At 73.0% G+C, this 57292-nt stretch carries 49 protein-coding genes (2 of these 49 cut by a window edge); 22 read left to right on the top strand and 27 right to left on the bottom strand.

Annotated elements, in window-relative coordinates; genetic code table 11:
• The 6 genes in view from ITJ48_RS03735 to ITJ48_RS03710 are tightly spaced (at most 11 nt apart) and all read right to left on the bottom strand, a layout consistent with a single transcriptional unit that may run on beyond the window.
• Positions 1 to 618 carry the 5' portion of a sugar transferase gene (locus ITJ48_RS03735; RefSeq protein WP_194613327.1) on the bottom strand. The gene continues 6 nt to the left of window position 1, outside the view, so only the first 618 of its 624 coding nucleotides appear in the window; it begins with the start codon at positions 616 to 618; its stop codon lies beyond the left edge, outside the window.
• On the bottom strand, positions 618 to 1751 hold the full coding sequence (locus ITJ48_RS03730; RefSeq protein WP_194612451.1) for a DegT/DnrJ/EryC1/StrS aminotransferase family protein: 1134 nt from the start codon (positions 1749 to 1751) through the stop codon (positions 618 to 620). Before ITJ48_RS03730 ends, ITJ48_RS03735 begins: the two co-directional genes overlap by 1 nt.
• Complete coding sequence (locus ITJ48_RS03725; protein ID WP_194612450.1) at positions 1748 to 3532, bottom strand: nucleoside-diphosphate sugar epimerase/dehydratase; 1785 nt, start codon at positions 3530 to 3532, stop codon at positions 1748 to 1750. Before ITJ48_RS03725 ends, ITJ48_RS03730 begins: the two co-directional genes overlap by 4 nt.
• A gap of 11 nt (positions 3533 to 3543) precedes the next feature.
• Positions 3544 to 4506 (bottom strand): hypothetical protein, encoded by a 963-nt coding sequence (locus tag ITJ48_RS03720; RefSeq protein ID WP_194612449.1) that lies wholly within the window; start codon positions 4504 to 4506, stop codon positions 3544 to 3546.
• Positions 4506 to 5153: a low molecular weight phosphatase family protein gene (locus ITJ48_RS03715; protein WP_194612448.1), complete on the bottom strand. Its 648-nt coding sequence runs from the start codon at positions 5151 to 5153 to the stop codon at positions 4506 to 4508. The genes ITJ48_RS03720 and ITJ48_RS03715 overlap by 1 nt, the downstream gene beginning before the upstream one ends.
• Entirely contained in the window at positions 5150 to 6589 is a 1440-nt protein-coding gene (locus ITJ48_RS03710) for a polysaccharide biosynthesis tyrosine autokinase (protein ID WP_194612447.1), read from the bottom strand. Before ITJ48_RS03710 ends, ITJ48_RS03715 begins: the two co-directional genes overlap by 4 nt.
• A 267-nt stretch (positions 6590 to 6856) precedes the next feature.
• Between ITJ48_RS03710 and ITJ48_RS03705 the strand changes: the two genes are divergently transcribed.
• Positions 6857 to 8359: an MFS transporter gene (locus tag ITJ48_RS03705; RefSeq protein ID WP_194612446.1), complete on the top strand. Its 1503-nt coding sequence runs from the start codon at positions 6857 to 6859 to the stop codon at positions 8357 to 8359.
• 24 nt (positions 8360 to 8383) lie between these two features.
• On the opposite strand, the gene ITJ48_RS03700 is transcribed toward ITJ48_RS03705, so the two are convergent.
• The 4 genes from ITJ48_RS03700 to aroA all read right to left on the bottom strand — a co-directional run bounded on the left by ITJ48_RS03700 (position 8384) and on the right by aroA (position 12837).
• Positions 8384 to 8533: a hypothetical protein gene (locus ITJ48_RS03700; RefSeq protein ID WP_194612445.1), complete on the bottom strand. Its 150-nt coding sequence runs from the start codon at positions 8531 to 8533 to the stop codon at positions 8384 to 8386.
• Between the two features lie 379 nt (positions 8534 to 8912).
• Positions 8913 to 9836: an inositol monophosphatase gene (locus ITJ48_RS03695; RefSeq protein WP_370544849.1), complete on the bottom strand. Its 924-nt coding sequence runs from the start codon at positions 9834 to 9836 to the stop codon at positions 8913 to 8915.
• Between the two features lie 441 nt (positions 9837 to 10277).
• A complete protein-coding gene (gene rsgA / locus ITJ48_RS03690) occupies positions 10278 to 11411 on the bottom strand; it encodes a ribosome small subunit-dependent GTPase A (RefSeq protein WP_194612443.1) in 1134 nt (377 codons plus the stop codon).
• Between the two features lie 7 nt (positions 11412 to 11418).
• Entirely contained in the window at positions 11419 to 12837 is a 1419-nt protein-coding gene (aroA, locus tag ITJ48_RS03685; RefSeq protein ID WP_194612442.1) for a 3-phosphoshikimate 1-carboxyvinyltransferase, read from the bottom strand.
• 39 nt (positions 12838 to 12876) lie between these two features.
• Between aroA and ITJ48_RS03680 the strand changes: the two genes are divergently transcribed.
• On the top strand, positions 12877 to 13662 hold the full coding sequence (locus tag ITJ48_RS03680; protein ID WP_370544763.1) for a sigma-70 family RNA polymerase sigma factor: 786 nt from the start codon (positions 12877 to 12879) through the stop codon (positions 13660 to 13662).
• Complete coding sequence (locus ITJ48_RS03675) at positions 13659 to 13901, top strand: zf-HC2 domain-containing protein (protein WP_123546403.1); 243 nt, start codon at positions 13659 to 13661, stop codon at positions 13899 to 13901. Before ITJ48_RS03680 ends, ITJ48_RS03675 begins: the two co-directional genes overlap by 4 nt.
• 24 nt (positions 13902 to 13925) lie before the next feature.
• On the opposite strand, the gene ITJ48_RS03670 is transcribed toward ITJ48_RS03675, so the two are convergent.
• Entirely contained in the window at positions 13926 to 14369 is a 444-nt protein-coding gene (locus tag ITJ48_RS03670; RefSeq protein ID WP_192041959.1) for a hypothetical protein, read from the bottom strand.
• A 57-nt stretch (positions 14370 to 14426) separates the two neighbouring features.
• On the opposite strand from ITJ48_RS03670, the gene ITJ48_RS03665 reads away from it, so the two are divergent.
• Complete coding sequence (locus ITJ48_RS03665) at positions 14427 to 14867, top strand: GNAT family N-acetyltransferase (protein WP_194612441.1); 441 nt, start codon at positions 14427 to 14429, stop codon at positions 14865 to 14867.
• Between the two features lie 89 nt (positions 14868 to 14956).
• Here the strand turns inward: ITJ48_RS03665 and ITJ48_RS03660 are convergent, their stop codons facing one another.
• Positions 14957 to 18754 (bottom strand): multifunctional oxoglutarate decarboxylase/oxoglutarate dehydrogenase thiamine pyrophosphate-binding subunit/dihydrolipoyllysine-residue succinyltransferase subunit, encoded by a 3798-nt coding sequence (locus tag ITJ48_RS03660; protein ID WP_194612440.1) that lies wholly within the window; start codon positions 18752 to 18754, stop codon positions 14957 to 14959.
• 123 nt (positions 18755 to 18877) lie between these two features.
• Between ITJ48_RS03660 and ITJ48_RS03655 the strand changes: the two genes are divergently transcribed.
• The 3 genes from ITJ48_RS03655 (at position 18878) to ITJ48_RS03645 (ending at position 22923) form a co-directional block, all read left to right on the top strand.
• Positions 18878 to 20314, top strand: a complete 1437-nt coding sequence (locus tag ITJ48_RS03655) for a GuaB1 family IMP dehydrogenase-related protein (protein WP_194612439.1) — start codon at positions 18878 to 18880, stop codon at positions 20312 to 20314.
• A 150-nt stretch (positions 20315 to 20464) separates the two neighbouring features.
• Positions 20465 to 21889, top strand: coding sequence for a hemolysin family protein (locus ITJ48_RS03650; protein WP_194612438.1), 1425 nt, complete (start codon positions 20465 to 20467; stop codon positions 21887 to 21889).
• On the top strand, positions 21886 to 22923 hold the full coding sequence (locus ITJ48_RS03645) for a hemolysin family protein (protein ID WP_192169210.1): 1038 nt from the start codon (positions 21886 to 21888) through the stop codon (positions 22921 to 22923). The genes ITJ48_RS03650 and ITJ48_RS03645 overlap by 4 nt, the downstream gene beginning before the upstream one ends.
• Before the next feature lie 63 nt (positions 22924 to 22986).
• Here ITJ48_RS03645 and ITJ48_RS03640 read toward each other — a convergent pair whose 3' ends face one another.
• Together ITJ48_RS03640 and ITJ48_RS03635 are read right to left on the bottom strand one after the other, a co-directional pair.
• Positions 22987 to 24132: an NADH:flavin oxidoreductase/NADH oxidase gene (locus ITJ48_RS03640; protein ID WP_194612437.1), complete on the bottom strand. Its 1146-nt coding sequence runs from the start codon at positions 24130 to 24132 to the stop codon at positions 22987 to 22989.
• Positions 24129 to 24764 (bottom strand): HAD family phosphatase, encoded by a 636-nt coding sequence (locus ITJ48_RS03635; protein WP_194612436.1) that lies wholly within the window; start codon positions 24762 to 24764, stop codon positions 24129 to 24131. Before ITJ48_RS03635 ends, ITJ48_RS03640 begins: the two co-directional genes overlap by 4 nt.
• Before the next feature lie 71 nt (positions 24765 to 24835).
• Here ITJ48_RS03635 and ITJ48_RS03630 point away from each other — a divergent pair, with 71 nt between their 5' ends.
• Entirely contained in the window at positions 24836 to 25693 is an 858-nt protein-coding gene (locus ITJ48_RS03630) for an ADP/ATP-dependent (S)-NAD(P)H-hydrate dehydratase (RefSeq protein ID WP_194612435.1), read from the top strand.
• A gap of 66 nt (positions 25694 to 25759) precedes the next feature.
• Here the strand turns inward: ITJ48_RS03630 and ITJ48_RS03625 are convergent, their stop codons facing one another.
• The gene (locus ITJ48_RS03625; protein ID WP_194612434.1) at positions 25760 to 26452 is read right to left on the bottom strand and encodes a YceI family protein; all 693 of its coding nucleotides are present in this window, start codon (positions 26450 to 26452) and stop codon (positions 25760 to 25762) included.
• Between the two features lie 381 nt (positions 26453 to 26833).
• Between ITJ48_RS03625 and chvE the strand changes: the two genes are divergently transcribed.
• The 3 genes from chvE (at position 26834) to mmsB (ending at position 30797) form a co-directional block, all read left to right on the top strand.
• Positions 26834 to 27967 (top strand): multiple monosaccharide ABC transporter substrate-binding protein, encoded by a 1134-nt coding sequence (gene chvE / locus ITJ48_RS03620; protein WP_123546392.1) that lies wholly within the window; start codon positions 26834 to 26836, stop codon positions 27965 to 27967.
• 77 nt (positions 27968 to 28044) lie between these two features.
• Positions 28045 to 29592, top strand: a complete 1548-nt coding sequence (gene mmsA, locus ITJ48_RS03615; RefSeq protein ID WP_194612433.1) for a multiple monosaccharide ABC transporter ATP-binding protein — start codon at positions 28045 to 28047, stop codon at positions 29590 to 29592.
• Between the two features lie 50 nt (positions 29593 to 29642).
• Entirely contained in the window at positions 29643 to 30797 is a 1155-nt protein-coding gene (mmsB, locus tag ITJ48_RS03610) for a multiple monosaccharide ABC transporter permease (RefSeq protein ID WP_123546390.1), read from the top strand.
• A 46-nt stretch (positions 30798 to 30843) separates the two neighbouring features.
• Here the strand turns inward: mmsB and ITJ48_RS03605 are convergent, their stop codons facing one another.
• From ITJ48_RS03605 to ITJ48_RS03595, 3 genes are all read right to left on the bottom strand, one after another.
• Positions 30844 to 31605, bottom strand: coding sequence for an amino acid ABC transporter ATP-binding protein (locus ITJ48_RS03605; protein WP_123547266.1), 762 nt, complete (start codon positions 31603 to 31605; stop codon positions 30844 to 30846).
• A 38-nt stretch (positions 31606 to 31643) separates the two neighbouring features.
• Positions 31644 to 32408: an amino acid ABC transporter permease gene (locus ITJ48_RS03600; RefSeq protein WP_370544762.1), complete on the bottom strand. Its 765-nt coding sequence runs from the start codon at positions 32406 to 32408 to the stop codon at positions 31644 to 31646.
• Between the two features lie 104 nt (positions 32409 to 32512).
• Positions 32513 to 33337 (bottom strand): ABC transporter substrate-binding protein, encoded by an 825-nt coding sequence (locus ITJ48_RS03595; RefSeq protein ID WP_194612431.1) that lies wholly within the window; start codon positions 33335 to 33337, stop codon positions 32513 to 32515.
• 79 nt (positions 33338 to 33416) lie between these two features.
• Here ITJ48_RS03595 and ITJ48_RS03590 point away from each other — a divergent pair, with 79 nt between their 5' ends.
• On the top strand, positions 33417 to 34805 hold the full coding sequence (locus tag ITJ48_RS03590; protein ID WP_194612430.1) for a glycosyltransferase 87 family protein: 1389 nt from the start codon (positions 33417 to 33419) through the stop codon (positions 34803 to 34805).
• A 204-nt stretch (positions 34806 to 35009) separates the two neighbouring features.
• Positions 35010 to 35342 carry a thiamine-binding protein gene (locus ITJ48_RS03585; protein ID WP_194612429.1) on the top strand — a complete coding sequence of 111 codons (333 nt, stop codon included), beginning with the start codon at positions 35010 to 35012 and terminating at the stop codon, positions 35340 to 35342.
• A gap of 10 nt (positions 35343 to 35352) precedes the next feature.
• Here ITJ48_RS03585 and ITJ48_RS03580 read toward each other — a convergent pair whose 3' ends face one another.
• The 3 genes from ITJ48_RS03580 to ITJ48_RS03570 form a co-directional block, all read right to left on the bottom strand.
• Positions 35353 to 35598 (bottom strand): hypothetical protein, encoded by a 246-nt coding sequence (locus ITJ48_RS03580; RefSeq protein WP_194612428.1) that lies wholly within the window; start codon positions 35596 to 35598, stop codon positions 35353 to 35355.
• Between the two features lie 57 nt (positions 35599 to 35655).
• Complete coding sequence (locus tag ITJ48_RS03575; RefSeq protein WP_194612427.1) at positions 35656 to 36810, bottom strand: insulinase family protein; 1155 nt, start codon at positions 36808 to 36810, stop codon at positions 35656 to 35658.
• Positions 36811 to 37090: 280 nt separating this feature from the next.
• On the bottom strand, positions 37091 to 38098 hold the full coding sequence (locus ITJ48_RS03570; protein ID WP_194612426.1) for a hypothetical protein: 1008 nt from the start codon (positions 38096 to 38098) through the stop codon (positions 37091 to 37093).
• 341 nt (positions 38099 to 38439) lie between these two features.
• Here ITJ48_RS03570 and ITJ48_RS03565 point away from each other — a divergent pair, with 341 nt between their 5' ends.
• On the top strand, positions 38440 to 39729 hold the full coding sequence (locus tag ITJ48_RS03565; protein ID WP_370544761.1) for an MFS transporter: 1290 nt from the start codon (positions 38440 to 38442) through the stop codon (positions 39727 to 39729).
• A 135-nt stretch (positions 39730 to 39864) separates the two neighbouring features.
• On the opposite strand, the gene ITJ48_RS03560 is transcribed toward ITJ48_RS03565, so the two are convergent.
• From ITJ48_RS03560 to ITJ48_RS03540, 5 genes are all read right to left on the bottom strand, one after another.
• The gene (locus tag ITJ48_RS03560) at positions 39865 to 40542 is read right to left on the bottom strand and encodes a response regulator transcription factor (RefSeq protein ID WP_123546384.1); all 678 of its coding nucleotides are present in this window, start codon (positions 40540 to 40542) and stop codon (positions 39865 to 39867) included.
• Positions 40543 to 40621: 79 nt separating this feature from the next.
• Positions 40622 to 41881, bottom strand: coding sequence for a hypothetical protein (locus ITJ48_RS03555; RefSeq protein ID WP_194612424.1), 1260 nt, complete (start codon positions 41879 to 41881; stop codon positions 40622 to 40624).
• Positions 41878 to 43035, bottom strand: a complete 1158-nt coding sequence (locus ITJ48_RS03550; protein WP_194612423.1) for a sensor histidine kinase — start codon at positions 43033 to 43035, stop codon at positions 41878 to 41880. Before ITJ48_RS03550 ends, ITJ48_RS03555 begins: the two co-directional genes overlap by 4 nt.
• A 235-nt stretch (positions 43036 to 43270) precedes the next feature.
• Positions 43271 to 44479 (bottom strand): homoserine O-acetyltransferase, encoded by a 1209-nt coding sequence (locus ITJ48_RS03545; protein ID WP_194612422.1) that lies wholly within the window; start codon positions 44477 to 44479, stop codon positions 43271 to 43273.
• A gap of 72 nt (positions 44480 to 44551) precedes the next feature.
• Positions 44552 to 45883, bottom strand: coding sequence for a bifunctional o-acetylhomoserine/o-acetylserine sulfhydrylase (locus ITJ48_RS03540; RefSeq protein WP_194612421.1), 1332 nt, complete (start codon positions 45881 to 45883; stop codon positions 44552 to 44554).
• Positions 45884 to 46076: 193 nt separating this feature from the next.
• On the opposite strand from ITJ48_RS03540, the gene ITJ48_RS03535 reads away from it, so the two are divergent.
• Positions 46077 to 46853 carry an SDR family oxidoreductase gene (locus ITJ48_RS03535; protein WP_194612420.1) on the top strand — a complete coding sequence of 259 codons (777 nt, stop codon included), beginning with the start codon at positions 46077 to 46079 and terminating at the stop codon, positions 46851 to 46853.
• On the opposite strand, the gene ITJ48_RS03530 is transcribed toward ITJ48_RS03535, so the two are convergent.
• Positions 46840 to 47442, bottom strand: a complete 603-nt coding sequence (locus tag ITJ48_RS03530) for a hypothetical protein (protein WP_194612419.1) — start codon at positions 47440 to 47442, stop codon at positions 46840 to 46842. The genes ITJ48_RS03535 and ITJ48_RS03530 overlap by 14 nt on opposite strands.
• Before the next feature lie 900 nt (positions 47443 to 48342).
• Here ITJ48_RS03530 and ITJ48_RS03525 point away from each other — a divergent pair.
• The 7 genes in view from ITJ48_RS03525 to ITJ48_RS16590 are tightly spaced (each overlapping or abutting the next) and all read left to right on the top strand, a layout consistent with a single transcriptional unit that may run on beyond the window.
• Entirely contained in the window at positions 48343 to 49242 is a 900-nt protein-coding gene (locus ITJ48_RS03525; protein WP_228506195.1) for a glycosyltransferase family 2 protein, read from the top strand.
• Positions 49239 to 50216, top strand: a complete 978-nt coding sequence (locus tag ITJ48_RS03520; protein ID WP_194612418.1) for a glycosyltransferase family 2 protein — start codon at positions 49239 to 49241, stop codon at positions 50214 to 50216. Before ITJ48_RS03525 ends, ITJ48_RS03520 begins: the two co-directional genes overlap by 4 nt.
• Positions 50213 to 51550: a hypothetical protein gene (locus tag ITJ48_RS03515; RefSeq protein ID WP_194612417.1), complete on the top strand. Its 1338-nt coding sequence runs from the start codon at positions 50213 to 50215 to the stop codon at positions 51548 to 51550. The genes ITJ48_RS03520 and ITJ48_RS03515 overlap by 4 nt, the downstream gene beginning before the upstream one ends.
• Complete coding sequence (locus ITJ48_RS03510; protein ID WP_370544760.1) at positions 51547 to 53328, top strand: glycosyltransferase; 1782 nt, start codon at positions 51547 to 51549, stop codon at positions 53326 to 53328. The genes ITJ48_RS03515 and ITJ48_RS03510 overlap by 4 nt, the downstream gene beginning before the upstream one ends.
• Entirely contained in the window at positions 53325 to 55205 is a 1881-nt protein-coding gene (locus ITJ48_RS03505; protein ID WP_194612416.1) for a hypothetical protein, read from the top strand. Before ITJ48_RS03510 ends, ITJ48_RS03505 begins: the two co-directional genes overlap by 4 nt.
• Entirely contained in the window at positions 55202 to 56614 is a 1413-nt protein-coding gene (locus ITJ48_RS16595; protein WP_194612415.1) for a hypothetical protein, read from the top strand. Before ITJ48_RS03505 ends, ITJ48_RS16595 begins: the two co-directional genes overlap by 4 nt.
• A protein-coding gene (locus tag ITJ48_RS16590) for a glycoside hydrolase family 16 protein (protein WP_194612414.1) crosses the window boundary here: on the top strand, positions 56611 to 57292 show its 5' portion. The gene runs 254 nt beyond the window's last position; the window shows 682 of its 936 coding nt (coding positions 1–682); the start codon lies at positions 56611 to 56613; the stop codon falls past the right edge of the window. Before ITJ48_RS16595 ends, ITJ48_RS16590 begins: the two co-directional genes overlap by 4 nt.

Genomic DNA, 57292 nt, shown 5'->3' with positions numbered 1-57292 from the left:
CGCGCCCGCCGGCGATCCTCGGAATTCCGCCGTGGTGGCGGAGCCGTCGGCCGTCACGCCGTCACGACGGACGACCCTCGCGACCGTCCTGACAAGGATGCCGAGATCACCCCGGAACGACCGGGTCTCCACGTACAGGACGTCCATCTCCAGCTTGTCTTCCCACGAGATCGCGTTGCGCCCGTTGATCTGGGCGAGGCCGGTCACTCCAGGGCGTACGTCGTGACGCCGTGCCTGTCGGTCGGAGTACCGATCGAGGTAGCGGACGAGCAAGGGGCGGGGCCCGACGAGGCTCATGTCACCGCGCAGCACGTTCCAGAGCGTGGGCAACTCGTCGAGACTCGTCGATCGGAGCAGAGCACCGAAGGGTGTCAAGCGATCCTCGTCGGACACGAGACCACGAGCCTCGTCGACGGGCAACATCGTGCGGAACTTGACGAGGTGGAAGACCTTCCCGTCCTTGCCGGGTCGCGGCTGCACGAACAACACCGGCCGCCCCAGCCGCTTCGCGATGACGCCCGCGAGGACCACCTGGACGGGGACCGTCACGATCAGGCCGACCGCAGACACAGTCATGTCCAGAGCCCGCTTGCTGGCGAGACCGGAGCACGATGCCATCACGCGGCGTCCAGGAAGGCGCCGATGCGGGACCGCACCCGGTCTCGTTGTGCAGTGTCGAGAGCGGACCCGCTCGGGAGAGTCAGCCCGTGCTCGAACAGCAGCTCGGAGGCGCCAGTCGATCGCGAACGAGCAGAACTGAAGACGGGCTGCAGGTGCATGGGCTTCCACAACGGTCGTGATTCGATCTGGTCCGCGGCCAGCCAGGCCGACAGGTCACCGGGGGTCCATCCCGTGACGGAGCTGTCCACGAGGATCGAGGTCAGCCACACGTTGTCGTGCTCGTCGCCCTCTCGACCTAAGACCTCGACGCCGTCGACCTCGGTGAACAGGTCGGCGTAGAGCTCACGCATCTCGCGCCGGCGCGCGATCATCTCGTCCAGGCGTGAGAGCTGCGCTCGCCCGAGGGCCGCGAGGAGGTTGCTGAGCCGGTAGTTGTAGCCGATCTCGGTGTGCTCGTAGTGCGCGACCGGCTGGCGCGCCTGGGTGGCGAGGTATCTGGCTCGGGAGGCCAGGTCGCCGTCGTCGGTCAGCAGCATGCCGCCGCCCGAGGTGGTCATGATCTTGTTGCCGTTGAACGACACGACGGAGGCGTCGCCGAACGAGCCTGCTGCTCGTCCGGCATGCGTCGCACCGAGCGACTCGGCCGCGTCGGAGAGGACGCGTGCCCCGTGTTCGCTCGCCGCCGCGAGGATGGCCGTGTAGTCCACGGCCTTGCCGAGGAGGTCCACGGGCACCACGACAGGAACGCGCTCTCCCGCTCCCGACAGCTCGCTCAGCACCTCGCGGAGCAGCTGCGGGTCCATGTTCCCGGTCTCGGGATCGCAGTCGACGAAGTACGGCTCGGCGCCCGTGTAGGCGATGGCGTTGGCGGTCGCGGCGAAGGTCATCGTCGATGTCGGGACGACGTCGCCCGGGCCCACGCCCCAGGCGACCAGCGCGATGTGGAGAGCTGCGGTCCCCGAGCTGAGGGCGACGCCGTGCTCGACGCCCACCCGCTCAGCGACCTCGCGCTCGAAGCCGTCCACGTCCGGGCCGAGCGGGGCGATCCAGCCGCCCCTCATGGCCGCGACGACCGCCTTCTCCTCCAGGTCGCCCACGTCGGGCGACGACATGTAGATGCGTTCGGTCATGCTTCTTCCAGGTCCGGGAGCTCGGGGTCGTGGACGTGCCAGCTCGACGAGGCAGACCGGACGGCGATGAGCTCCGACGGGTGCAGGGGCGGAACTGTGGTGTGCGAGATCTTGGGGTGCACCGGGCGGTTGTCGCTCTCACCGAGGCCGACGAGTTCCTCGTGCATCTTCTCGCCCTCGCGCAGGCCGGTGTAGACGATGCCGATGTCCCGCCCGGACATCGCGATCATGCGCTCGGCGATGTCGAGGATCTTGACGGGCTCGCCCATGTCGAGGATGAGCACCTCGCTGGGCGCCCCGATGCCTCCGGCCTGCACGACGAGGTGGCACGCCTCCGGGATGGTCATGAAGAACCGCGTCACGTCCGGGTGCGTGATGGTCACCGGGCCACCGGCCTCGATGAGAGACGTGAACACGGGCAGCATGGAGCCTCGGCTGCCGAGGACGTTGCCGAACCGGACGGAGAGATAGCGGGCGCCGGTCTCGTCGGCGGCCCAGGCCGTCAGGCGCTCGGCCAGCCGCTTCGAGTGGCCGAGCACGCTCGTGGGGTTCGCCGCCTTGTCCGTCGAGATGTTGACGAACGTCGCCACCCCGACGGCCTTGGCCGCGTCGAGCACGTTCTGCGTGCCGAGCACGTTCGTCTTCCAGGCCTCGTCCGGGTACTGCTCGAGCATCGGCAGGTGCTTCAGGGCGGCCGCGTGGAAGACCACCTCGGGACGACGGTCCGCGAAGATCGCCCGCAGCGCCTCCGGGTCCCTGATGTCGGCGAGCACGACCTCCTTGGTGTCGAGCAGCCCGTTGCCCGAGATCGACAGCTGCGACTGCTGCAGCCCGGTCTCGTCGCGGTCGAGCATGATCAGCTCGGCCGGGCCGAACTTGGCGATCTGGCGGCACAGCTCGCTGCCGATCGACCCGCCGGCGCCCGTGACGAGGACGCGCTTGCCGGCCAGGTAACCCGCGATCGACTCGACCTGCGTGTCGACCGGGTGCCGGCCGATGATGTCCTCGATCGCGATGTCGCGCACGTCGCCGAGCCGGGACTTGCCCTCGAGGATCTCGTCGAGGAGGGGCAGAACCATGAGGCGAAGGTCGGCCTCGCGGGCGAGATCGGACAACTCCTGCAGCAGCGGGGCGTCGGCTCTCGCCACGCCGACGATGATCGCCTCGGCGCCGCTGTGGTGCGCCGCCGTCACGAGGTCGCGGCGCGTCCCGAGCACGGGCACGCCCTCGATCCGGAGGCCCGAGCGGGTCGGGTCGTCGTCGATGAGGCCGACGGGCAGGTACGGCGACGCAGGGTCGGTCAGCATGCGCCGCACGAGGTGGTTCGCGAGACGCCCTGCCCCGAAGATCAAGGTGGGCTGGGCGCTCTCGCCGGGGCGGCTCTTGCCCTCGACGTAGAGGCGGGCGATGTACCGCAGGCCGCCCATCAGTGCGAAGGCCACGGGCACGGCGATGATGACGGTGCTGCGCGCGAGGGTGATCTCGGTGCCCAGGACGAGTACGGGCAGGCCCACGAGGAGGCCGGTCACGAACACGACCCGGGCGACGGCTCGGACCTCGGCGAAGCTGCCCGGCACGAACCGGCGGCGGTACAGGCCCGTCGCGAAGCCCAGTGCGACGCCGACGAGGACGGCGACGGCCGTCACGACGAACGCGGAGTTCCAGGTGACCGTGTCGTAGGCGAAGTCGTAGCGGAGCGACACGGCGAAGAGGACCGCCACCACCCAGGCGAGTCCGTCGAGGACGACCTGCAGCGCCGTGCGGCGGGCCGGGGACGTCATGAACCGGTCGATCACCAGGTCCTCCCGCCGTCGGCCGAGACGAGGACGGCGTCGCCGGCCCACAGCCAGAGCGAACCGGCCGCGGCCGAGACAGCGACAGCACCGGGAGCGTCGACCGTCGCCGGAGCGCAGCCCAGCGGAGCGACGGCGGTCGCGGAGTCGACGACGGACGAGATCGCCACGCCGTCGCAGCCGGCGGCGCCGCTCGCGGCGACGAGGTAGCCGCCCGCGCCCGAGGTGAGTGCGACGGCCCCCTGGACGGCGGTCCCGGCGTCCCAGGTCGACGCGCTGTCGACCGTCCGGTGCACCGTCCCGTCGCCGCAGAGCACGGCCGCTCGGGCGTCGCCGGCGACCGCGAGGTCGATCACGGCACAGGGGGCGGGACGGTCGCCCGCGGGGGAGTGGACGGTGCTCGTCGACGTCCGCGAGACGAACCACGCTGCGGCCAGGCGGTCCGGGTAGTCGCGGAACTCGGCACCGCCGGTGAACGTCTGGGCGAACGAAGGCGTGCAGCCGGCGCCGGCAGGTCCGACGACGAAGACGGTGTCGGCGGCCGTCGCCTGGAGGCGGTCGACGCCCGCGAGGGCGGCCTCGCTCGAGACGGAGGTCGCCGACCAGGTGCCGCCTCCGGACGTGGTCGACTCGAGGACGAGGTCGTCGGCGGTCCCGCCCGGCGCGCAGCTGCCTGCCTGGCTCCGCCAGGCGGTCTCGGCGTCGACGGCGGAGAGCGCACGGGTAGGAGCCACGGCGGGGGCGGGCGTCGTCACGGTGGGGGTCGGCTCCGCCGCCGGCTCGCTCGGGAGCGACGACGGCAGAGCCACCGGTGCTCGGTCGGCCGCGAGCCCCGCGGGCTCCGCGGTGAGCGCCACGGCGACGAGCGCGAGGTCGACGAGCACGAACGCGCCGATCCCGGCGACGGCGAGTCGCCGACGCGTGGTGGCACGCTGGCCCCTCTTGCGGCGGACGTCGGGCATCAGCGCACGCGTCCCGGCGAGGCGGCAGCGCGGCGGAGCAGATCGACGAGCACGTCGGCGGCGGGCACGAGCTGGCGGCCCGACTCGACGAAGGTTTCGTCCGACCGGCGGTACGGGTCGACCACGTCGTCGTCGATCGGGTCGTCCGCGGCCGGGACCGTGCCGCGACGCGACGCGAGCAGCCCCACGGCGGCCCTCAGACGCTCCGCGGTCGAGGCCCCGGTCCCGGGCATGGCCTCGGCGATCTCGTCGTCGGACACGTCGTGAGCGAGACGAGCTGCCTCCCGGAGCGTGAACGTGTAACGGCTGGCCCGCGGGTGCATCGCGACGACGGCCCGCCGGTGCTCCCGGGCGAGGGCGAGGGCGAGGTCGGCGGAGCGCACGTCCCGCCCGAACAGGAACCGGGCGCGATGCGCGTCGGGCTCGAGGTCGAACGACCGGGCGAGAGCGCGTGCCTGGTCGGGCATCACGTCGTCGTCCACCGCCATGGTGCCCGCGCTCGAGACCGCGACGTCGTCGAGGTCGGCGAGTCCGCGGCGCAGGTACAGCTCGGCCAGGGGGCTGCGACAGATGTTGCCGGTGCAGACGGTGAGGAGCGAGAAGCCGGTGGAGCTGTCGCGAGGCGTGAACAGGTCCACGACGCTCACCGCTCCGAGCGCGAGCGCGCCACGGGCGCCACGGGCAGATCGCCCACACCGGCCTCGGGAGCGTCCTGCTCCATGCCGTAGTACGCGCCGTAGTTCCCGTAGCCGTAGGCGTCCGGGCCCTTCGTGGGGAGCATGGTCAGCACGACGCCCAGCACCTTGCTGCCGATGTGCTCCAGGTTGCGGAGGGCCGACTGCAGCTCGTTGCGGGTCGTCCGGCCGGCGGCCACGACGACGATGGCCCCGCCGGTCAGCTTGCTGAGGATGGCCGCGTCGGTGACGGGGAGCAGGGGAGGCGCGTCGATCAGCACGTAGTCGAACGAGGTCGTGAGCGACTCGAGCAGCGCGATCATCGCCTTCGAGCCGAGCAGCTCGCTCGGGTTCGGGGGGACGCGGCCGGCCGGCAGCACGTACATGGTCCCGCGGCCCCAGGCCTGGAGCACGTCCTGCAGGTCGGCACGGCCGATCAGCACGTCGGTGAGGCCGACGACGCCCTCGAGCCCCATGGTGTCCGCGAGGCGCGGCAGGCGCAGGTCGCCGTCGACGATGACGACGGTGGCTCCCGTCTCGGCCAGGGCCACGGCCAGGTTGGCCGTGGTGGTGGTCTTCCCCTCGCCGGGCAGGGACGACGTGACGACGAAGCAGCGGCTGCCGGACTCGACGTTGACGAACTGCAGGTTGGTGCGCAGCGTCCGGAACGACTCGGACCGCGGGTTGCGCGGGTCGGTGTGGACGATCAGCGGCGTCTTCTTCGCCCCGGGGTCGAAGCTGATGCCGCCGACGATGGGGGCGTCGGTCACGAGCTCGACGTCGTGCGAGCCGTGGATGCGCGTGTCGAGTGTGCTGCGCAGCACGGCGGCGCCGACGCCGAGGGCGAGGCCGACCAGCAGGCCGAGGCCGAGGTTCAGCGTGGTGCGCGGGGTGGCGGGCGCGGAGGCGACCTGCCCGGGGACGATCGTGGCGATCTTGACGAGGCTCGCGCCTCCGTCGGTCGGCGTCTCGAGCTCCTCGACGACGACCTGCGTCAAGGAGGCGCCGACCGCGTTCGCGATGTCGGCCGCCTGCTGCGCGTCGGTGTCCGTCACCGTGATGTTGATCAGCACGGTGTTCAGCGGGGAGTCCGCCGTGATGCGCGAGGCGAGCTCGGCCGCCGTGGTGTCGAGGCCCAGCTCGTCGATCACGGGGTCGAGCACGCTGTTGCTCGTCACGACGTCGACGTAGGACTGAACTTTCTGCTGGGCGGCGGTGCTGCCCTGCACGGCGTCCCCCGTCGTGGCCGAGTCGGATGCTTGGATCGACACGAAGAGCCGGGTCGAGGACACGTAGGTGGGCGTCGCGAGGATCGACGCGAGCGCGCCGGCAGCGATGCCGGCGAGCGTCAGCGCGGCGATGAGGATCCAGCCCTTGCGGAGGATACGGATGTAGTCACGCAGTTCCACGCGGGCGGGTCCTGTTCGTAGTGCCGTCGGGCGTTCGTTGCTGATCCCCAGACGACCACGGTGGTTCCGTACGACCATGTCCCATCGTGGCGACACCCTGACGACCGAGCGGAACCGCGGTCGTCCCCATAATTGCACATCACCCGTGGATTAGAGACCAAGCGGTATATTTTCGCGTCCTCCCGTCTTCCCGTCCTCCCGTCGTCCCGTCCTCCCGTCGACGGGGTCGCGTCGGTGCAGGCTCTGCAGGTGTAAGACGGAACCTCCATGACGAACGCGCCCGACACCTCCTCCGTGCCCACCTCCTCCTCGTCGACGTCGGGCTACGACGAGCGTCAGAAGTGGCAGGCCTTCTGGGTCTGCGTGGGCGTCGCCGCCCTGACGATCCTCGACCTGTCGAAGGTCAACGTGGGGCTGCCGAGCATCGAGGCGTCGCTCGGTGCCGGACCGACCGCGCTGCAGCTGATCGTCGCGGGCTACGCCCTCGCCTTCGGACTGTCGCTGGTGCCGTCGGGACGCCTGGGCGACCTGAAGTCACGGCGCCTGATGTTCGTCATCGGCCTCAGCTCGTTCACCGTGGCCAGCGTGCTGTGCGCGATCGCCCCGACCGTCGAGCTGCTCGTCGCCGCGCGCATCCTGCAGGGCGTGGCGGCGGGGATCCAGATGCCGCAGGTGCTCGGCCTGATCCAGCAGCTGTTCCAGGGACGCGAGCGCGGTCGCGCCTTCGGGCTGTTCGGCGCGGTCATCGGCGTCTCGACCGCCTTCGGGCCGACGATCGGCGGCCTGCTCATCGCGGTGGGCGGCGCGCAGGACGGCTGGCGCCTCCTGTTCTGGATGAACGTGCCGCTCGGCATCGTCGCCATCGTCTTCGCCCTCAAACTTCTGCCCCGCACGTCGACCGCGCCGAGCGGGCACAACGAGCTCGACCTCATGGGCATCGTGCTGCTCGGCCTGACGATCCTCACCCTGATGCTGCCGTTCGTGCTGACGACCGGTCAGGGCGACGACCCGCTGCGCTGGCTGTTCCTGGTCGGGTTCGCCGGGTTCGGCGCCCTCTTCGTCTGGTGGGAGCAGCGCTACAAGGCCCGCGGCAAGTCGCCGGTGGTGCACTTCTCGCTGTTCTCGCTCGCGTCGTACCGCAACGGCACCCTCATCGCGACCGTGTACTTCTGCGCGCTGCCCGCGACGTTCCTGCTCACCACGCTCTTCCTGCAGCAGGGGCTCGGCCTCGAGCCCGTCTACGCCGGCATGGTGACCATCCCGTTCGCGCTGACCAGCGCGGTCGCCGCGTTCTACGGCGGACGCATCGTCGAGAAGTACGGCCGCAGCCTCGTCGTGCTCGGCCTCGTGCTGGTGGGCGTCGGCTTCGTCGTGCTGCTGCTGGCCGCGACGCTCACCCCGCCCGAGTACACGCCGTGGGCGATGGCGGGCGGCATGCTCGTCGCCGGCACCGGGGGAGGCTTCGTCATCTCGCCGAACCAGACCCTGACCCTGGCGGAGGTGCCGGTCGAGATGGGCGGAGTGGCCGGCTCCATGGGCCAGGTCGGCCAGCGCGCCGGCACCGCGATCGGCACGGCCGCGGCGGTCTCGACCTTCTACTCGGTCATCGCCGGACGCAGCGAGGGCTCGACCCTCGACATCTACCACGAGGCGTACCGCAGCGGGTTCCTGGTGACCATCGCCCTGGTGGCGGGAGCGCTCGTGCTGGCGCTGCTCGACCTGCGGGCGCGCAAGCAGGGGCGGGTGGGCGAGGCGGCCGACGCCTCCTAGGGGCGGCTCGTCGGGCGGCGCGGCTCAGGCCGCGGGCGACTGCGCGGCTGCGGCGTCGAGCCACGCCGTGATGTCGACGGCCAGCGTGCGGGGCAGGTCGACCGCGGCGGGGTCCACGCGGGTGATCGTGCTCGTGTGGGCGGCGACGACGGATGCGGCGGTGACGACGGACATGGGTGCTCCTCTGCGAGATGGTGCGGGACGGTCTGGTTGTCGGGGCCGCCGCGGCCCGTCGAGGTCACGACGGGCCGCGGGGCTCCTGGCTCGCTCACCCGCCCTTCGGCGGGACCCCTCCGGGGTGTGGCGACTGCCTGCGGCCAGTCAAGCCGACCGGGTGTTTCGTCAGCATCAACCAGAGGGACCGGTTCCCGGCCCGGGCCTACACCGAGCGGATGAGGTCGTGCGTCGGCGTCGAGTTGCCCCGGACGGCTGGTCGTCGCCGCTCGAGGTGACACTTCGGGGCACGTCGCGCCGCGGGGAGCGCTCGGGCGGCGAGTGTTCGGGCGGCGATGGCTGGGGCGGCGAGCCGCGCCCGGCGTGCTCGCGCCCCGGGTCAGGGCTGGGGGAGCGGCTCAGCGGGGGCGGAGACGATCGCGAGGACGTCGTCGTGCAGCAGGCCGTTCGTCGCGAGGGCGCTGCCGTGCCACGGGCCGGGCTCGCCGTCGGCGCTCGTGAACCGGCCGCCCGCCTCCTCGACGATCGGGATGACGGCTGCCATGTCGTAGGGCTGGAGCCCCAGTTCGCCGGCGATGTCGAGCGCGCCCTCGGCGACGAGCAGGTACGACCAGAACTCGCCGTAGGCGCGGGTGCGCCAGACCTGTTCGGTGAGCGTCAGCAGCGGCTCGAGCCGGCCTGCCTCTCGCCAGTACTCGAGGCCGTTGTAGCTCAGCGACGCGTCGGCGAGCTCGCGCACGCCCGAGACGCGCAGGGGAGTCGTGCCGTGCTCGGACGCGAAGGCCCCGCCGCCCGTGCTCGCCCACCAGCGGCGGCCCAGGGCCGGGGCGCTGACGACGCCGAGGACGGGGACTCCGTCGACGACGAGCGAGATGAGCGTGGCCCAGACGGGGACGCCCCGGAGGAAGTTCGCGGTGCCGTCGATCGGGTCGACGATCCACTGGCGGTGGGGGACCGCTCGGGCGTGGCCTGGCGCGTCGGTGCCGGCGTCGGTGTCGGTGCCTGCGCCGTCCGTCGCGGCGGCGTCCTCGCGGGCGCTGTCGTCCCCGGCTGCGTCGTCCCCGTACTCCTCGCCGTAGAAGGAGTCGTCGGGGCGCTCGGACTCCATCCCGGCCCTGATGGCCCGCTCGACGGCCTGGTCGGCGTCGGTGACGTGCGTGCGGTCGGGCTTGAGCGACACGTGCAGGTCGGCGGAGCGGTAGCGCTCCGTGCTGATCGCGTCGGCCGCGTCGGCGAGCGTCAGCGCGAGGCGCAGGTCGGCCGCCCAGCGGGCGCCTCCGTCGGTGCCGGTCGCGGCGTCGATCCGGCTCGAGTCGGTGTGGTTCGTGGCGGCGTCGGTGCCGGCCGAGCTCGTCTCTGCAGCAGTGTCGGACGAGGAGGCGCGGGTCGGGTCGGTCACCTCGCCAGCGTACCGAGCGCGCCCGGCCGGCATCGCGCCTCCTCGTCTCTGCACCGCGGAGCGGTCATCTCTCGGGGGCAAGGGATCCCAAAGCGAGAGTGATCCTGCTCTCAGCGTCCCGCCTCCCTCGTGGAACGGTCCGGCGGACAGCGGATCACTCTCACATTCGAGAGGGGAGCCCGCAGATGCCGACCAGGAGGCAGCCAGCGCTGCTGCAAAAGCGCGAAATCCGGTTGTTGCAGGGCCCGAGGTCGGCATCTGCGGCAGCGACCCACTCGCGGCGGCGGTCAGCGCGGCCGCCCACCGGCAGCGACCCAGCGACCCAGCGACCCGCGGCGGGGCCGGCTAGCGCGGCGGCTGCTCGTCCGAGCGGGCGTCCTCGTCGCGGGCGGCCTGCTCGCGGCCGCTGACGCCGCCCTTGGAGGCGAGCAGCGTCTGCAGCGAGGCGAGCCGCTCCCGCCCGACGTCGCCGAGCTCCCCGGCCTCGACGCGGTCGACGATCTCCCAGTCGTGTGCCTCGGCCAGCGGGATCCCGTCGCGCGAGGGCTTCTCGGAGGGGTGGGCGTGCCGCGCGAACGACCGCAGGATGTTCTCGGGGTCGACGTGCCCGAGCCCGAACGAGCGGACGCCCGGGGTGTCGACGATCCAACCGCCGCTCGGCACCTTGAACGAGACGGTCGACGACGACGTGTGCCGCCCCCGCCCGGTCACCGCGTTGACGACGCCGACCTCGCGCTGCGACCCCGTCAGGGCGTTGACGAGCGTCGACTTGCCGACGCCCGAGTGCCCCACGGTCACGGTGACGTGCCCGTCGAGCAGCTCGCGCAGTTCGTCGAGCACCGGCGACGGCGACCCGTCGGGCAGCGGGTCGAACGACGTGGAGGTGGTGGTCACGATCCGCAGGTCGAGGCACGAGAAGTGGGCCGCGAACGGTGCGGGGTCGGCGAGATCGGTCTTCGTGATGCAGAGGATCGGCTCGACCCCCGCGTCGAAGGCGGCGACCATGTAGCGGTCGACGAGACGGGGGCGCGGCTCGGGGTCCGCCGCGGCGACCACGATGAGCATCTGGTCGGCGTTGGCGACGATGACGCGCTCGACGGCGTCGCTGTCGTCGGCGCTGCGGCGCAGCAGCGTCGTCCGCTCCTGCACCTTGACGATGCGGGCGAGCGACCCCTCCGCCCCGCTCGTGTCGCCGACGACGCCGACCCGGTCGCCCGTGACGACGCTCTTCTTGCCGAGCTCACGGGCGCGGGCCGTCGTGATCTCGCGCTCGCCGGGGGTGCCGGCGTCCATCAGCACGCCGTAGCGGCCGCGGTCGACGGTCCAGACCACCCCCTCCTCGGCGTCCGCGTACGCGGGCCGCTGCTTGGTGCGCGGCCGGTTGGCCTTCGGGTTCGGGCGCTGTCGCACCGAGCTCTCGTCGTACTGGCCCCAGGCCTCGTCCTCGACGGCGTCGTCGCCGTCGCTCCACCAGCTCACCGGGGACCTACAGGAACCCGAGCAGGTCGATGTCGGCCGGTCGCTCGACGACGCGGCGGCCGAGCAGGTCGTCCCACAGGTCGACGAACTGGGGCAGCGTCTTCGAGACGACGCGCACGTCGTCGAGCTCGACGCCGTCGACCGCGAGGCCGATGATCGCCGCGGCGTGGGCCATGCGGTGGTCGCCGTAGGTGCGCCACTGGCCGGCGTGCAGGGGCGAGGGCTCGACGCGGAGTCCGTCGTCGAGCTCGGTGACGAGGCCGCCGAGCGCCGAGATCTCGCTGGCGAGGGCAGCGAGGCGGTCGGTCTCGTGCCCGCGCAGGTGACCGATGCCCGTGATGGTGCTCGGACCGGAGGCGAGGGCGGCCAGGGCGACGAGGGCCGGGGCGAGCTCGCCGCCGCGGGACAGGTCGACGTCGACGCCCGGCAGTGAGCCGCCGCCGACGAGGCCGTCGCCGCCGTCCACGGTCAGCACGCCGTCGTCGAGCGTGACGGTCGCGCCCCAGAGCGGCAGCAGCTCGATCAGGTCGGCCCCGACCTGCGTCGTCTCGGCCGGCCAGTGCGAGATCGAGACGGTGCCGCCGGCCACGAGGGCCCCGACGAGGAACGGCGCGGCGTTCGAGAGGTCGGGCTCGATGGTCAGCTCACGTCCGGCGATCGCGGTGGGGGGCACCTCCCACACGCCCGGCTCGGGGGTCGCGACGTCCACGCCGCGCTGCGCGAGCGCGTCGATCGTCATCTCGATGTGCGGCGTGCTCGGCAGCACGTCGCCCGTGTGGCGGAGAGTCAGCCCGCGCGAGAAGCGCGGAGCGGACAGCAGCAGGCCGGACACGAACTGGCTGGAGGCGGACGCGTCGATCTCGACCTCGCCTCCCTCGACCTCGCCCGTGCCGTAGAGGCTGAAGGGGAGCGATCCGCGGCCGTCGTCCGACACGTCGACGCCCAGGGCGCGCAGCGAGTCGAGGGTCGCGCGCATCGGACGGCTCCGGGCCGCCTCGTCGCCGTCGAAGGTGACCGGGCCGAGGGCCAGCGCCGCGACCGGGGGCAGGAACCGCATGACGGTGCCGGCCAGGCCGCAGTCGACGGTCGCGCCGCCCGTGAGCTCGCCGGGCGTGACGACGAGGTCGGGGCCGAAGGGCTCGCCCGACTCGAGCTCGTCGATCGTCGTGCCGAGCGCCCGCAGCGCCGCGATCATCAGGGAGGTGTCGCGCGAGTGCAGGGGAGCCCGCAGCGTCGAGGGGGAGTCGGCCAGGGCCGAGAGCACCAGCTCGCGGTTGGTCAGCGACTTCGACCCGGGCAGCGACAAGGAGGCGCGGAGCGGCCCGGCGGCCCGCGGCGCGACCCAGCGCCCGTCGTCGACCGTCGGGGGAACGCCGCCGTCGTCGTAGGGGGAGAACTCGGGCCCGGAATACCTGTACACCTGCATCGGTTCACCAGGGTAATGCAGCGACGACCTGGAGGACACGTGCCCACAGCACTTGCACCGAGGCGGATCACCGTGGCCGAACTAGAATCGGCCGTGATGATCACCCCCGAGGGCGACGAGCCCACACCCGCGACCAGCGCGACCGTACCCGACCCCGTCGAGGCGGGCGGCGGCGTCGCCGAGGCGACCGTCGAGGCCGTGGCGGCCGTCGAGGCGTCGGACGAGGGCGAGCCCGACCTGCGCGCACTGTTCGAGGAGCAGGCCCTGCCCTTCATGGACCAGCTCTACGCCGCCGCGATGCGCATGACGCGCAACCCGGCCGACGCCTCCGACCTCGTCCAGGAGACGTTCGTCAAGGCGTTCGCGGCGTTCCGGCAGTTCCAGCAGGGCACGAACCTCAAGGCCTGGCTGTACCGGATCCAGACGAACACGTTCATCAACACGTACCGCAAGAAGCAGCGCGACCCCTACCAGGGCACCATCGACGAGCTCGAGGACTGGCAGATGGGCGGCGCCGAGTCGGCGACCCGCACCTCCGGCTCCACCCGGTCGGCCGAGGCCGAGGCCATCGACCACCTTCCGGACAGCGCCGTCAAGGACGCGCTCCAGAAGGTCCCGGAGGACTTCCGCATGGCGGTCTACTTCGCGGACGTCGAGGGCTTCTCGTACCAGGAGATCGCCGACATCATGAAGACGCCCGTGGGCACGGTGATGAGCCGTCTGCACCGCGGCCGCCGACTCCTCCGGGGACTACTCGCCGACTACGCCCGTGACCGTGGGATCGCGGTGCCGGCCGGCACGACATCGAAGGGCAGCACCAAATGACCGACTGCGGTTGCGACAAGGCGAAGGCCGAGCTCGAGGAGTTCCTGCACGACGAGCTCTGCCGTGAGGACGCCGCCGACATCCGGGAGCACATGGCCACCTGCGCCGACTGCTCGGGTGAGCACAAGGTGGGCATCGTGCTGACGGAGGCGGTGCAGCGTGCCTGCAAGGAGACGGCTCCCGAGGATCTGCGCTCGACCGTGCTCGCGCGCATCCGCGACCTGCAGGCCTCGCACTAGCTCCTGAGCGCAGGCGTCAGAGCGTCAGCTCAGCGTCGCGTCCTCGCGCCGCGCCGCGTGCGCCACGACGTCGTCCCAGAGCAGCTCGAGGGAGGGGTCGCCCGCGTCGCCCGTGCGCTGGACGACCTTCGAGACGGCCGGCACGCAGAGCCGGAAGTCCGGCTCGCCCACGACCAGCACGAGCGGGTCGCTGCCGGTGCCGGAGCAGAGCCGACCGCCGTACTCGCGGCGCACCGTCTCGAAGAAGTAGCAGGCGGCGCCGAGCGAGACCGCGTCGGGCACCCCGTCGGCGTCGACGTCGCCTCGGTGACGCGCGAGGACCGCGTCGAGCGAGCGGACCGAGCCGGGACTGAAGTCGAGCGAGGCCGCGTCGTCGCGGTGCCCGCCCTTCGCGACCGACTTGACGAAGCGGGCTGCCTCGTCGGCGACGTGCTGCTCGGGCGTCGAGTTCCGCGTGAAGAGACCCATGACGCTCGACCCTATCGTCCGACGTCACAGGTCGTCGACCTGCGCTAGCGTCGTCGCATGACCGCCACGGTGGAGATCCTCGCCAGCCCGACGTCCGACGACCTCGACGACCTGGTGGCCCTCATCGGGCTGCTCGGCCACTCGCTCGACGCCGAGGTGCTCTCGGCCCGCCTGTCGCACCTCACCGCGGCCGCGGGGCACGAGACCTGGGTCGTGCGCGGCGACGACGGCCGCGTGGTCGCCGTCGCGGGCGCGCACGTGCGCTGGGCGTACAACGCCGACGACCCGACCGCTCAGCTGCTGTTGCTGGTCGTCGGGGAGGCGGCCCGTCGGGACGGCACCGGCTCGCACCTCCTGCAGCACTTCGAGGAGTGGTCGCGCGGCCACGGTGCCCGCACGCTCGAGGCCGTCTCGGCCGCCGCCACCGACTCTGCCCACCGCTTCTACCGCAAGCGCGGCTACCACGAGGCCGGCGTGCGCTACTCGAAGCTGGTCTGACGCCTCGACACCCCCGCACCGCACCGCGGACGACGACGGCCGCCCTCCCGCAGGAGGGCGGCCGTCGTCGTCGGCGCGGCGCGGGGGCGCTACAGAGTGAGCGCCGCCGCGATCAGCTCGGCCTGCTGGGCCGCGCTCGCCTTGGTCGAACCCGCCGCCGGCGAGGCCGACGCGGGTCGCGAGGCGACCGTGATCCGGCGGTCGAGGTGCTTCTGCAGCTCGAGCACCACGAACGGCCAGGCGCCCTGGTTCTCCGGCTCCTCCTGGGCCCAGACGATCTCGGCCGAGGGGTAGCGCGAGAGCACCTCGCGGATGCGGTCGAGCGGCAGCGGGTAGAGCTGCTCGAGGCGGACGAGGGCGATGTCGTCCTGCACGCCGCGCTTGTCGAGCTCGGCCGAGAGGTCGTAGTGGATCTTGCCCGAGTGCAGCACGATCCGCTTCGTCGCCGACGGGTCCTGGACGCGGGTGCAGTCGAGCACCGGCTCGAACCGGCCGCTCGTGAACGCGTCGACGCCGCTCGTCGCGCCGCGGAGGCGCAGCATCGCCTTCGGCGTGAAGACGACCAGCGGGCGGCGGGGGCGCGCGTACGCCTGGCGGCGCAGCAGGTGGAAGTAGGAGGCGGGGGTCGAGGGGCGCGCGATGGTCATGTTGTCCTCCGCGCACATCTGGAGGAACCGCTCCATCCGGGCCGACGAGTGGTCGGGCCCCTGCCCCTCGTAGCCGTGCGGCAGCAGCAGGACGACGCTCGAACGCTGCCCCCACTTCTGCTCTGCGCTCGAGATGAACTCGTCGATGATCGTCTGTGCGCCGTTGCTGAAGTCGCCGAACTGCGCCTCCCACATCACGAGCGCGTCGGCCCGCTCGACCGAGTAGCCGTACTCGAAGCCCATCGCCGCGTACTCGCTGAGCAGCGAGTCGTAGATCCAGAGGTTCGCCTGGTCGTCCGTGATGTTCTGCAGGGGCAGCCACTCCTGGCCGTTCTCCCGGTCGTGCAGCACCGAGTGGCGCTGCACGAAGGTGCCGCGGCGGCTGTCCTGGCCGGCGAGGCGCACCGGGGTGCCCTCGGTCAGGACCGAGCCCATGGCGAGCAGCTCGGCGAAGGCCCAGTCGATGCCGCCGTTGCGGCTCATGTCGACGCGCTTCTTGAGCAGCTGCGAGAGCTTCGGGTGCACCGAGAAGCCCTCGGGCGGGTTGTCGTGCGCGTCGCCGATCGCGTGGATCAGGTCGAGGTCGACGCCCGTGCTCTCGGGCTCGCCCGAGGCGTCGTCGCGCTGCGACCGGGGTCGCTCGAGGTCGTCGACGTCCCCGCCGTCGTCGGTGATGACGGGCATCGAGCCGGTCTGCGCCGCGTGCGTCTCCTGGAAGGCGCGCTCGAGGCGGTCCTGGAAGTCGCGGTGCGCGCCGTCGTACTCCTCCTGGGTGATGTCGCCGCGGCCGACGAGGGCCTCGGTGTAGAGGGTGCGGACGCTGCGCTTGGCCTCGATGAGGTTGTACATCAGCGGCTGCGTCATCGAGGGGTCGTCGCCCTCGTTGTGCCCCCGGCGGCGGTAGCAGATCAGGTCGACGACGACGTCGCGCTTGAACTGCTGGCGGTACGAGAACGCGAGCTCGGCGACGCGGGCGACGGCCTCGGGGTCGTCGCCGTTGACGTGGAACACCGGCGCCTGGATCGTCTTCGCCACGTCGGTCGAGTAGATCGACGAGCGCGACTCGGACGGGGGAGTGGTGAAGCCGACCTGGTTGTTGATCACCACGTGGATGGTGCCGCCCACGCGGTAGCCGCGCAGCATCGACATCTGCAGGGTCTCGACCACGACGCCCTGGCCGGCCATCGCCGCGTCACCGTGGATGAGGATGGGGAGGGTGCCGAAGACGCCCTTCGGGCCGCGATCCTGCTTGGCCCGGACGATGCCCTCGAGCACGCCATCGCCGGCCTCGAGGTGGGAGGGGTTCGCGGCGATGTAGACGGGGATCGTCTCGCCCGTGGCGCTCGTGAACTCGCCCTCGGTGCCCAGGTGGTACTTGACGTCGCCCGAGCCCTGGACGGTCCTCGGGTCCTGGGTGCCCTCGAACTCGCGGAAGATCTGGCCGTAGGTCTTGCCAGCGATGTTGGTGAGCACGTTCAGGCGGCCACGGTGCGCCATCCCGATCGCCACCTCCTCGAGCTCCTCACGGGCCGCCTGCTGGATGACGGTGTCGAGCAGGGCGATGGCGGACTCGCCGCCCTCGAGGCTGAAGCGCTTCTGGCCGACGTACTTCGTCTGCAGGAACGTCTCGAACGCCTCGGCCTCGTTGAGCTTGCCGAGGATGCGCATCTGCTCGTCGTGCGACGGCTTCACGTAGGGCACCTCGACGTGCTGCTGCACCCAGGCCCGCTGCGCGGGGTCCTGGATGTGCATGTACTCGACGCCGATGGTGCGGCAGTACGAGTCGCGCAGGATGCCGAGGATGTCGCGCAGCAGCGCGGAGGTGTGGCCGCCGAGGCCGCCCGTGACGAACTCGCGGTCGAGGTCCCAGAAGGTGAGGCCGTGGCTCTCGATGGCGAGGTCGGGGTGGCTGCGCTGGCGGTACTGCAGCGGGTCGATGTCCGCCATGAGGTGGCCGCGGACCCGGTAGCTGTTGATGAGCTCCTGCACCCGGGCCGTCTTGCCCACGCGCTCGGCGAGGTTGACGTTGATGTCGGGGTTCCAGTGGATGGGCTCGTACGGGATGCGGAGGGCCGCGAAGATCTGCTCGTAGAAGCCGCGCTGGCCGATCAGCAGCTCGTTGACCTTCTTGAGGAACTCGCCTGAACCGGCGCCCTGGATGACGCGGTGGTCGTAGGTGCTCGTGAGCGTGACCGTCTTGCCGATGCCGAGCTCGACGAGCGTCTTCGACGAGGTGCCCTGGAACTCGGCGGGGTAGTCGAGCGCTCCGGCGCCGATGATCGAGCCGGCGCCCTTCATCAGGCGGGGCACGCTGTGCACCGTGCCGATGCCGCCCGGGTTCGTCAGCGAGATCGTGTTGCCCTGGAAGTCGGCCGCGGTCAGCTTGTTGTCGCGGGCACGGCGGACGACGTCCTCGTAGGCCGACAGGAAGTCGGCGAAGGTCATCTCGTCGGCCTTCTTGATGCCGGGGACCAGCAGGGCCCTCGTGCCGTCGGGCTTCGGGATGTCGATCGCGAGCCCGAGGTTGATGTGGGCCGGCGTGACGACCGAGGGCTTGCCGTCGACCTCGTCGTAGAAGACGTTCTGGCTCGGGAACTCCTTCAGGGCCTGGACGAGCGCCCAGCCGATGAGGTGCGTGAACGAGACCTTGCCGCCGCGGGCGCGCTTGAGGTGGTTGTTGATCACGATGCGGTTGTCGATCATCAGCTTCGCCGCGACGGTGCGGACGCTGGTGGCGGTCGGGACGCTCAGGCTCGCGTCCATGTTCGTGGCGAGCGACTTGGCCATGCCGCGGAGGGGAGCGACCTTCGCCTCGGGCTCCGGTGCGGGCTCGGCGCTGCTGCGGGCCTTCTCGGGGGCCTTGGCCGGCGACTCGGCCGGGATCGGCTTCTCCGACGGCTCGACCGAGGTGGTCTTGGCGGCCTTCTTGCCGGCGGGGGCGGCCGGGGCAGGTGCGGGCGCGGCGGGCTCGTTCTCACCGGGGGCGCCGGTCACCTCGTCGGGCACCTGCGCCTCGCCGCCGGACGCCTGGTCGGCTGCGGGGGCCTCGGAGGAGGCAGGGGCCTCGGCCGGCGTCGCGGCCGCGGAGCCGCCCGAGGGCGTGTAGGCCTCGAGGACGGGCCACCACGACTCGTCGACCGCGGACTTGTCGACCACCCACTTCTCGTAGAGCTCGTCGACCAGCCACTCGTTGGCCCCGAAGGCACCCTCGTCGGTCGTTCCCGTCACGTGGCTCGTCACAGCCGATCGCCCACTCTCCGTTGATCGTTCGATGTCACGGCGGGCAGCGGCGCCCGCCGAGGACCAGCTTAACAACGTCCGCCTGGCCGCGTCCCGACGACCCGCAGGGATTACCGTTGACCCATGAGGTTCTACGAGACGACGCCGACCCACGACCTGACGTACTCCGACGTGTTCCTGGTGCCCAGCCGCTCGTCGGTGACGAGCCGGCTCGACGTGTCGCTGGCGCCGGGCGACGGCACGGGCGCCACCGTCCCGATCGTCTCGGCCAACATGAACTCCGTCACCGGCCCCCGCCTCGCGGCCACCCTCGCCCGGCGCGGCGGCCTCGGGGTCCTGCCGCAGGACATGCCGCTCCAGGAGCTCGACGCGGCCATCCGCTGGGTCAAGTCGCAGCCCGTCGAGTGGGACACCCCCTGGTCGCTCGACCCGGGCGAGACCGTCGCCACGGCTCTCACCCGCGTGCCCGCCGTGGAGGGGCACGGCATCGTGCTCCACGACGCCGACGGCGGGTTCCTCGGCTGCATCGCCGCCTCCCGGCTGGCCACCGCGCCGCGCGACGCCGTGCTGGGCGACCTGCTGCACGGCGCGCTCACCTCGCTCGACGCGGACGACGTCGACTCGCCCCGGGCCGCCTTCGACCGCATGGTCGCCGCCGAGATCGACTTCGCGCCGGTGCTGCGACACGGCCAGGTCGTCGGCACGGTGAGCCGCAAGAGCGCGCTCCGCTCGACGATCTACCAGCCGGCGCTCGACCGCGACGGCCGCCTCCGGGTCGCGGCCGCCGTCGGCATCAACGGCGACGTCGAGCAGAAGGCCCGCGCGCTCGCCGCGGCGGGCGTCGACGTGCTCGTGCTCGACACCGCGCACGGCGACCAGGACGGCATGGTCGCCGCGGTCAGGAAGGTCGCGGCCGCGAAGCTGGGCCTGCCGATCGTCGCCGGCAACGTCGTCACCGAGGAGGCGGTGCGTCACCTCGTCGGCGCAGGCGCGGACGTGATCAAGGTCGGCGTCGGCCCCGGGGCGATGTGCACCACCCGGATGATGACCGCCGTGGGCCGCCCCCAGTTCTCCGCCGTGCTCGAGACGGCGGCGACCGCCCGGTCGCTCGGCGCGCACGTCTGGGCCGACGGCGGCGTCCGCTACCCGCGCGACGTGGCGCTGGCCCTGGCCGCCGGCGCGTCGTCGGTGATGATCGGCTCGTGGTTCGCCGGCACGGTGGAGGCGCCCGGCGAGCTGGCGACGGACGACCGCGGCCTCTACAAGGAGAGCTGGGGCATGGCGTCGACGAAGGCCGTGCAGGGACGCTTCGGCCGGCTCGACCCCTTCGAGCTCGCCCGCAAGACGCTCTTCGCCGAGGGCATCTCGTCGTCGCGCATCTACCTCGACCCGCTGCGGCCGGGCGTCGAGGACCTGCTCGACATGATCACCTCGGGCGTCCGCAGCTCGTTCACCTACGCGGGGGCCCGCACCCTGCCCGAGTTCGCCGAACGGGCCCTCGTGGGCATCCAGTCGGCGGCGGGCTACGAGGAGGGCAAGGCGCTCCCCGTCAGCTGGTGACGAGGCTCCACAGCTGCTGGTGACGAGATGGGGTCGAGCGGTGACGGACGGGGCGTCCAGAGGCTAAGATTCCCTCTCTATGGATGACCCTCCGTCTCAGCCCGCTGCACCCTCCCACCATCCCGTGACCGAGGGCGGTGCTCCGTCGTCGTGAACGAGTGGATCCTGCTCGCGATCGGCATCGTCCTCACGATCGGCACCGGCCTCTTCGTCGCCAGCGAGTTCTCGTTGGTCAACCTCGACCGCTCCGACCTGGAGGCCCGTCAGGCCAAGGGCGAGAAGGGGCTCGCGCCGACCATCGGCGCTCTCCGCATCACGTCGACGCACCTCTCCAGCGCGCAGCTCGGCATCACGCTGACGACGCTGCTGACCGGCTACACGATGGAGCCGGCGATCTCCCGGCTGCTCGCGCCGCCCCTCCTCGGGGTCGGTCTGCCCGAGCCCGTGGTCACGGTCGCGGGGCCGGTCGTCGCGATCGTCGTGGCGACCCTGCTCTCGATGATCGTCGGCGAGCTCGTGCCCAAGAACTTCGCGCTGGCGTTGCCACTGCGGACGGCGAAGCTCGTCATCCCGTTCCAGGTCGGCTTCACGACGGTGTTCCGCCCCGCCGTCGCCCTGCTCAACAACACGGCGAACGCGATCCTGCGCGGTGTCGGGATCGAGCCGAAGGAAGAGCTGTCGGGCGCGCGCACCGCCGAGGAGCTCTCGTCGCTCGTGCGCCGCTCGGCGTTCGAGGGCAGCCTCGACCTCGACACGGCGACCCTGCTGGCGCGCACCCTCGCGTTCAGCGACCACACGGCCTCCGACGTCATGACGCCGCGGCCGCGCCTCTCGACCGTCACGCGCACCGACTCGGCCGAGACCGTGCTGCAGCTGGCCCGGCGCACGGGCCTGTCGCGGTTCCCGGTCACCGACGACGGCATCGACGACGTGGTCGGCCTGGTCCACGTCAAGCAGGCCGTGTCCGTCCCGCGCGAGAAGCGCGCCGACGTGCCCGTCTCGGCGCTGCTCACCGACGCCGTGCGCGTCCCCGAGACCATGACGCTCGACAACCTGCTCGGCGAGGTCCGCGGCCGCGGCTACCAGATGGCCGTCGTCGTCGACGAGTACGGCGGCACGGCCGGCGTCGTCACCCTCGAGGACCTCATCGAGGAGCTCGTCGGCGAGGTGTCGGACGAGCACGACCGCAGCCGCGTCGACGTCGTGCGCTCGCGCAACTGGCTGACGTTCCCGGGGCTGCTGCGCCCCGACGAGCTGCTCGAGCGCGCGTCGGTCTCGGTGCCGGAGGACGGCCCGTGGGAGACCGTCGGCGGCTGGGTGATGAGCGAGCTCGGACGCCTGCCCGTCGTCGGCGACGTCGTCGAGTCCGAGGCGGGCACGTTCCGCGTCGAGCGGCTCGACGGGCGGCGCATCGACCGGATCAGGTTCACGCCGACGCCCGAGGACGAGGTCGTCGAGCAGCCCGTGCGCGAAGGCCGTGCCGAGCGCGCGAGCCGGTCCGAGCGGGCGGGCAGGTCGGATGCACCGGCCTCGATGCGCGACGTCGACGCCCGCCAGAAGGAGTCGGCCCGATGAGCGACTGGTGGGGCATCGTCTGGCTCGTGCTGCTGCTGATGGGCAACGCGTTCTTCGTGGCGGCGGAGTTCGCCGTCATCTCGGCGCGCCGGTCGCAGATCGAGCCCAAGGCCGAGGCCGGCAGCAGGGCGGCCAAGACCACCCTCTGGGCCATGGAGCACGCGACGATGATGCTGGCGACGACCCAGCTCGGCATCACGATCTGCTCGCTGCTCATCCTGAACGTCTCCGAGCCCTCCATCCACCACCTCCTCGAGGGCCCGCTCGGCCTGACCGGGCTCAGCGAGCAGCTGGTGAGCGTCGTCGGGTTCGTCATCACGCTGCTGCTGGTGTCGTTCCTCCACGTCGTGCTCGGCGAGATGGTGCCGAAGAACATCTCGTTCTCGCTGCCGGACAAGGCCGCGCTGCTGCTCGCGCCGCCCCTCGTGGCCGTGGCGCGCCTCCTGCACGTCGTCGTGGTGTCGCTCAACTGGTCGGCGAACGCCGTCCTGCGGGCGTTCCGCGTCGAGCCGAAGGACGAGGCCGCCAGCGCCTACACGGTCGACGAGGTGGCCACGATCGTGGCGCAGTCGCAGCGCGAGGGCACCCTCCGCGACGGCAGCGGCACGCTCCAGGCGGCGTTCGAGTTCACCGAGAAGACGGTCGACGACGTGGCCGTGCCGATGTCGGGCCTCGTCACCCTGCCCGAGGACGCCACCCCGGGCGACGTGGAGCGCGCCGTCGCGCAGAACGGCTTCTCGCGCTACGTGCTGGTCGACGACGGCGGCGACCCGACGGGGTACCTGCACCTCAAGGACGTCATCGACCTCGACGAGGACGAGTTCGGCGACCCGGTGCCGCCGAAGCGCATCCGCCAGCTGATCTCGATCTACCAGGGCACCGACCTCGAGGACGCCCTCGCGACGATGCGCCGGAGCGGCGTGCACGTCGCCCGGTCGTTCGACGAGCGGGGCGACACCCAGGGCGTGCTGTTCCTCGAGGACATCCTGGAGGAGCTGATCGGCGAGGTGCAGGACGCGACCAGGCGGTCCTGAGTCCTGGACGAACGACGGCCGCGCCGACCCCTAGGGGCAGCGCGGCCGTCGTCGTCCGCGGGGCTACGCGGCGCGGAACGGCGCCCGGAGGTACTGCTCGGGCCAGTAGTCGAGCTCGACGCCCAGCTCGGCCGCGGCGCGCAGCGGGAAGTGCGGGTCGCGGAGGAACTCGCGGGCCATCAGCACGACGTCGGCCCGGCCCTCGGCCACGACGGCCTGCGCCTGGCGGGCCGACACGATGAGGCCGACGGCCCCGGTCTCGACCTCGGCGGTCTCGCGCACGTGCTGCGCGAACGGCACCTGGTAGCCGAGGCCCACCGGGATGGTCACCCCGGCGACGAGCCCGCCGGTCGAGATGTCGAACAGGTCGGCGCCCGCGTCGCGCGACCAGGCGGCGACGGTGGCCGTCTCGTGCTCGTCCCAGCCGCCCTCGGCCCAGTCCGTGGCCGAGAAGCGGACGAGCAGCGGCAGCTCGTCGCCGACCTCGGCCCGCACGGCGCGGACGACGTCGACGAGGAGGCGCGCCCGGTTCTCGAGGGAGCCCCCGTACTCGTCGGTGCGCTCGTTGCTCAGCGGCGAGAGGAACTGGTGCAGCAGGTAGCCGTGGGCCGCGTGCAGCTCGATCAGCCCGAAGCCGGCCTCGACCGAGCGGCGGGCGGCCGCGCGGAACGCCTCCACGAGCCCGACGACCTCGTCGCGGGTCAGCTCGCGCGGCGCGGCGTAGCCCTCGAAGGCGACCGCGGAGGGCGCGACGGTCGGCCAGCCGCCCTCGGCCTCGGGGACGGAGCCCTGGGTCTCGCTCCAGGGGCGGAACGTCGACGCCTTGCGCCCGGCGTGCGCGAGCTGGATGCCGGGCACCGAGCCCTGCGAGCGGACGAACGCGGTGATCGGCTTCAGGGCCTCCACCTGGTCGTCGTTCCAGATGCCGAGGTCCTGCGGCGAGATGCGGCCGTCGGGGGTGACCGACGCGGCCTCCGAGATCACGGCGCCCGCGCCTCCTCGGGCCAGCGAGCCGAGGTGCACGAGGTGCCAGTCGGTGGCGACGCCGTCCTGCTCCTCGGCCGAGTACTGGCACATGGGCGCGACCCAGAGCCGGTTGCGGAACGTCTGACCGCGCAGCGTGACGGCGTCGAAGAGGCCGACGGGGGAGGCGTCGGGTGCGGAGGTGGGGGAGGGTGCAGCGTCCGTCTGGGTCACGAGAGCGGTCATCGCCTTTCGGTGGGGAGGCCCGCGAGCCCCTCGACGAACTGTCGGAGCGGCCCGGGGCCGGTGAAGAGGTGCCCGGTGATGCCGAGCGCCTGGGCGGCCTCGACGTTGTCGGACCTGTTGTCGATGAACACCGTGTCGGCGGCGGTTGTTCCGAGCTCGTCGAGCACGTGCCGGAAGATCGAGGCCGACGGCTTGAGGTCGTCCAGCTCGGCGCTGACGAACACCTGCTCGAACAGGTCGCCGAGGGGCGAGTGGCGGAAGGGGGAGGCGAAGTCCTGGCCGGCGTTCGAGAGGATCGCCAGGCGGGTGCCGCCGTCCGCCAGGTCGGCGATCACGTCGAGGGTGCCGGGCTCAGGCACGAACCACGACGGGAAGTCGGCCGCCCAGAGCTCGTGCACGCGCGTGCGCGACCAGTCGGCGCCGGTGTCGGCCTCGACGGCACGCCAGTAGGCCGTGGCGGTGAGCCGCCCGTGGTCGAGGGCGTGGCGGTGCGTGCCGTAGCTGGCCCAGAGGGCGGCGGGCTCGACCCCGGCGAGTTCCTCGATGCGCCGACGCGAGGCGTCGTCGGGGAAGCGGGAGATCACCTCGCCGTAGTCGAAGACGACGGTGCGGCCGGGGATCGAGATGCTCATCGTCCCACCGTATCGGCGGCGCCAGGCGGGCCTCCGGACGCCGGCGCCGCGAGCCCGACTAGCGTCGGGGCGTGACCACCGACTCCCGCCCCGCCGACTCGCGCCCCGCCGACTCCCGCCTCACCGCCTGGACGCCCGCCGACGCTGGTGCCTGGATCGCCGTCCCGGCGGTCGACGACGACAAGTACAGCCGCGGCGTGCTCGGCGTCGTGACCGGCTCGACCGCGTACCCGGGGGCCGCGGTCCTCGGCGTGGAGGCCGCGCTGCACACCGGCGTCGGCATGCTCCGCTACCTCGGCCCGGCGCGCGCCTCGGACTTCGTGCTGCACCGACGACCGGAGGCCGTGACGAGCCCCGGCCGGGTGCAGGCCTGGCTGCTCGGCTCCGGGGTGGACCCCGATCACCTCGACGACGAGACCGCGGAGGGGTTCGAGACGGCCGCCTCCTCGGGGCTGCCCCTCGTGCTCGACGCGGGTGCGCTTGCGCTGCGCGAGCGGGCGACAGGGCCGGTGGTGCTGACGCCGCACTTCCGCGAGCTGGCGCGGGCCTCGGGCCGGTCGGTCGACGAGGTCGCCGCCGACCCGGCCGAGGCCGCGGCGCGCGCGGCGGGGGAGTGGGGCTGCACCGTCCTGGTGAAGGGCCACCGCACGCACGTCGCCTCGCCCGGCGGCACCCGGCTGGTGGCCGAGAGCGCGCCGACCTGGCTCGCCACGGCGGGTGCCGGCGACGCGCTCGGCGGCGTGCTCGGCGCGCTCGTCGCCACCCACTCGGACGAGGCGCTCGCCCAGGAGGACGCCCTCGCCCGTCTCGCGGCCACCGCCGCGGTCGTGCACGGCCTGGCCGCCGAGCGGGCGAGCGCCGGAGGCCCGCTCACGGTCCTCGGCCTCGTGGACGCGCTGCCGGCGACGATCGCCGCGCTGCTGCGCTGATCGAGACGACGCTCCGGGGGAGTCCGGCGCAGCGAGATGCCCCGGCAGCGTCACATCGCTGCGCGCCTAGGAGGCGGGGGTCGCAGACACGAGGAACTCGACGGTGCCCGAGTCCTCGACCTGGACGAAGCCGAAGCTCGGCGCCTCGACGCCGTAGTCGCTGAAGGTCACCGGCACCGAGCCGCTGATCTGGACCCCGTCGCCCGAGAGAGCGGCCTGCAGCGAGACGGTGACGCTCTGCGTGACGCCGTGCATCGTGAGGTCGCCCGTCGCCTCGACGGTCTCGACGTCGCCGTCGGCGGGGACGCCGGCGTCGATGGGCTGGGTCAGCACGAAGGTCGCGGTCGGGTAGGTCGAGGCCTCCATGGCGTCGTCGCGGAAGTAGCCGTCGCGGTTGCCGCTGTCGGTCGCGATGCTCGCGACGTCGACGTCGATCGTGGCGGCCGTGACCGAGTCGCCCTCGACCGTGACGGTGCCGGTGACCTTGTCGGTCGTCCCGACGACCGTGACGTCGGTGCCGTTCAGCACCTCGTCGACCCGGTAGCCCGCGGTGCTGCCGTCGCCCACGGTCCAGGCGCCGCTGAGGTCGCTCGTGTCGATGGTCGTCGCGCCCGGGGTCACCGAGACGGTGGGGGCGGCGTCGGGCTCGCCCACGATCACGTCGCGGTAGAAGGCAGGGCCGGCGACCGCGGCGGTCACGCCGAGGCCCACGACCACGACCGCCGCGACTCCGAGGACGATTCCGGTCTTCTTCTTCATGGTGTGTCTCCTGGGGTCGGCTCGGGTGCTGCTCGGGCTGGTCGGCACGGAGGAGGCGCCTGCCCAGGATGATGACGCGTCACCCTAGGACGGCGCTGGGAAGGTGCAGGCACGGCAACGGGCGCTGACCGCGGCGAACGCGAGAATCGTTCATCTCGATTCGGTAACGACGCCTCCTCGCTCTGGCGCGCGCCTCCTCCCGGCTATATGTTCCGAGAGCCAACAAATAGCCGACGCACCCTCGTCGGCCTCGAGCACTACAGCGAAGTACAGCTCGATCTGGACCGGTTCGACGACGAACCACGGCCACGACGCTCCCCACGCACCCGGAGGGAGCCGCGACCCGTCGCCCGGGCAGATCCCATCGGAAGGATCCGCACCATGACCACAGCACGCACGCTCTCCGTGGCGGCCCTGACGCTCGGCCTCGTGGCCGGACTCGCGGCCTGCGCACCCGCCGGCTCCTCGGGCGGCTCCTCCGGCGGCGGGGACGACGCCGCCGGCACCGACTGCAACGTCGGCATCAGCATGCCGACGCGCAGCCTCGAGCGCTGGATCAACGACGGCGAGGGCCTCAAGGAGAAGCTCGAGGGCGACGACTGCACCGTCGACCTGCAGTACGCCGACAACAAGACCGACCAGCAGATCAGCCAGATCCAGAACCAGGTCGCGGGAGGCGCGAAGATCCTCGTCGTCGCCGCGATCGACGGGCAGACCCTCGGCCCCGTGCTCGAGGACGCGGCCTCGCAGGACGTCACCGTCATCGCCTACGACCGCCTCATCAACGGCACGGAGGCGGTCGACTACTACGCGACCTTCGACAACTACAAGGTCGGCCAGCTGCAGGGCCAGTACATCGAGGACCAGCTCGGCCTCGCCGACGGCGAGAAGGGCCCGTTCACGATGGAGCCCTTCGCGGGCAGCCCCGACGACAACAACGCCGGCTTCTTCTTCGCCGGCGCGTGGGACGTCCTGCAGCCCTACGTCGAGAGCGGCGTGCTGACCGTGCCGAGCGGCAAGGCACCGGCCGACGACGACGGCTGGAAGGCCATCGGCATCCTCGGCTGGGGCTCGGACGACGCCCAGGCCGAGATGGACAACCGCCTCCAGTCGTTCTACACGGGCGGCGACAAGGTCGACGTCGTCCTCTCGCCGAACGACAGCCTCGCGCTCGGCATCGAGGCCAGCCTCGACGCGGCCGGCTACCAGGCCGGCACGGACTGGCCGATCATCACCGGCCAGGACGCGGACGTCGCGAACGTCAAGGCGATCCTCGCCGACCAGCAGTCGATGACGGTCTGGAAGGACACGCGTGAGCTCGGCACCCAGGTGCAGGCGATGATCGCCTCGATCGTCGCGGGCGAGGACCCCGAGACGAACGACACCGAGACGTACGACAACGGCGTCAAGGTCGTCCCGGCGTACCTGCTCGACCCGGTGGTCGTCACGAAGGACGACGTGCAGTCCGTCCTCGTCGACTCCGGCTTCGTCGACGCCGGCGACGTGGGTCTCTGACCCCACCACCCGGCAGCCGGCGGCGGTCCCCACGGGCCGCCGCCGGCTCCCTCACCCCTGAACGGAACGAGGACCACATGGACGACGTCATCCTCCAGATGACCGACATCGTCAAGGAGTTCAGCGGCGTGCGCGCGCTCGACGGGGTCTCCGTCAGCGTGCGGCGCGGCGAGGTGCACGCGATCTGCGGCGAGAACGGCGCGGGCAAGTCCACGCTGATGAAGGTGCTGTCGGGCGTGTACCCGCACGGCAGCTTCGGCGGCGTGATCGAGCTCGACGGCCGGCCCGTCCGCTACTCGTCGATCAACGACAGCGAGCGCGACGGCGTGGTGATCATCCACCAGGAGCTCGCGCTCAGCCCGTTCCTCTCGATCGCCGAGAACATCTTCCTCGGCAACGAGGTGCAGCGCGGCGGCGTCATCGACTGGAACCGCACCAACCTGGAGGCGGCGGCCCTGCTGCAGCGGGTCGGCCTCGCCGAGAGCCCGGTCACCAAGGTGCTCGAGCTCGGCGTCGGCAAGCAGCAGCTCGTCGAGATCGCGAAGGCGCTCTCGAAGGAGGTGAAGCTGCTGATCCTGGACGAGCCCACGGCGGCGCTCAACGACGACGACTCCGCGCACCTGCTGGGCCTGATCGACCAGCTGCGCGAGCAGGGCATCACGGCGATCATCATCAGCCACAAGCTCGGCGAGATCCGGGCCATCGCCGACACGGTCACGGTCATCCGGGACGGGAAGACGATCGAGGCGTTCGCGGTCGAGGACACCCCGGAGATCGAGACGCGCATCATCCGCGCCATGGTCGGCCGGCCGCTCGACAGCCAGTTCCCGCCGCGGGTGCCCGACATCGGCGCCGAGAAGCTGCGCGTCGAGAACTGGACCGTGCACCACCCGGTCGACGCCGACCGCGTGGTCGTCGACGACGCCTCCTTCACCGTGCGGGCCGGCGAGATCGTCGGCTTCGCGGGCCTGATGGGGGCCGGGCGCACCGAGCTCGCGATGAGCCTCTTCGGGCGCTCGTACGGCAGCGACATCTCGGGCCGCGTCTACAAGGACGGCGTGGAGATCCAGACCCGCACCGTCGGCGAGGCGATCAAGAACGGCATCGCCTACGTCACCGAGGACAGGAAGCGCTACGGCCTGAACTTGATCGGGAGCATCACGGTCAACGTCTCGGCGGCCGCGCTCGGCAAGCTCGCCCGGCTCGGCGTCATCGACCGCAACCGCGAGTACGCCGTGGCGGACGACTACCGCCGGCAGATGAACATCAAGACCCCGTCGGTCTCGTCGGTCGTGGGCAACCTCTCCGGCGGCAACCAGCAGAAGGTCGTCCTCAGCAAGTGGATCTACTCGGGCCCGGACGTGCTGATCCTCGACGAGCCCACCCGGGGCATCGACGTCGGGGCGAAGTACGAGATCTACGGGATCATCGCCGAGATGGCCGCCCAGGGGAAGGCGGTCGTCGTCATCTCGAGCGAACTGCCCGAGCTGATCGGCCTCTCGGACCGCATCTACACCATCGCGGAGGGGCGGCTCACGGCCGAGCTCTCGCGCGCCGACGCCAGCCAGGAAGAGCTGATGCGCCACATGACCGCGACCAGGAACCTAGGAGCAGAAGCCTCGTGACCACCACCGCACCTCCTCGTCCGTCCGCACCGCCTCCTGCGTCCGGGCCGATGCCGGGCTCCAAGCGCCGCCTGCGGATCGACATGCGGCAGTACGGCATCCTCGCCGCCCTGCTCGTCATCGTGCTGCTGTTCCAGGTGCTGACCGAGGGCCGGCTGCTCTACCCCGGCAACGTCAGCAACCTGATCCAGCAGAACGCCTACGTGCTGATCCTCGCGATCGGCATGGTCATCGTGATCATCGCGGGGCACATCGACCTCTCGGTCGGCTCGGTGGTCGCCACGGTGGGCGCGGTCGCCGCGCTGGCCATGAACGACTGGGGGCTGCCCTGGGGCGTGGCCGTCGCGCTGTCGCTGCTCGTCGGCGCGCTGATCGGGGCGTGGCAGGGCTTCTGGATCGCCTTCGTCGGCATCCCGGCGTTCATCGTCACGCTCGCCGGCATGCTGGTGTTCCGCGGCGTGGCCCTCGTGCTGCTCACCGGCGGCACCATCAGCGGGCTGCCGCGGGCGTTCAACTCGATCGGCTCGGGCACGCTGCCGACGACCGGCCAGCCCGACCTCTTCACGCTCGGCATCGGCCTGCTCGCCTCGGCGGGCCTCGTCGCCCAGCAGCTGCGGGCCCGGGCGAACCTGCGCCGCCTCGAGCTGCCGCGCGAGCGGGCGGTCTCGTTCGTGTTGAAGATCGCCATCGCCGTCGCCGCGATCATGTACCTCTGCTACCTGCTGGCCTACAACCGCGGGACGCCGATCATCCTGATCATCCTGGCGACGCTGGTGCTGCTCTACTCGTTCCTGCTGACGCGCACCGTCTTCGGCCGGCACGTGTACGCGATGGGCGGCAACCTCTACGCGGCGATGATGTCGGGCGTCAAGACGAAGTGGGTCACCTTCGGCATCTTCGTCAACATGGGGCTGCTCGCCGGGCTCGCCGGCGTCGTCAGCACGGCTCGCGCCGGCAGCGCCGTGGCGTCGGCGGGGCAGAGCTTCGAGCTCGACGCGATCGCGGCCGTGTTCATCGGCGGCGCCGCGGTGCAGGGCGGCATCGGCACCGTCGTCGGGGCCGTGATCGGCGGCCTCGTGATGGGCGTGCTCAACCAGGGCCTGTCGATCCTCTCGGTGGACGCCGCGTGGCAGCAGGTCATCAAGGGGCTCGTGCTGCTGCTCGCCGTCGCGTTCGACGTGTACAGCAAGCGCCGACGCCGCTGAGGGCGGACGCGGGGCGCCGGCGGTCCCCAGGAGGGGCGCCGGCGCCTCAGCCCGAGACGCGGGCGAGGAACTCCCTCGCCCGCTCGGTGCGCGGCGACCCGAACAGCTGGGCCGGGGGGCCCTGCTCGGCGATGCGGCCGGCGTCGAGGAACACCACCCGGTCCGCGACGTCGCGGGCGAACGCCATCTCGTGGGTCGCCATCAGGATGGTGGTCCCCACCTCCTTGAGCGTGCGGACGAGGTCGAGCACCTCGCCCACGAGCTCGGGGTCGAGGGCGCTCGTCACCTCGTCGAGCAGCAGCACGGCAGGCCTCGGGGCAAGGGCCCGCGCGATCGCGACGCGCTGCTGCTGGCCGCCCGACAGGCGGTCGGGGTAGGCGCGGGCCTTGTCGCCGAGCCCGACGCGCTCGAGCAGCTCGAGGGCCCGCGCCTCGGCCTCGGCCCGGGGGCGCCGCAGCACGTGGCGGCTGGCCAGCGAGACGTTGTCGAGGACCGTGAGGTGCGGGAACAGGTTGTAGTGCTGGAACACGACGCCGATGCGGGCACGGACGGCGTCGACCCGCACCCGCGGGTCGGTGATGTCCTCGCCGCCGAGCACGATGCGCCCGTCGTCGACCTGCTCGAGCAGGTTCACCGTGCGCAGCAGCGTCGACTTGCCCGAGCCGCTCGCGCCGATGAGGGCGACGACCTCGTCGCGCGCCACGTCGAGGTCGATGCCGTCGAGCACGGTGGTGCCGCCGAACGACTTGCGGACGCCCTCGAGGCGCAGGACGACCTCGGCGGACTGCGCCGCGCCTCCCGCGGTCAGGCCGGCCTGGCCGTGGCCCTTGCTCTGGTCCTGCCCGCTCACACGACGCTCCCGGCCTGTTCGCGCCGACGGAGGCGGGCCGACAGCCAGTCGGTCAGCCAGACGGTCGGCAGGGCCAGCATCACGAAGAGGAGGCCGGCGAGCACGTAGGGCGTGAAATTGGCCGCCGTCGCGGTCTCGATCTGGGCGGCGCGCACGGCGTCGACGGCGCCGAGCACGGAGATGAGCCCGACGTCCTTCTGCATCGACACGACGTCGTTCATCAGGGCCGGCGTGACCTTGCGGATCGCCTGGGGGAACACGACCAGCCGCAGCGTCGCGGCGTGGCTGAGGCCTAGCGAGCGGGCGGCCAGCCGTTGGGACGGGTGCACGGCGTCGAGCCCGGCGCGGATGACCTCGCTGACGTAGGCCGAGTAGGTGAGCACGAGCGCGACCGTGCCCCAGACCTCGGCAGGCAGGCGGGGGATGCCGAGGCCGAGCCCGGGCACCCCGAAGCCGACGAGGTAGAGCACGATGATGAGCGGCAGGCCGCGGAACAGGTCCGTGTAGCCGCGCACCAGGGCGCGCACCGGGAAGAAGACGGGGCCGCGCAGCGTGCGGAGGGCCGAGAGCAGGGTCGAGAGCACGGCGACGCCGATCAGCGCCACGACGAGCACCCGCACGTTCAGCCAGAGCCCCTCCAGCACCCGCGGCCAGGCCGCGACGAGGGTGGGGCCGTCGAAGAAGCTGAAGCGCACCCTGTCCCAGCCGGGCGTGCTCGTGACGGCCCACCAGGCCAGGGCCGCGAAGGCGATCGTGCTCACGGCGGCGATCGCGACGGAGCGCCCCGACTGCCGGCGCCGGAAAGCGCGACGGCCGAGCTCGAGGTCGCTGACGGGGTGGGCGTCGACCGCGAGCGCGGTGCGGGCTACGAGAGCTCCGTCACGTCGTAGTCGGCCAGCCACTGCTGCTTCAGCTCGTCGAGGGTGCCGTCGGTCTGCAGGGTGGTGACGGCGTCGGCGACGTCCTCCGAGAGCGCGCTGCCGAACGGCAGGACGATGCTCAGCTCGTCGCTGGCGCCGTCCTCCGCCGGGAGCTGGCCGAGCACCACGCCGCCCTCGACGAAGTAGGTCGCGGTGGGCACGTCGAGGACGATCGCGTCGACCTGGCCCGCCTCGAGCGCCGCCTTGGCGTCGTCGTTCGAGTTGTAGGCCTGGACCCCGCTGTCGGGGTCGATGACCTTCTCCGCCGCGGTGAAGCTGGTCGTGCCGCTCTGCGCGCCGATGTCGAGCCCGGCGAGGTCGGCGATGCTGGTGGTGCCCGCGGCCGCGCTGCCCGGCAGGGTGACGACCGCCTGGCGCGTCTCGTAGTACGGGGGCGAGAAGTCGACGGCCTTCGCGCGCTGCTCGGTCATCGAGAACTGCTGCAGGTTCAGGTCGAAGGTCTTCGGCCCGGGAGCGATCGCCTCGTCGAAGGTGGAGCGCACCCAGACGACGTCCTCCTTCGCGTAGCCGAGCTGGTCGGCCACGGCGTACGCGAGCGCGGCCTCGAAGCCCTCGCCGGTGGTCGGGTCGTCGTCCTCGACCCACGGGCTGTAGGCCGGCTCGCCGGTCGCGATGGTGAGCTTCCCCTCGGTGACGAGGCCGTCGCCGGACCCGCCGGAGCCGGACGTGGGGGCGCAGGCCGACAAGGAGGCGACGGCGGCGACGACGGAGACGGCGGCGGCCGCGAGACGGAGACGGGTGCGGGGCATGAGGGGCAGGATATCCGTCCGCGGTCCCGGGCGGCGGCACCGAGGCCTCGTGTGACGCCGGACGGCTAGCCTTGCCCGCATGACCGTCGCCGCGCCTCCTCGTGCACCCGGCGCGGACGGCGCCTCCCGCCGCCTGCCGGCACGCGTCGCGGCCCACCCCGCCGTGCTCTGGTCGGCGTTCGTGCTCGTGCACCTCGTCGTCGGCCACGCGGCGCTCACCGGGCCGAACCAGCCGATGGGCGACGTGTGGAGCGTCTACCGCACCTGGATGCAGCAGGGCGTGGGAGGCGGCGACTGGGTGGGCGTGGACCGGCCGTGGGTCTACCCGCTGCTCGCCGCCGTGCCGATGCTGCTCGCCCGCGTCGGCGGCGACGCCCAGTACGGGCAGGCGTGGCTGACGATCGTGCTGCTGCTGGACGCGGGGGCGTTCGCGGTGCTGACCGGCGGGCTGCGTCGCGGGACTCGCTCGCGCGGCCACGTCGGGGCCGCCTGGTGGTGGCTGCTGTTCCTGCTCGCGCTCGGGCCGATCGCCGTCGGGCGCATCGACGCGGTCACCGTGCCGTTCGCGATCGTCGGGCTGCTGCTGCTGGCCTCCCGGCCGCTGGCGGCCTCGGTGCTGTTGACGGTCGCCGCCTGGGTCAAGGTGTGGCCGGCCGCCCTCGTCGTCGCCGCGGTCGTCGCCCTGCGGGGTCGTGCCCGGCGCGACGTCGTCGTGGGCGCCGTCGCGACGACCGTCACCGTGGTCGCGATCTCGCTCGTGCTCGGCAGCGGGGCCACCGTGCTCGGCTTCGTGGGGGAGCAGGCCGGCCGCGGGCTGCAGGTCGAGTCGCCCACCGCCACCGCGTGGCTCTGGCGGGCCGCCGCCGGGATGCCGGGCGCGTTCGTCTACTACGACCACGACATCCTCACCTACCAGGTGGAGGGCGACGGGGTGGGCACCGCGGCTCGCCTCACGACCGTGCTGATGGCGCTCGTCGTGCTGCTCGTCCTGCTGCTGGGGCTGCGCGCCGTGCGGCGGGGCGCGTCGGCCGTGCACTTGCTCGCGCCCCTGTCTCTGGCCTTCGTCACGGCCCTCATCGTCACGAACAAGGTCGGCTCGCCGCAGTTCGTGGCGTGGCTCGCGCCGCCCGTCGTGCTCGGGCTCGTGCTCGCGCGGCGCGGAGGGTCGTCGGCCGCTGTGCCCGCCGCCCTGGCCGTGGGGATCGCCGCGCTGACGCAGGTGATCTACCCGTGGGAGTACCAGGCCCTGCTCGGCGTCGAACCGTGGATGCTCGTGCTGATCACCGTCCGCAACGCCGCCGAGGTCGTGCTTCTCGTCGTCGCGCTGGTGCAGCTGTGGCGGGCGGGGACTTCTGCGCGTGTCGACTCGTCTCCGCCGGCCGAGAACTCAGCTGACGCACCCAGGAAGCAGCAGAACCCGACAGATCGGGCTGAGGGTGCGTCGCCGCACCCGGATATCCACGTATAGGAGAGTCGCAGGTCGGCATTTCCCGACCAGCGGACCCGGCTGACGCGACCGCAGTTGCCGCAGAGGGAGACAGATCCCCTCTCGCTGGGCACGCGGACGGGCAGAACTGGCCTCGGACGTCCGGAACCCTCTCAAATTACGGGGCAGGGGCAGGGGCAAGGGCGCAGGGTGCCGTCCCGGCGGCGACGGTGCGAGGATGACCGCATGATCGTCGCCTTCTCCGTGTCTCCCAGCGGCGGCCCGTCCGCCGGATCGCTCGACCCGGAGGCGCACGGCGACTCCGTGCACGAGGCGGTGGCCGCGGCCGTCGCGGTCGTGCGCGCGTCCGGGCTGCCGAACCGCACCTCCTCGATGTTCACCGAGATCGAGGGCGAGTGGGACGAGGTCATGGACGTCGTCAAGCGAGCGACGGAGGCGGTGGGCCGGTACGGCACGCGCGTCTCGCTGGTGCTCAAGGCCGACATCCGCCCCGGCCGCACGGGCGAGCTCGACGGCAAGGTCGAGCGGCTCGAGCAGGCGCTGGGCGAGCAGGACTGAGCGGAGCCCCTCAGGCCCCTGGTCGCTCCTGTTCCTCGGCGGGCGTGGGGACGCGACGCAGGCGCTCGGGGGCGATGCGCATCATCGCGGCCTCGACCGCGCTCACGAACGACGCGCCGCGGAGCCAGCCGTCGGCTTCGACGCGGAGGCGACGGCCGTCGCGCATGACGAGCACCACCTCGCCGTTGGAGGCGATGGCCACGGCGACGTCGGCGAGGGCCACTGTCCAGGCGCGGCCACCCGACTTGATGAGCACCTGGTCGTCGGTGACGGCGCCCCAGTCGGAGGCGAGCGGCGCGAGGAGGGCGTTCCGTCATCTCCGGTGGCCCTTCGCCGCACGGGAGGCCTCTCGAGGGCTCACCGCGACTGCGGGGGTGAGGTCGTCCCACCGCATGCCGATCGCCTCCCCGAACTCGTCCGTGTCGCCCAGGTCGGCGTCCTCGTCGACCATGACGACCGCGGTCTCGAGAGCATGCGCCCAGGCCGCCCGCATCGTCTCGTCCTCGACTGCCGAGGCCGCCTGCAGCTCGGCGTCGAGATCGTCTTCAGGGTGCCCGAGCACCAGGGCTCGCACGGTGTCGTCCGCGGTGATGCCGACGCGTACGTGGGCGTCGGCCAGCGTCAGCCCGGCCGCGAGCCTCGCCCGTGCCACGGCGAGTTCGCCGAAGCCGTGCTCTGCCACGTCCCTGGCCACCCGGACGAGCGCCACGACGGCATCGCGAGCCTTCTCGGTGCTCGCGCCGACGTGCACCTCGAGCTCGACGGTGTCGGCGTCGATCCGTTCCGTCTGCACGTCCACGTGGTAAGCGAGGCCGGCGTCCTGGCGGAGCTCCGCGAAGAAGCGGTGCTGTACGGCGTGGTCGAGCGACGGTCCGAGATCGACGGGGACGACGACCGACAGCGCCGCTCCTCCGTGCGGCGTGGGCACGGCCACCGGTGTCGCGATCCCTGCAGGTGTCGCCGGACGACGCATCCGCACGGCGGGCGGCGCGGGCAGCGAGAGGCCGGGCTCGACGTCGTCGGGCCAAGTGCCGGTGAGGACGACGACCGCGTGGTCGCCGGTGAACCACTCGCGCACCCAGGCCACGACCTCGTCGCGGGTCAGCGTGGCGACGGTGGCGGCGCCCGCGCCGAACATCCCCGCGTCCTGCAGTCCCCATCGCACGGTCGACAGGGACGGGACGGTCTCGTGGAACCGCATCGGGTCCTCCCTCTCGATGAGGGTGAGCTCGAGGGCGAGCTGTTCGTCGGTCGGCAGGTCGACGTCGCTGATGGCGGCGGTGAGGCGTCGCAGGTAGTCGAGACAGCCGGCCTCGCTGCCCGATGCGGTGAACGAGACGGTGGACAGGCCGGTCGTACCGTCCTTGAAGATCGAGTCGGGCCCCGCGAGCCGGATGAGCAGGTGCTCGGCGAGGTGGGTCACCCCGGCGAGCTGCGGCGGCTCGTCACGCTGCCCGACGGCGAGCACGAGCTCGACACCGTGGGCTCCCTGACAGGGGGGCTCGGACGACCGGCACGGGAACGTGCGTCCTCGGCGTCGAGGAAGCGGTGGACGGGGCGTCGAGGGAGGGCACCGGACGATGATGCCAGCGTCCGTCGGCACCGCGGCAGGCCCTGTTCGGGGAGCACGACGACCTCGGGTCGTCGCGACGCCGGGCCGGGACAGGCGGACGACGAGACCCCCTGCCCTCGAGGAGGACAGGGGGTCGCGAGCGGTTCGGCAGACGTGCCGCCGGGCGCGGGTCGCGTCAGCCGGTGAAGGTGGCGGCGGCCCGGACGGGCGTCGCGACCGGGGCGACGGCCGAGGGCGCGGCACCCGCGGCGGGAGCTGCCGGAGCGGGGGCCGCAGGGTCGGCCGTGACGGCGAGCGCCGCCTGCAGGCGGAGCGCCGAGGTCGTGCCGACGAGCGTCAGCGTGTAGTCGCCGCCGGCGGCGTCGGCGGGGACGACGAGGGTGCCGGTGACGGCGCCGTCAGCGTCGGCGACGAACGTGGTGTCGAGCGCGTTCCCGGTGCGGCCGGTGCCGTAGCCCGTCGTGACGGTCTCGCCGGGCACGAAGCCGGTGGCAGAGACGGCGACGCCCGTGCTGCGGAGGGCCGCGGCGGGGACGGTGCCGGGGGCGACCGTGAAGGTCGGGGTGGGCGTGAAGCGCGTGGTGACGCCGTCGACCGTGATGCTCGACACGGTCGCGGGGGTGCGCTCCGGGAAGCTGAGGAGGAAGCCGTAGGCGCTGACGGTCGCGTCCGTGCCGGCGTAGTCTTCCTCGATCTGGTCGGCGGTCATCGCGCCGCCGTCCGAGGCGCCGGGATCGTAGGTGGCATCCGCCTCCAGCCCCGTCGTGCCCGTGGCCGTGCTGAAGCGCAGGTCCGGGCCGTCGGTCTGGATGACGAAGCCGAACTTCGCCGTGCCGGTCGAGACGAAGTCGGCCTCGGCGATGAGCTCCGCGAGCGACGCGACGGGCACCGAGGCGCGGGTGCCGGTGAGCAGGTACGCACCGGTCGTGCCGTCGGTCGAGAGGCCGTCGGGGCCGAACGAGAGGGCGTCCTCCTTCGTGGTGGACTCGACGTCGGCCACCCACGTGCCCGCGGCCACCTGGCCGCCGAAGTCGTAGTCCTGGATCTGATCGACGTCGTTCACGTACTGCGTGGCCGGGTCGGCGTCGGCGCCGGCGGCGGAGGCCGCGCCGGACGAGAGGAAGAGGGAGCTGCCGGCGGCGAGGGTCGCGACGGCTAGGGCGAGGGGCTTCGTGATCTTCACGGGGTCCGTTCGGGGGAGGAGTGGTCGGGGTCTCGTCCTCCCGCGCCGCAGATCGGCACCGAGGTGGACGACCAGACACTAGGGCAGGGGAGCGGCCCGGCGGGCCGAGACGGAGACGTCGTGTCCGAATCGATACCGACGGGTACACGATCGCGTGTCCGGCACATCACGGAGTAGGCGGGGCGGGTCGCGCGTGCTGCCCGTAGACTCGTCGTCCGGGTCCGTCCGGGGCCATCGAATCGATGCGATCGAGCTTGCGGACCCGCCGTGCACGAGCTCGACGGCGAGCACCCTGCCCCACCGCATCCGCACCTCGCCCCTCGACCTGGAGGCAGCCGCCCGTGATCGTCCTCACCACCCGTCGCAAGACCCTCGCCCTGATCGCCCTCGCGCTCGGCGGGTTCGGCATCGGCTCGACCGAGTTCGTCGCCATGGGCCTGCTGCCGAACATCGCACAGGACCTGCTGCCCGGCCTCTACGCGCAGTCGTCGGACCAGGGCATCGCCCAGGCGGGCTGGCTCGTCAGCGCCTACGCGCTCGGCGTCGTCGTCGGCGCCCCGACGATCGCGGCCATGTCGTCGCACCTCCCGAAGAAGAAGCTGCTGATGGGGCTCCTCGCCCTGTTCGTCGTGGGCACGGTGCTGTCGGCGGTGCTGCCGACGTTCGGCTGGGTGCTCGGGGCGCGGTTCTTCGCGGGCCTGCCGCACGGCGCCTACTTCGGCATCGCCTCCATCGTGGCGGCCACCATCATGGGCCCGGGCAACCGGGGCAAGGGCGTCGCCCTCGTGCTCAGCGGGCTGACCATCGCGAACGTGATCGGCGTCCCGTCCATCACCGCGCTCGGACAGGCACAGGGCTGGCGCGCCGCCTACCTCGCCGTCGCCGCGATCTTCGCGCTCACCTTCGTCGCCGTCGCGCTCGCCGTGCCGCGGATGGAGGGCGACTCGTCCGCCTCGATGCGGCGGGAGCTCAGCGCGTTCGGGAAGCCCCAGGTGTGGCTCGTCATGGGGATCGGCGCCATCGGCTTCGGCGGCTTCTTCGCCGTCTACAGCTACATCGCCAACGCGGTCACCGAGGGCGCGGGCGTCGGCGAGGGCGTCGTGCCGTGGGTGCTGGTCGGGGTCGGCGTGGGCATGACCATCGGCAACGTGATCGGCGGCTGGGCGAGCGACAAGAACCTGAAGGCCGCCCTGACGGTCGGGTTCGTCGGGCTGATCGCCGCGCTGGTCGCGTACGCGTTGCTGGTCGACGGCATCGTGGGCATCTTCGTGACCACGTTCTTCCTCGGGCTCGTCAGCTCGATGATCGGTCCGTCGGTCCAGTCGCGCCTGATGGAGGTCGCCGGCGAGAGCCAGGTGATCGGCGCCGCCCTCAACCACTCGTCGATGAACCTCGGCAACAGCGCGGGCGCGTACCTCGGCGGTGCCGTCATCGCCGCCGGGTTCGGGTTCGCCGCCCCGGGCTGGGTCGGCGTGGTGCTGGCACTCGTCGGGGTCGTCCTGACCGTGACCAGCTTCCGGCTGCAGAAGACGGGTGACGCACGTCAGGCCGCGCTCTGCGCCGCCGCCAGCGAGGCCGACCACAAGGAGGACACCGACACGGGGTCCGTCTTCGTGGTGCAGGGGCGCTAGGGACGCCGCTCGGGCGGGATGTACGCGAAAAGGGACGAGATGACCGGGGGCCCCCGGGCATCTCGTCCCTTTTCGACTGTGTCATGAGCGGCGGCACCGGCGGGCGACGCCCGCCCAGGCCGCCGCCGAACAGCGCTAGAAGCTGGTCTGCGCCGGCATGTCGGTCTGCAGCAGGATGCCGTCCGTGATGGCGCGCTTCCGCAGGGCCACCTTCGTGCCGACGTCGTAGCCGGCCACGCGGTACTTCTCGCGGATGCGCTTGAGGTAGCTCTTCGCCGTCTCCTCGCTGATGCCGAGCTGGTACGCCACGGCCTTGACGGGCTCGCCGCCGCCGTAGAGGGCCATGACGCGCCGCTCCTGCGCGCTGAGCTTCGGCACCCCGCCGATCTCGGCGGCGTTGAGCGCGAGGTCGAGCTCGGCCGAGATGTACGACTCGCCCTTGGCCGCGGCCCTGATCGCCTCGACGATCATCTCGGCGTCCTCGCTCTTGACGAGGTACCCGAGCGCCCCGGCGGCGAGGGCCTCGCGGACGACGTTGGGCTCGGAGTAGGTGCTCATCAGCACGGTCTTGACGCCGGTCGTCTTGAGGGTGTTGATCTTCAGCGAGATCGGGATGTTGTCCTTGAGGTCGAGGTCGAGCAGCACGACGTCGACGGGGAACTCGGGGTGGGTGAGCAGCTCGGGCCAGGACGCGACGGCGGCGACCATCGAGATGTCGCTGGCCGCGCCCCGGATCCACTCGCTCAGGGCGCCGAGGAGCATCTTGTGGTCGTCGACCAGGGCCAGACGGATGCGGTCGTCGGGTGTCGTCACGGGGCGGTCCTTCTTTCTGAGGAGGTGGTGTCCATGCTAGACGGACGGGTCGAGCTGCAGACAGCCCTGTCGCGGGCGGTCACGACTCGGCGGGGTTGTCGACGATGCAGTGGATGCGCAGGCGGAGGCTGGACTCGTGCGTCGAGGCCGAATACTCGCCCACGCGCTCGAGGGCGCTCCACGTCGCGGGGGTGACCCGGTTGCGCCGGATGCCGGTCGTCGAGACGACGATCGGGACCTCGACGCTGCGGCCGGCCAGGGAGGCGATGGACTGCGTGACGGCGGCCACCGGGCCCAGGGTCAGCGTGATCGCCGCGCTCGGCGCCCTGGTCTTCGAGTCGCCGAGGAGGAGCCACACGGCCTGCAGCAGGCCGTCGCGCTGCGGCGGCGCGAGCAGCCCCGCGAGCGACGACGGGTCGACGAGCGTCACCGAGCGCCCCAGGTACTCGGACTCGGTGACCGCGTGGTGCAGCCAGGTCTCGCGGCGGCCCTCGATGAGGTGCAGCCGCAGCTCGGTCGCGAGCGACGCGGCCTGGGAGGCGACCTTGGGCGCGAGGGGGAGCGGCACGTCGCCGCCGGCGACGCCGTCGAGCAGCTTCTCGGCGGCGAGGTCGAGGCGGGCCAGCTCGTCGCTCGCGAGCATCCCCACCGCGAAGCGGGGCTGCGACACGTTGCTCTGCACCAGCACGCGGTCGAGCTCGACCTGGACCATGCGTCGGAACCGCTGCACCACCGAGACGGCGACGGCGCCCGGCAGCACGGCGAGGGCGACGATCGAGATCTGCTGCGGCACGGAGTCGGCGGTGAGGGGGGTCGAGGCCACGACCATGACCACGAAGCCCACGAGGAGCACCCCGACGGCGACCACGATCTCGCGGGCCGGCCGCAGCGTCACGACGGGGAGCAGCCCGAAGCCGACCGCGACGCTCGCCGTGGCGTAGGCGCCGACGTCGTCCAGCGGCCAGATCGCGATGAAGTCGAGCACGACGACGACGACCATGATGCCGCCGATGACGGCGAAGACCCCGCCGGTCAGGCGCTCGCCGCGGATCGTCACGAGCGCCGCCGTGCCGACGAACGCGGCGATGTAGAGGAGCCACGCCACGAGCGCGGGCGCGACCATCGGGTAGTCGGACAGGTGGCTGAGGAAGAAGACGAGCCCGTAGACCGCCTGCACGGCGGCGACGACGGCCGCGCCGATCCCCAGGTAGCCGGTGCCGAGCGTCGCGCCCGCCGCACGTGCCTGGCGCAGCGACCGAGCCCCGGTCGAGCCGATCGGCAGGCCGCGGGCGGCACGGCGGCCGCGCTGCACCCCGAGGGTGTTCTCGTCGATGCTCATCGGGGCGCCTCCAGGACGACGGTGGTGCCGGCTCCCGGCGACGAGAAGAGACGGGCGCTGCCGCCCACCTCGCGCAGCCGGCCGACGACGGACTCCTTGAAGCCGAGTCGTTCCTCGCTCACGCCGTTCAGCTCGAAGCCGACGCCCGCGTCGGTGACCATCGCGCGGACCATCGAGTCGTCGTGGATGATCGTGACGTGTGCCTCGGTGACCCCGGCGTGGCGACGCACGTTCTCGAGGCACTCGGCGAGGGCGAGCAGGAACGCGTCGAGCACGTGCGTCGGCAGCAGCACCTGGCCGGTGCCGTGCCAGCTGACCTCGAGGCCCATCCGCCCGAACCGCTGCTTGACCGACTCGAGGGTCTGCCCGAGCGGCGACTCCTCGACGGTCTCGAGGCTGTACTCGCCCGAGGCCTGCGGCTGGGGCGTGCCGCCGAGGCGGAGGTGACGGAGGAGGCGCGCGTCCTCGGCCGCCTGGTCCTGCAGCGCCTGGGGGGTGACGCCCACCCCGGAGTGGGCGAGGAGGGTGAGGGTCGCGAGCACGGTGTCGTGCAGGAGGCGCGCGCCCTGCCGGCGCTGCGCCTCCGTCTCGCTCGCCTGGCGCTCCGCACGGTGCGCGTTGCCGATGCTGTAGATGCGACGGGCGGCGAGGGGGACGGCGCGGCCGAGCCAGACGCCGACGACGAAGACGAGCACCCAGCCGAGCACGACGGCCGCGACGGGGAACGTGAGCAACGACCCCGTGGCCAGCGAGACGCAGGCGACGGACACGCCGAAGGCGACGACCGCGGTGACGACGCGGATGCGGCTCGTGGACAGGACGAACGCGAACGACGCGTTGGCGCCTCCTGCGAGGGGGATGACCGCGGTCGCGACCGCGGCGTCCGCCGGGGCCCCGAACGGCAGCAGGGCCACCACCGTGGCGGCGAGCCCCACCGCCATGCCGCCGAGCACGGCCCAGCGCGAGCCGGTCCGGCCGACGACGACGAGGGCGACGATCAGCGCGGCGACGAGCACGACCACGACGGCGAGGTGGGCCGGCTCGGTCACGCCCGGGAAGGCGAGGGCGACGAGCGACACCCCGGCGCACGCGATGCCCAGCGTGCGCGTGGTCGAGCTCAGGAGCCGATCCCGTTCCTGGCCGAAGATGTCCATGGTGATCCAACGTGTGCGGACGACGTGATGCGTGTCTGTCGGGTGACAGCGACCCCTCATGTTTCCACATGTGCAGGCCCTGTGAGGCGCACGCCCGCGCGCGACGCGCCGAGGACGCGTGGATCGCTCGCGTCGCGGGCAGGCGCCGAACGGGGGACGTGTCGGCCGTTCGGGGGACCCGCAGGAAGAGCGGCTGCCCGGCAGTTCGAACCGGTCGGCCCCACGGCCCCGCGGGTCAGCTGGCCAGCAGCCGCCGGAGGTGGTGGCCGACCGCGTCGTCCTCGATGAGGAAGCCGTCGTGCCCGTACTCGCTGGTGATCACGACGGCCTCGCCGTCGTCGAGGCCGTTCGGCAGGTGCCGGGCGATCGCCTGCTGGTCGCGGGCGGGGAAGAGCCGGTCGCTGTCGACCCCGAGCACGAGCGTGCGCGCCGTGACCCGCGCGAGCGCCGCCTCGACGCCGCCGCGGTCGCGGCCGACGTCGTGGGAGTTCATCGCCCCCAGCAGGGCGACGTAGCTGCCGGCGTCGAAGCGGCGCGTGAACTTGGCGCCGTGGAAGTCGAGCCAGCTCTCGACCTGGAACCGACCGGGGCCGCCCAGGGGCGAGATGTCGCTCTGCCAGGCGCGCCCGAACCGGGCGGCGAGCTCCTCGGGCGACCGGTAGTTGAGCAGGGCCATGCGGCGGGCGAGAGCGAGGCCGCGCCAGGGCCCCTCGCCGTCGACGGCGTCGTAGAAGTCGCCGCCGGCGAAGGCCGCGTCCATCCGGATCGCCTCGGTCTGCACCGTGTTGAGGGCGATCTGGTCGGCGCTCGCCAGGGGCGGGGCCGCCAGCACGGCGAGCCGCTCGACCCGGTCGGGGTGCGTCACGCCCCACTCGAGGGCGTGCATGCCGCCCATCGAGCCGCCGACGACGGCGGCCCACCGCTCGATGCCGAGCTCGTCCGAGAAGGCCGCCTGGGCGGCGACCTGGTCGCGGATCGTCAGGTGCGGGAACCGCGAGCCCCACTCGACGGCGTCCGGGCCGAACGACGACGGGCCGGTGCTGCCCTGGCAGCCGCCGAGCATGTTGGGGGCGACGACGAACCAGCGGTCGGTGTCGACGGCGAGACCGGGGCCCACCACGCCGCCCCACCAGCCCGCGGTGCGGTGGCCGGGGCCGGCCCGGCCGACGACGTGGCTGTCTCCCGTCAGCGCGTGCAGCAGCAGCACGGCGTTGTCGCGGGCGGGGGAGAGCTCGCCCCAGGTCTCGTAGGCGACGCGGACGCGGTCGAGGGTCGTGCCGCTCTCGAGGTCGAGCCTGTCGACGGCCACGAACGAGCGGTCGCCCGGGTCGTCGCCGTCGCGCCAGGCCCCGGTGACGGGCGGCCGGGCCAGCATCGCGAGGCGGGTGCGCTCGCTGACGACGCTCGACGGGACGGTGTCCTCGGGGGTGCTCTGCCAGTCCATGTGCTGCCATCCTGCTCGACCCGAGGAGGCGCGGCTCGTTTGTTACGTCCGCCGCGCCTCCCCGGTGCGTCCTCAGGAGGTGCGCAGCGCCTCCTGCGTGACGGCGCGGGCGGCTGCGAAGCCGGCCTCGAGGTCGGCCTTCAGGTCGTCGACGTTCTCGAGGCCGACCGAGAGCCGGACGAGCCCGGGGGTCACGCCGGTCGTGAGCTGCTGCTCGGGGGTCAGCTGCGAGTGCGTCGTCGAGGCAGGGTGGATGACGAGGCTCCGCACGTCGCCGATGTTCGCGAGGTGGCTGAAGAGGCGCAGCCCGTCGACGAGGGCCCGGCCGGCGTCCACGCCGCCCTTGAGCTCGAACGACAGCACGGCGCCGACGCCGCGCGGCGCGTACTTGTTGGCGGCGGCGTACCAGGGGCTGGTCGGCAGCCCGGCGTACCAGACCGCGGCGACGTCGTCGCGGGCGTCGAGCCACTCGGCGATCTCCTGCGCGTTCTGCACGTGGCGCTCGATCCGGAGGCTCAGCGTCTCGATGCCCTGGATCAGCGAGAAGGCGCTGTCGGCGCTGTTCGAGGCGCCCAGGTCGCGGAGCAGCTGGACACGGGCCTTGATGACGTAGGCGAGGGCGTCGCCCACCGCCTGCGTGTAGACGGCGCCGTGGTACGACGGGTCGGGCTGGGTGAGCCCGGGGAAGCGCTCGGCATTGTCGCTCCAGGGGAACCTGCCGCCGTCGACGATGAAGCCGCCGATCACGGTGCCGTGCCCGCCGAGGAACTTCGTGGCCGAGTGCACGACGATGTCGGCGCCGTGCTCGATCGGACGGATCAGGTACGGGGTCGCGATGGTGTTGTCGACGATCAGCGGCACGCCCTCGGCGTGGGCCACGTCGGCGACCTTCTCGATGTCGAGCACGTTGATCTTCGGGTTGCCGATCGTCTCGGCGAAGAAGAGCTTCGTGTTCGGACGGACGGCTCGGCGCCACTCGTCGGCGTCGTCCTGGTCCTCGACGAAGGTGGTCTCGATGCCGAGCTTCGCGAGCGTGTAGCGGAACAGGTTGTACGTGCCGCCGTAGATCGACGACGACGAGACGATGTGGTCGCCGGCCTCGGCGAGGTTGAGCACGGCGAAGGTCGACGCGGCCTGGCCGGACGCGACGAGCAGCGCGCCGACGCCGCCCTCGAGCGCCGCGATGCGCTGCTCGACCACGTCGTGGGTCGGGTTCATGATGCGCGAGTAGATGTTGCCGTTCTCGGCGAGGGCGAAGAGGTCCTGCGCGTGCTGCGAGTCGCGGAACACGTACGAGGTCGTCTTGTAGATCGGCGTCGCCCTGGCGTGGGTCGTCGGGTCGGGTCGTGCCCCGGCGTGGATCTGCTGGGTCTCGAACTTCCAGTCGGGCGTCTCTGCGCTCATGGTGTGCTCCTCGTCCGGGTCGGGGGGGTGGTGCGGCTGCGGGCCACGGTACGGAGGCGCGGGGCGGGTGTCCACGGGCTCGGACTCGCGGCGTAACGGGCGACGTCGGTCCGCCGCGCTAGCGTGGGCGACGGCCGCAGGCGGGACGCGACGGTCACCACGGACGAGAACGAACGAACGACGAGGGCGGCACATGGCGAAGCGGGCACTGGTCACGGGAGCGAGCTCGGGCATCGGCGCGGCGACGGTGCGGCTGTTCCGGGCGCGGGGCTGGGACGTGCTCGCGGTCGCCCGACGCGAGGACCGCCTCCGGGTGCTCGCCGACGAGACGGGGGCGAGCTGGTTCCGGGCCGACGTCACGAGCGACGACGACGTCGCGGCCCTGCGCGCGCACGTGGACGAGACCGGCCCGCTGCACGTGCTCGTCAACAACGCCGGCGGCGCGTTCGGCCTCGACTCGGTCGAGAACGGCTCGGTCGACGACTGGCGACGCATGTTCGAGGTCAACGTCCTCGGCACGAAGCGCGCCGTGTCGGCGCTGCTGCCGGCGCTGCGGCGAGGGGCCGAGGAGGCGGGCGGCGCGGACGTCGTGACGGTCACCTCCATCGCGGGCCACGTCGCGTACGAGGGCGGCGGCGGGTACAACGCGTCGAAGTTCGCCGAGCACGCGCTCGTCGCGGTGCTCCGCCTCGAGCTCGCGGGGGAGCCGATCCGCGTCGTCGAGATCGCGCCGGGGATGGTGCACACGGAGGAGTTCTCGCTGGTCCGTTTCGGCGGCGACCAGGCGCGGGCCGACGCCGTCTACTCGGCGGTGGAGGCGCCGCTCGTCGCTGAGGACGTCGCGGAGTCGATCGTGCACTCGGTCGAGCTGCCCGCCCACGTCAACCTCGACCTCGTGACGATCAAGCCGGTCGCTCAGGCCGCCCCGTACAAGATCGCGAAGGGGCCGCTGCGGGTCAGCCGCGGCTGAGGCCGGCGCCGCTGCCGGCGTCGTCCTCGCGACCGGCCGCGCGCAGCAGGTCGGCCAGGTCGCCCTCGACGAGTCCGCGGATGCGCTCGTCCCGCCCGTCGTCGTAGCCCGGCGCAGGCGACGCCGCCCAGCCGAGCCGGTCGACCACGGTGCTGCCGACGTCGTCCCAGGCGCGCGACCTGGCCGCCTCGACGACGCCGCCGACGAACGCGTCGTCGTCGCGCCTCCTCGTCAGCTCGGCGGCGAGCGCCTTGGCGGTCGCCTCGCGGAGCTTCAGCGCCCCGGCGTCGTCGGTGCGGTAGTCGAACTGGTGGCGGGACTGCCCGTACGCGCGGCCGGTCTGGCGGCGCAGGCGCCGCACGCGGGCGGCCCCGTCGAGCTGCTGCTCGGCCAGGCGGGCCATGTCGTCGCGGACGACCTGGGTCGCCACGTCCTCGTCGAAGGGCAGCGCCTCCTGCAGCGCTCGTCGGATGACGTGGTTGGTCGCCGAGACCACCAGGGCCGAGCGGATGATCAGGAGGCCCTCGTCGACCGATCGCTCGAGGGCGGTGCGCTCGGCGCGGCGGCGCTGGCCGGGACCGTGGGGCACGGGTGACCTCCTGGGGCTGGATCGGGACGGGACCAGGCTAACGACGTCGGGTCGACCTCGGCCCACGCGCGTTCCCCGCGTCCGGCCGTCGGAGGCGCCTCCCTCCCGTGGGACGACGCGCCCGGCCCGGGAGGGTGACGCGTCCCCAGTTCGGGTGGTTGTCGAGCACACCCCGAGGGGCTACCCGGGGTACGTGCTGTCTGAGCGACGGCTCAGCGGCCGGGGGACACGCGGTCGGCAAATGTGCCGACCCTCGATCGGGGGACCGGCAGTCGTGAGCGTCAGCGCTGGGGCCGATACCGACCGCAGGTGGCCGCGCCGCAGAGGCTGCAGTCGCTGCCGCGTCGGTAGTGCTCGTGGGCCGCCTCGTCGTGGCCGCATCTGCACACCGGCTGGTAGCGGGGGGTCTCGTCGGCCATGTGCGACACCTGTCGTTCAAGTTGGGCTGAGCAGGGCCTCGTCGCCACCTGCCGGGCCCCGTCGGTCGGGATCGACGACGCCTGCGGCAGATCGTAGTCGGACGACGGCCGGGGGCGTCGGGGCGCACCACCCGGACGGGGGGACACCGCGGGTCGGCGGCGACGGCGCGCGGGGCCGCCGGCGGAGGGTGACCGGGGGGCGTCGGAGGCCGGGTGCCCCCCATCAGGGGGCAGGCGCCGTGCGAGACGCCGGATCTATGGTTCTCACGACCCCCGGCGGGGTCCGACCCGAATCGGCCCCGCCGCACGACGGACGGCCCGACCCGAATCGGCCGTCCGCCCGGGGGCCCGCCTACCCGAGGCGCGGCCTCCGTCCCGAGTGATCCCTCGTCGCCGCGCGGATCGCGTCGGTCCGTGGCGCCCCCCCGCGCCGCGGTCCGGCGCGCCCCGACGCGTCCGCCTACCCCAGAGGACCCGACCTTTGCGCTCCACGCCGCACGTCCCCGCAATCCCCGCAATCCCCTCCCTCCCCGCCGTCCCCCGCATCTCGATCGTCGTCCCCGCCCGCAACGAGGCCCGCAACCTCGAGGCCGTCCTCCCGACCCTCCCGGCCGTGCACGAGGTGATCCTCGTCGACGGCAACTCGGTCGACGACACCGTCGCGACGGCCCGCCGGGTCATGCCCGACATCGTCGTGCTGACCGAGACCCGCCGGGGCAAGGGCGCGGCCCTCGCCCGGGGCTTCGAGGCCGCCACGGGCGACGTCGTCGTGATGTTCGACGCGGACGGCTCCGCCGACGCCGCGGAGATCCCTCGCTTCGTCGAGGCCCTGCTCGCCGGCGCGGACGTCGCCAAGGGCAGCCGCTTCGTCCCCGGCGGCGGGAGCGACGACATCACGGGAGTCCGCCGCCTCGGCAACTGGTTCCTCAACACCGTGACGAACGTCCTGCTCGGCACCCGGTACACCGACCTCTGCTACGGCTACAACGCCTTCTGGGCCCACGTCGTGCCGGTGCTCGACCTCGTGCCGAGCAGTGCGCCCGCGCCGGCCGACGGCCGCATGCTCTGGGGCGACGGCTTCGAGATCGAGACGATCATCAACTGCCGCGTCGCCACCGCCGGCCTGCGGGTCGCCGAGGTCCCGAGCGTCGAGCTGCCCCGCATCCACGGCGAGAGCAACCTCGACGCCGTGAGCGACGGGCTCCGCGTGCTGCGCACGATCCTCGCCGAGCGGGGGCGCGGGCGTGCCGTCCGCCTCCCTGCGCTCGCTCCCGCGCCCGTCGTCGCCGCGGTCCCGACCTCGGCCCACGCGGCCGTGGCCGTGGCCGTCGTCGACGCCGTGGGCGCCACCGCCCCCTCCTCCGCCAGGATCGTCGCGTGAACGGCTGGACGCAGCGCGTCAGCGTCGTCGTGTGCGCCTACACGACGCGTCGCTGGGCCGACCTCCAGGCGTCGATCGAGTCCGTGCGGGCCCAACCGGAGGCGGACGAGGTCGTGCTCGTGATCGACCACGCACCCGAGCTCCTCGCCCTCGCCCGGGCCCGCTGGGACGACGTCGTGATCGTCGAGAACGCCCAGCGGCGCGGCCTCTCCGGGGCCCGCAACACCGGCGTCCTCGAGGCCTCGGGCGACGTCGTCGCGTTCCTCGACGACGACGCCGTCGCGGAGCCCGACTGGGTCCGCCTGCTCGTCGAGCCCTTCGTCGACCTCGACGTCGTGGGCGTCGGCGGCCGCGCCGAGCCGGTCTGGCCCGAGGGAGGCCGCCGCTTCTACAGCGACGAGCTGCTCTGGGTCGTGGGCTGCAGCTACGCCGGCCTGCCCGAGGGGGACGCCGACGTCCGCAACGTGCTGGGCTGCACGATGGCGTTCCGCCGCTGGGACCTGGTCCAGGCGGGCGGCTTCGACCTCGACACCGGTCGCGTCGGGCGCATCCCGCTGGGCTGCGAGGAGACCCAGCTCTGCATCCGCCTCCGCCAGGACGACCCCGACGCCCGCATCGTGCTCCGTCCTGCGGCCCTCGTGCAGCACCGGGTGACGCCCGACCGCGTGACGTGGTCGTACCTCCTGCGCCGCGGCTTCTTCGAGGGCGTGTCGAAGGCCGCCCTCTCCCGCGAGCTCGGCCGGGAGGACTCGCTGTCGACCGAGTCGCACTACCTCGCGCGCACCCTGCCGGGCGCCGTGCTGCGCGAGCTCGGCCTCGTGGGCCGAGGCGGGCTGCGTCGTGCGGCCGCGATCGTCGCCTGCGTGGCGGCCACCGTGGCCGGCTGGGTCCTCGGCACGGTCGCGGGTGCACGCCTCGGAGGCGCGGGCTCGATCGCCGAGACCGCCGACCTCCTCGAGCGGGCCGGCCGATGAGCGCCGCGCCCCTCGTCGGCGCGGCCCCGACGGGCGTCCCTCCCCGTCCTGCGCAGGAGGCGCCTCCCCGGCCGTCCGTCGGACGTCGCGTCACGCGCGACTCCCTCTGGATCCTCAGCGGCTACGCCGTCACCTCCGGCGCCGGCTTCGTCTTCTGGATCGTCGCGGCCCGCACCGTCTCGCCCGAGCGCCTCGGCGTCGACACGGCCGTCTACTCGGCCGTGACGGCCGCCGCGGCCATCGCGTCGAGCGGGGTCGGCAACGCGCTGCTCGTCACGATCTCGAGCGACGGCCGGCACGGGGCCTCGGCCCTCCGGCTGGGGCTGGCGATCGCGGCCCTCGTGGCGCTGGTCGCCGGCCTCGGGGCAGGGCTCGGGGTCGCGGCCCTCGTCGACCCGGGCGCCTCGCCGGTCGCGACCGTCGTGGCCGTGGCTCTGGCGGTCGTCGTCTGGACCGCCTTCGTCCTCAAGGACCCGGTGCTCACGGCCCTCGGGGCGGCCAAGTGGCTGCTGCTCATGAACGGCCCCGTCAACGTCGTCAAGCTCGCGGTGCTGCCGGTCGTCGTGGTGGCCCTCGGCACGCTCGGCTCGCCCATCGTGGTGGCGGCCCTGCTGCCGGCGACCGTCGCCGTCGCGATCGCGTGGGGCGTGCTCGTCCCGCGTCGCCTGGGCGTCGTGGTCGGCGACCGTGCGCCCCTCGCGCTCAGCGAGCCCGAGCGCCGGTCGTTCCGTGCCTTCGTGCTGCGCGACGGCACGGCCAACGGCCTGTACATGGGAGGCGCGCTCCTGCTCCCGTTCGTCGTCACGACCTTCGCGGGCGCCTCGGAGGGCGCGCTGTTCGCCCTCTGCTTCCAGATCGGCCTCGTGCTCGACCTCGTCGTCGTCAGCGTGGGCACGTCGCTCATCGCCCACGCGTCGAGCGAGCAGGGCCTCGTCGGCGCCGTCGCGTTCCGCACCTGGCTCGTCGTGCTCGGCGTCGTCGCGGTCGCGGCCACCTGCCTCGTCGTGGCCTCGCCCCTGCTGCTGTCGCTGCTCGGGCCGTTCTACGCGACCCCCGAGGGGTCGCTCGTCCTGGCCCTGCTGGCTGGCGCCTCCGTCGTCCGCACGGCCTACGAGGTGTGGGGCTCGCAGCAGCGTGCCCGACGCCGGACGACCCCCGTCCTCGTCTGCAGCGTGGCGTCCACCGCCGTGCTCGTCCCCGGGGCCGTCCTGGCCGCCGGTGCCGGGGGCGCCGTCGGCGTCGCCGTCCTCGTCCTCGGCGTCACCCTCGGCCTCGCGGTCGTCGGCGTCGTCGGCCTGGCGCGTTCGCGCCGTGTCCTGGAGGTGGCCTCGTGACCCACGGCCTGCTCACCCGTCCGATGTCCAGCCCCGTCGCGCCCGCCTGGAGCGGCGCCGTCTGGGTCGGCGAGCTGGATGCGGATGAGGTGGCGTACACACCCCTCGACCGCTTCCGCCTCGTCGACCACGAGGGCTACGCCACGGCGCGGTTCCTCCTCCGCCGTCGGCACACCGTGCTCGGCTTCGTCGAGGCGCCCGTCGTCGGCGGCACGGTCGACGTGGCGGTGCTCCGGGAGGGGCTCCGCGCGCTTCCCCGGGTCGAGGACGTCGCCGAGCCCGCGCGGCTGTCGCGCGTCACGGTGGTCATCTGCACCCGGGACCGCCCCGACGACCTCCGGTCGGCCCTGACGAGCGTGCTCGCGCTCGACCACCCGTCCTTCGACGTCGTCGTGGTCGACAACGCGTCGCGCACCGACGACACGCGCCGCCTCGTCGAGACCGAGTTCGACGACGCCAGGGTCACCCTCGTCGCCGAGGCGCGACCCGGCATCTCGAACGCCCGGAACGCGGCCCTCCGCCACGTCACCGGCGACCTGGTCGCCTTCACCGACGACGACGTGGTCGTCGACCGGTGGTGGCTGCGGCGCCTCGAGGCAGGGTTCGCCCTCGCCCCCGACGTCGCCCTCGTCTCCGGCCTCGTGCCGAGCGGCGAGCTGCGGACGCCCGTGCAGCGTTACTTCGACGACCGGGTCTCGTGGGCCGGCAACGTCCGCACGGCCGTCTACCGCCTCGCCGAGCAGCCGCGCGACCTGCCGATGTTCCCCTTCTCGGTCGGCGAGTTCGGCACCGGCGCGAACTTCGCGCTCACCCGGGCCGCTGCCCGCGAGCTCGGCGGCTTCGACCGCGCCCTCGGCGTCGGCACGCCGACGAACGGGGGAGAGGACCTCGACGTCTTCGCCCGCACGCTCTTCGCGGGCCACGCGCTCGTCGTCGAGCCGTCAGCGTTGGTCTGGCACCGCCACCGGTCGGACGTGGCCGCCCTGCGTAAGCAGTCGGTCGGCTACGGCACCGGTCTCGGAGCCTGGCTGACGAAGGTCGCCGCCGACGGCCCCATGCGACGGAAGGCGGCGACCCGGGCCCCTCGGGCGCTGGTGCGCCTGCTCTCCAAGGGCGGAGGGGGCCTCGCCCAGCCCGACGTGGCGGTGCCCGCCGACGGGACAGCCGCGCCCGAGGCCGTCGCCCGGGCCCGCGCCGAGGCGGTCGCGGCCGCCGAGCTCGCCCGCGAGGTGTCGCGGATCGGCTGGCTCGAGCTCGCCAGCGTGCTGCGCGGACCCGGCCTGTACAGCCGCGAGCTCAGGGCGGTCGCCCGCCGTGAGGCCGAGGAGGCGGCGCTCGACGACGAGGACGGCCCGGACCCCGAGGCGGGCGGGGCGCGCACCACGCACCCGGTCCGCTCGGAGGCCGACGTGCGCCGTCTCGCCGCCCGTGCCGCCGTGCTCTCCGGGGCGGCCGCCCTCGTCGCCGCGCCCGGGCTGCTGCCGTCCTGGCTCCAGCTGCCCCTGGTCGCGGCAGCCGTGCTGATCGGCCCGGGAGCGGTCCTCGCGTCGTGGCTGCGCCTCCGTCGCTCGGCCGCGGCCGTCGTCGTGCCGGTCACCGGGCTCTCCCTGATCGTCCTGCTCACGACGGGGGCCGCGACGACCGCGCTGTGGTCGCCACGGCTCGTGCTCGCCGGCCTCGGGGTCGCGCTCGTCGTCGCGGGCGCCCTCCGCCTCGCGAGGCTGAGCGCCGGCAGCGGTCGCCGGGTCGCGCGGGTCGTCGGCGGGACCGCCTCGTGACCGACCTGCTCGACCGTGCCGCAGCGCCGGGCGCCCGACGGGACGAGGAGGTGCGGCGCACCGTCCCGGGACGCGTCGCCCGCACCGCTCGCGTCGCCCGCACCTCCGAGGCGGTCCGCACCCACCTCACGCCCGCCCGCCTCGTGATGGCTGTCGCCGTCGCCCTCTGCCTCGCGTCCCTGCCCGCGATCCCCGAGGCCCGGCACACCACCTTCGGCCTCCTGCTCAGCACGGTGCCCGGAGTCCCGGCGTCGATCGCCCTGTCGGCCGTGGCGGCGGTCCTCGCCCTGCGGGGCCGACGTGCCTCCGACCGGGTGCTGGCGCTCGCCGTGTCGCTGGCCTGCCTGAGGCTGCCCACCGCGCTCGGCACCGCCGAGCCGATCTACGGCTGGACGTACAAGCACCTGGGGGTGATCGACTGGGTCCAGCAGCACGGGTCGGTCGCCACCGGGGTCGACATCTACGGCGGCTGGCCGGGGGCGTTCAGCGCCGTCGCCTGGTTCTGCACGGTCACGGGGACGACGCCGATCGCCCTGGCCCAGTGGTTCGCCGTCCTCGTCCAGGCCTTCGCCGTCCTCGCCGTGTTCTCGCTCGCCCGGGGCCTCGGACAGACCCACCGGCAGGCGTTCGTCGCCGCGTTCCTCGCCCAGGCGCTGGGCTGGGTGGGGCAGGACTACCTGTCGCCGCAGGCCGTCGGCTGGGTGCTCGCCCTCGGCGTGCTCGTCCTGCTCGTGCACAGCCGTCGTCGCCCGGCGCTCGGACTGCTCGCCGTCGTGCCCTTCGCGGCGGTGGTCGTGACCCACCAGCTGACGCCGTACTGGCTCGTCCTCGCCGCGCTGGCCCTCGGGGCGCTCGGCGTCGTCCGCCCGCGGTGGCTCGGCCTCGCCTTCGCGCTCGCCGCCGGGGGCTGGCTGCTGCTGCACACGGCCGACCTCGGCTCGTCGGCGCTGTTCTCCGGGGCCGACCCGCTGGCCAACGCCCGGACGCCTCAGACCGGCGCGGGCAGCACCGGCCAGACCGTCACCTCCCTCGCTGCACGCGGCACCGCGGTCGCGCTGTGGGCGCTCGCCGGGGGCGTCGCGGGCCACGGGGTGCTGGCCGGGCGGCTGCGCCGACGAGCGTCCCGCGTCGTCGACCGTCGGCTCGACCCGCGAGCCGTGGCGCCACGCCAGCACTTGCTCGTCGCGGCGGTGCTCGCCTTCGCGCCCTTCGGCCTGCTCGCCGGCCAGAGCTACGGGGGAGAGGCCCTCTTCCGGGTGTACCTCTACTCGCTGCCCGGCTGCGTCGTGCTCGTCGCGCCGCTGGTGACGCGCCTCCTCGTGCCGCGCGCGCCCGGCGCTCCCCGCGCCGTGGTCCCGCTCGTCGCGGCCGTGCTGGTGGTCGCCGCGGCGCTCGGCAGCGCCCAGGCCTACTACGGCGGCTGGTTCGCCAACGTTGTGCAGCCGCGCGCCGTCGAGGTCGGCAGCGAGCTGCTGCGGACCATGCCGGTCCCGTCCCGCCTCCTCAGCCCCGTCCCAGTCGGCCCCGGCCGCATGGTGGGCGAGTACGTCGCCCAGGCCGCGGCCGACCCGCTCTACGACGCGAGCATGACGACCTGGGAGGGCTGGCTCGGCGAGTCGTTCGACGACCCCGCCGTCGAGCGCGACCTCACGAGCGACCTCGTGTTCGAGGGGGAGCCCACCTACCTCCTTTTGACCCAGCAGATGCGCGACTATGGCGACCTGTACGGCCTCTACCCCGAGGGCGCCCTCGACCGGTTCGCCGACCAGCTCGACGCCGACGACCGCTGGACGAGCGTCGTCGACGACGGCGGCGTGCAGCTCTGGGTGCTCGAGGGCACCAGCCCCGCCGCCCCCGACCGACAGGACCGATCGTGACCGTCACGCAGCCCCGCCCCCACGACGTCCCGGAGGCGCCCCGCCAGCTCCGGATGCCGCCCCTCGACCGCCTCGCCGCCTCCTGGCACGTGCTCAGCCGGCTCGGCCCGCTCGAGCTGCCGACCCGCGACGCGCTCGTGGAGGCGCTCCGGCGCGTCGCCTCCGTCGGCCCGGACGCCCGCGTCGGGCTGCTCCCCGGCCGGCCCGGGCACTGGACCTGGGACGCGACCCGGCTCGACGCGGCCGTGCAGCGCATGGTCGTCGTCGACGAGACCGGCGAGCTCGGCCGGCTCGACGCGTCCGCGGCGCTCTCGGCGCTCGCCGACCGGGTCGACCGCTCGCTGCCGGTGCAGTTCGTGCTCTCCGGCCAGCACCTCCTCGCCGTCTACGACCACGCCGTGGTCGACGCCCGCTTCACCGCGGCCCTCCCCGGCGCGCTGATCGACCTCGCCGCGGGCTCGGCCGTGCCCGAGTGGATCACCGCGGTCGGGGCGCGACGTCCGCTCGTGTCGGCCCTCGTCGCGACCTTCGTGCGCCACCCGCGTCGTGTGCTCGACCTCGTCGCCAGCAGGGCCGCCAGCCGAGGAGTCGCCCTGCCGGCCGTGCCCCACGCCGACCCACCGTGCGACGTCCCCGTCACGCCGGCTCGCCCCGTGCCGGTCCAGGCGGCGACCGGTACGGCCCCGCACCGCGTGGCCGTCGTCCGCGCGGAGGGCACGGCCGAGGCGTACCGGGCGCTTCGCCGCCGCCTCCGCGAGGTCGACCCGGCCCCGTCGTTCGCCGCCGCGGTGCTCGTGATGCTCCGCCGTGCCCTGCTCGACGAGGGGGTCGACCTCGACCCGCTGAGCGACGTCGTCTACGACGTGCGGCAGTGGCTCGACGGGGACGACCAGGTGCCCGGCAACTTCGTCACAGCTCTACCGATCGGCGGCGGCCTGGACGCCTTCGCCGTGGAGAGGGCCCTGCGGGCGACCGTGTCGTCGGGGCGTCCGCTCGCCGCCCTGGCGATCGGCGCGGCACGCGAGACTCTGAGGCCGCGCCGAGTCGCGGTCTCGCGTGCCGCGGCGACGGCGACGGCGTCCGACGGGCCCGGGCCCTCCCCGGCCCGTCCCGGCAGCGTGCCCGCGCGCATCTCGCTCAGCTCGGTCGGCGTCGTCCGCTCGATCCAGCGCCTGCCGTGGGTCCGCGAGGGCCGCCCCGCCGAGGCGGCCTACGCCGTCGACCCGGTCGGCCCCGGCGCGGTCAGCGTGCAGCTGCTCATCGTCGACGGGGTGGTCCAGGTGACCGTCGCGCTCGGGGCGGGCGCCCCGTCGCCCGAGGTCGTCGAGCGGGCGGCGCGTCGGGTGCTGACCGAGCCGGTCCTGCTGCTCGACGCGCTGGGCGTCGGCAGAGCCGACGAGGCGCGGTGAGCCGACACGCTGGCCGCGGGGACGACGGCCCGGTCCGCCGCTCGGTCCGCCGCGCGGCCAGCCGCCGAGCCGCCCGGCGCGCAGGCCGCATCGCGGTGCGCCCCGCCGTGGTCGCAGGCGTCGTCGCCGCCTGCTCGGGCGGGCTCGCGCTCGTGCTGGTCGCCGCCTCCGTCGTCGTGCCCGTCGTCCGCGCAGCGACCGGCGAGGGCGACCCGCTCGGCGGGGCGTCGTGGTCCGACGACTTCGACGGCCCGGCGGGCACGCCGCCCGACGCCGCGTCGTGGACGGCGCAGACCGGCGCGGGCGGCTGGGGCAATGACGAGCTGCAGACCTACACGGCCGACGCCGCCGTGCTCGACGGCGACGGGCACCTCGTGATCACCGCCGCCCTGGGCGCCGACGGGTCGGCCACCTCGGGCCGGATCACCACGCAGACGAAGCGGTCGTTCGGCGCCGGCACGGTGGCGGCGCGCATCCGCCTGCCCGACGGCACCGGCCTGCTGCCGGCCTTCTGGCTGCTCGGCGACTCGGTCGACACCGTCGGCTGGCCGGCCGCCGGCGAGGTCGACGTCGTCGAGACCCCGTTCTCGACCGGGAAGTCGACCCACCTGCTGCACGGCGGCACGCTCACCGCGCCGACGACCGACTCGCAGGCCGGGGGAGACGCGGTCCACGACG

The organism is Frigoribacterium sp. VKM Ac-2530 (assembly GCF_015350835.1).
Taxonomy (GTDB): Bacteria; Actinomycetota; Actinomycetes; order Actinomycetales; family Microbacteriaceae; genus Frigoribacterium.
The sequence above is the reverse complement of the archived record's forward strand: the minus strand, read 5'-3'. Positions and strand labels throughout refer to the sequence as shown.

Coding starts and splice junctions, on each gene's coding strand:
- ITJ48_RS03730 (WP_194612451.1), bottom strand. CDS start 1,751: ATGACCGAACGCATCTACATGTCGTCGCCCGACGTGGGCGACCTGGAG.
- ITJ48_RS03725 (WP_194612450.1), bottom strand. CDS start 3,532: ATGACGTCCCCGGCCCGCCGCACGGCGCTGCAGGTCGTCCTCGACGGA.
- ITJ48_RS03720 (WP_194612449.1), bottom strand. CDS start 4,506: ATGCCCGACGTCCGCCGCAAGAGGGGCCAGCGTGCCACCACGCGTCGG.
- ITJ48_RS03705 (WP_194612446.1), top strand. CDS start 6,857: ATGACGAACGCGCCCGACACCTCCTCCGTGCCCACCTCCTCCTCGTCG.
- ITJ48_RS03700 (WP_194612445.1), bottom strand. CDS start 8,533: ATGTCCGTCGTCACCGCCGCATCCGTCGTCGCCGCCCACACGAGCACG.
- aroA (WP_194612442.1), bottom strand. CDS start 12,837: ATGCAGGTGTACAGGTATTCCGGGCCCGAGTTCTCCCCCTACGACGAC.
- ITJ48_RS03675 (WP_123546403.1), top strand. CDS start 13,659: ATGACCGACTGCGGTTGCGACAAGGCGAAGGCCGAGCTCGAGGAGTTC.
- ITJ48_RS03670 (WP_192041959.1), bottom strand. CDS start 14,369: ATGGGTCTCTTCACGCGGAACTCGACGCCCGAGCAGCACGTCGCCGAC.
- ITJ48_RS03665 (WP_194612441.1), top strand. CDS start 14,427: ATGACCGCCACGGTGGAGATCCTCGCCAGCCCGACGTCCGACGACCTC.
- ITJ48_RS03655 (WP_194612439.1), top strand. CDS start 18,878: ATGAGGTTCTACGAGACGACGCCGACCCACGACCTGACGTACTCCGAC.
- ITJ48_RS03645 (WP_192169210.1), top strand. CDS start 21,886: ATGAGCGACTGGTGGGGCATCGTCTGGCTCGTGCTGCTGCTGATGGGC.
- ITJ48_RS03640 (WP_194612437.1), bottom strand. CDS start 24,132: ATGACCGCTCTCGTGACCCAGACGGACGCTGCACCCTCCCCCACCTCC.
- ITJ48_RS03635 (WP_194612436.1), bottom strand. CDS start 24,764: ATGAGCATCTCGATCCCCGGCCGCACCGTCGTCTTCGACTACGGCGAG.
- ITJ48_RS03625 (WP_194612434.1), bottom strand. CDS start 26,452: ATGAAGAAGAAGACCGGAATCGTCCTCGGAGTCGCGGCGGTCGTGGTC.
- chvE (WP_123546392.1), top strand. CDS start 26,834: ATGACCACAGCACGCACGCTCTCCGTGGCGGCCCTGACGCTCGGCCTC.
- mmsA (WP_194612433.1), top strand. CDS start 28,045: ATGGACGACGTCATCCTCCAGATGACCGACATCGTCAAGGAGTTCAGC.
- mmsB (WP_123546390.1), top strand. CDS start 29,643: ATGCCGGGCTCCAAGCGCCGCCTGCGGATCGACATGCGGCAGTACGGC.
- ITJ48_RS03595 (WP_194612431.1), bottom strand. CDS start 33,337: ATGCCCCGCACCCGTCTCCGTCTCGCGGCCGCCGCCGTCTCCGTCGTC.
- ITJ48_RS03590 (WP_194612430.1), top strand. CDS start 33,417: ATGACCGTCGCCGCGCCTCCTCGTGCACCCGGCGCGGACGGCGCCTCC.
- ITJ48_RS03585 (WP_194612429.1), top strand. CDS start 35,010: ATGATCGTCGCCTTCTCCGTGTCTCCCAGCGGCGGCCCGTCCGCCGGA.
- ITJ48_RS03555 (WP_194612424.1), bottom strand. CDS start 41,881: ATGAGCATCGACGAGAACACCCTCGGGGTGCAGCGCGGCCGCCGTGCC.
- ITJ48_RS03550 (WP_194612423.1), bottom strand. CDS start 43,035: ATGGACATCTTCGGCCAGGAACGGGATCGGCTCCTGAGCTCGACCACG.
- ITJ48_RS03545 (WP_194612422.1), bottom strand. CDS start 44,479: ATGGACTGGCAGAGCACCCCCGAGGACACCGTCCCGTCGAGCGTCGTC.
- ITJ48_RS03540 (WP_194612421.1), bottom strand. CDS start 45,883: ATGAGCGCAGAGACGCCCGACTGGAAGTTCGAGACCCAGCAGATCCAC.
- ITJ48_RS03535 (WP_194612420.1), top strand. CDS start 46,077: ATGGCGAAGCGGGCACTGGTCACGGGAGCGAGCTCGGGCATCGGCGCG.
- ITJ48_RS03515 (WP_194612417.1), top strand. CDS start 50,213: ATGAGCGCCGCGCCCCTCGTCGGCGCGGCCCCGACGGGCGTCCCTCCC.